Origin of the sequence: Paraglaciecola sp. 20A4 (assembly GCF_011378905.1) — a bacterium.
GTDB lineage: Bacteria > Pseudomonadota > Gammaproteobacteria > Enterobacterales > Alteromonadaceae > Paraglaciecola.
The window spans coordinates 1-45,851 of record NZ_WTPY01000036.1; the positions used below are offsets into that span (position 1 = coordinate 1).

25 protein-coding genes are annotated in these 45,851 nt (G+C 40.9%); 13 read left to right on the forward strand and 12 right to left on the reverse strand.

The genetic code is table 11. The features are described from left to right. Positions 1-308: 308 nt before the first annotated feature. From GQS54_RS20570 to GQS54_RS20610, 8 genes are all read right to left on the reverse strand, one after another. Complete coding sequence (locus GQS54_RS20570) at positions 309-1,583, reverse strand: sugar phosphate isomerase/epimerase (protein WP_166425798.1); 1,275 nt, start codon at positions 1,581-1,583, stop codon at positions 309-311. A gap of 938 nt (positions 1,584-2,521) precedes the next feature. After that, positions 2,522-2,767: a hypothetical protein gene (locus GQS54_RS20575; protein ID WP_166425799.1), complete on the reverse strand. Its 246-nt coding sequence runs from the start codon at positions 2,765-2,767 to the stop codon at positions 2,522-2,524. Between the two features lie 288 nt (positions 2,768-3,055). Further along, positions 3,056-3,232 (reverse strand): hypothetical protein, encoded by a 177-nt coding sequence (locus tag GQS54_RS20585; protein WP_166425800.1) that lies wholly within the window; start codon positions 3,230-3,232, stop codon positions 3,056-3,058. A 385-nt stretch (positions 3,233-3,617) separates the two neighbouring features. Further along, positions 3,618-3,848: a hypothetical protein gene (locus GQS54_RS20590; protein ID WP_166425801.1), complete on the reverse strand. Its 231-nt coding sequence runs from the start codon at positions 3,846-3,848 to the stop codon at positions 3,618-3,620. A gap of 754 nt (positions 3,849-4,602) precedes the next feature. Further along, positions 4,603-5,127, reverse strand: coding sequence for a YetF domain-containing protein (locus GQS54_RS20595; RefSeq protein WP_166425802.1), 525 nt, complete (start codon positions 5,125-5,127; stop codon positions 4,603-4,605). 69 nt (positions 5,128-5,196) lie between these two features. After that, the gene (locus GQS54_RS20600) at positions 5,197-6,237 is read right to left on the reverse strand and encodes an AI-2E family transporter (RefSeq protein ID WP_166425803.1); all 1,041 of its coding nucleotides are present in this window, start codon (positions 6,235-6,237) and stop codon (positions 5,197-5,199) included. Between the two features lie 1,484 nt (positions 6,238-7,721). Further along, positions 7,722-9,263: a sulfatase-like hydrolase/transferase gene (locus GQS54_RS20605; RefSeq protein ID WP_166425804.1), complete on the reverse strand. Its 1,542-nt coding sequence runs from the start codon at positions 9,261-9,263 to the stop codon at positions 7,722-7,724. Positions 9,264-9,293: 30 nt separating this feature from the next. Further along, complete coding sequence (locus GQS54_RS20610; protein ID WP_166425805.1) at positions 9,294-11,087, reverse strand: arylsulfatase; 1,794 nt, start codon at positions 11,085-11,087, stop codon at positions 9,294-9,296. A gap of 188 nt (positions 11,088-11,275) precedes the next feature. Here GQS54_RS20610 and GQS54_RS20615 point away from each other — a divergent pair, with 188 nt between their 5' ends. The 3 genes from GQS54_RS20615 to GQS54_RS20625 are packed head-to-tail and all read left to right on the forward strand — an operon-like array spanning position 11,276 to position 14,478. Further along, positions 11,276-12,430 (forward strand): mandelate racemase/muconate lactonizing enzyme family protein, encoded by a 1,155-nt coding sequence (locus tag GQS54_RS20615; RefSeq protein WP_166425806.1) that lies wholly within the window; start codon positions 11,276-11,278, stop codon positions 12,428-12,430. A gap of 28 nt (positions 12,431-12,458) precedes the next feature. Further along, the gene (locus tag GQS54_RS20620; RefSeq protein WP_166425807.1) at positions 12,459-13,781 is read left to right on the forward strand and encodes an MFS transporter; all 1,323 of its coding nucleotides are present in this window, start codon (positions 12,459-12,461) and stop codon (positions 13,779-13,781) included. A 25-nt stretch (positions 13,782-13,806) separates the two neighbouring features. Beyond that, positions 13,807-14,478: a GntR family transcriptional regulator gene (locus tag GQS54_RS20625; protein ID WP_166425808.1), complete on the forward strand. Its 672-nt coding sequence runs from the start codon at positions 13,807-13,809 to the stop codon at positions 14,476-14,478. A 59-nt stretch (positions 14,479-14,537) separates the two neighbouring features. Here the strand turns inward: GQS54_RS20625 and GQS54_RS20630 are convergent, their stop codons facing one another. Then, positions 14,538-15,608, reverse strand: coding sequence for a FecR domain-containing protein (locus tag GQS54_RS20630; protein WP_166425809.1), 1,071 nt, complete (start codon positions 15,606-15,608; stop codon positions 14,538-14,540). Position 15,609: 1 nt separating this feature from the next. Next, a complete protein-coding gene (locus GQS54_RS20635) occupies positions 15,610-16,113 on the reverse strand; it encodes an RNA polymerase sigma factor (protein WP_346766595.1) in 504 nt (167 codons plus the stop codon). A 288-nt stretch (positions 16,114-16,401) separates the two neighbouring features. Here GQS54_RS20635 and GQS54_RS20640 point away from each other — a divergent pair, with 288 nt between their 5' ends. The 6 genes from GQS54_RS20640 to GQS54_RS20665 all read left to right on the forward strand — a co-directional run bounded on the left by GQS54_RS20640 (position 16,402) and on the right by GQS54_RS20665 (position 29,457). Continuing rightward, complete coding sequence (locus tag GQS54_RS20640; RefSeq protein ID WP_166425810.1) at positions 16,402-19,764, forward strand: TonB-dependent receptor; 3,363 nt, start codon at positions 16,402-16,404, stop codon at positions 19,762-19,764. Between the two features lie 811 nt (positions 19,765-20,575). Further along, the gene (locus GQS54_RS20645) at positions 20,576-21,979 is read left to right on the forward strand and encodes a sulfatase (RefSeq protein WP_166425811.1); all 1,404 of its coding nucleotides are present in this window, start codon (positions 20,576-20,578) and stop codon (positions 21,977-21,979) included. A 533-nt stretch (positions 21,980-22,512) separates the two neighbouring features. Continuing rightward, positions 22,513-24,312, forward strand: a complete 1,800-nt coding sequence (locus GQS54_RS20650) for a right-handed parallel beta-helix repeat-containing protein (RefSeq protein ID WP_166425812.1) — start codon at positions 22,513-22,515, stop codon at positions 24,310-24,312. 196 nt (positions 24,313-24,508) lie between these two features. Further along, positions 24,509-26,464, forward strand: a complete 1,956-nt coding sequence (locus GQS54_RS20655; protein WP_166425813.1) for a sulfatase-like hydrolase/transferase — start codon at positions 24,509-24,511, stop codon at positions 26,462-26,464. A gap of 469 nt (positions 26,465-26,933) precedes the next feature. Then, positions 26,934-28,280, forward strand: coding sequence for an MFS transporter (locus tag GQS54_RS20660; RefSeq protein ID WP_166425814.1), 1,347 nt, complete (start codon positions 26,934-26,936; stop codon positions 28,278-28,280). A gap of 169 nt (positions 28,281-28,449) precedes the next feature. Further along, a complete protein-coding gene (locus GQS54_RS20665; RefSeq protein WP_166425815.1) occupies positions 28,450-29,457 on the forward strand; it encodes a LacI family DNA-binding transcriptional regulator in 1,008 nt (335 codons plus the stop codon). Positions 29,458-29,560: 103 nt separating this feature from the next. Here GQS54_RS20665 and GQS54_RS20670 read toward each other — a convergent pair whose 3' ends face one another. After that, the gene (locus GQS54_RS20670; protein ID WP_166425816.1) at positions 29,561-32,332 is read right to left on the reverse strand and encodes a hypothetical protein; all 2,772 of its coding nucleotides are present in this window, start codon (positions 32,330-32,332) and stop codon (positions 29,561-29,563) included. A gap of 629 nt (positions 32,333-32,961) precedes the next feature. On the opposite strand from GQS54_RS20670, the gene GQS54_RS20675 reads away from it, so the two are divergent. Then, complete coding sequence (locus tag GQS54_RS20675) at positions 32,962-34,809, forward strand: right-handed parallel beta-helix repeat-containing protein (protein WP_166425817.1); 1,848 nt, start codon at positions 32,962-32,964, stop codon at positions 34,807-34,809. An 834-nt stretch (positions 34,810-35,643) separates the two neighbouring features. Here GQS54_RS20675 and GQS54_RS20680 read toward each other — a convergent pair. Then, a complete protein-coding gene (locus GQS54_RS20680) occupies positions 35,644-39,252 on the reverse strand; it encodes a TonB-dependent receptor (protein WP_166425818.1) in 3,609 nt (1,202 codons plus the stop codon). A 422-nt stretch (positions 39,253-39,674) separates the two neighbouring features. Here GQS54_RS20680 and GQS54_RS20685 point away from each other — a divergent pair, with 422 nt between their 5' ends. The 3 genes from GQS54_RS20685 to GQS54_RS20695 all read left to right on the forward strand — a co-directional run bounded on the left by GQS54_RS20685 (position 39,675) and on the right by GQS54_RS20695 (position 45,530). After that, positions 39,675-42,188 carry a glycoside hydrolase family 2 TIM barrel-domain containing protein gene (locus tag GQS54_RS20685; protein WP_240920027.1) on the forward strand — a complete coding sequence of 838 codons (2,514 nt, stop codon included), beginning with the start codon at positions 39,675-39,677 and terminating at the stop codon, positions 42,186-42,188. Between the two features lie 135 nt (positions 42,189-42,323). Further along, complete coding sequence (locus GQS54_RS20690; protein WP_166425819.1) at positions 42,324-43,895, forward strand: sodium/sugar symporter; 1,572 nt, start codon at positions 42,324-42,326, stop codon at positions 43,893-43,895. Positions 43,896-43,898: 3 nt separating this feature from the next. After that, the gene (locus GQS54_RS20695) at positions 43,899-45,530 is read left to right on the forward strand and encodes a sulfatase (RefSeq protein ID WP_166425820.1); all 1,632 of its coding nucleotides are present in this window, start codon (positions 43,899-43,901) and stop codon (positions 45,528-45,530) included. Positions 45,531-45,851: the final 321 nt, after the last annotated feature.

Sequence of the window (45,851 nt, forward strand, 5' to 3'; positions counted from 1 at the left end):
GCCTGAACCTGATATTGAATCGGTGCTGCCATGGAATGTTAAGTTAGGCTAGACGTCTTTTACAAGACAGTTACTGTCATGCTAACGGTAATGAGCATCTATTGAACGGACACTTTTCGAGAGAGGCTAGTGTATTAACTCATAGAAGATTGGAAAATCGATTTTGCCAGAAATCAGTAAAACGAAAATAAGCCGCTTACGATGTGAGAAATGCTCGTACATTTCGATAGTACGAACCGTATACTGGATGTGCTAAGAATGCTTCGATTTAGGTTTATAACTTTCTGGCAAGCTCAGTATAGATAAGTCTAATCTAAAACCCTATTATATAAATATTCCCATGCCAACTGTACGCTGTACATCGGCGGGTAGGAGTAATCTTCCACCTCTACGACCGTATATTTAGGAACTTTAAATTTGGCGTGATGAAATAACGCCATCCAGTCAATCTTTCCGCTCGCTCCTAATTCCTTGTGATCCTTGATGTGCCAACTTAAAAATCGGTTTGGATGCTTTTTTAAATACTCTGCGGGTTTTACGCCTCCAACTTCCATCCAATAAATATCTGCTTGAAAGTAAACGTATCTAGGTTGAGTATTTTCTAAAAAATAATCATAAATACGTGTGCCTTCTACCAGCCTAAATTCATCGGCGTGATTATGAAACGCGAATGTAATACCCTTCTCGCGGCATAGTTTACCTATCGCGTTGTAATAGTCACTATAGCGTTTTAGTTCTGCTTTGGTTTTTACGGATTTGAGTTGATTATTGGATATTGTTAAATATTTTACGCCTGCTTCCTGATGATCATCGACCGTCTTTGACCACCATTTTAGGTTTTTTTCCCAATCATCAGTGTCAGGAAGATCATGAAATGTCATGGATCCTAAAAATTGCATTCCGCTGGCTTCAACTACGGTACGAAATTCCGTTGGTGACATCCCATAAAAAGTACCATCGTTATAAACAAACGTTTCCACATAGCTATAACCCATTCGGCCTAATTCACGTAGGGTGCCTACTGGGTCTTTCAGCATTTTTTGATGAACGGAAATTAATTGGATACCTATATTTTTATCCTTCGGATTAGATTTTATATAACGGGTTTTCCAGAGGCTCTCCCCCGATTTGTCAAACCCTTCAAGTAAAACGTTTGTAGGACTTTGAAAGTTAAATTCGACGCTCAAATAAAAATTACCTAGCATATCCGTATCTTGCATTTTCCATATTTTCTCTGATGAAAAACGTCCGGTTCCTTTGAAAATAACCCCTTCTTGGTTTTGGCCTAACGCGATAATCTTGTCACTTCTAGAATCATAACCAATAAGCTCCGTTAGCAAAGTTTGATATCTTCCATTTTGGTATTGAAGCACTTCAACTTGCATAGATTGATTATCTATTGTTGAAATATTAGTCATTTTAATCGCTGGAAATTTACCAAAGTTTTCGGTGTCCGCATGGTCGCTACTAACCCAATGCCCTGCATATTGATGCAAGCGGTCAGCTTGGGATTCAATTGAATCTTGCGCCAAGAGGTTTTGGTTAAAAAGAAAAGTTAATACTATTGAAGTGATAAATTTCATGTTTCTGACCTATTGTCGATTTTGTATCGTCTTGCTAAAAGGTTAAATTCATTGACTAATGTAAACGACACAGGAGCACGTTTTAACTGCTTTTGTCTTGCTCTTATTGACTTGTTGAATGAGCCCGCCGAGTGGCTAATGGAAGAGTGTCTGTACTTTTAGCCCCAGCAATGTGGCAGATGAATTAAACGGTGTTGTAATAAACATTTATTATAAGGCCCATTTCAATCAGTTGTATCAAGCATATCTAAATGAACTCACCTTGCAAGGAAAATGCACCAATTCCTGAACATATATAGCTGTTTCCCGGGGGAGGTTGTGACCCTAAAGGTTGTGCGTTGTTTCACCTTTAGCTTCAATTTTTTAATCAGTTTGATGGTGCGAAATCGACTGGGTTATAATCCGTTTTGTTCAGATTTTTAGTTAACCCTCGGCTTCCTAAACTATCTCGACTCGTTTTGAGCAGAGTTTTGGCCTGACGAAAAAGAGATACCTTGTCTGCGGTTATGAACTGACCAGGCCGAGCACCTCAAGTGTAAAAAGCTGACGTACTACCCTCATCACACGACACAATATGCGCACCGGATGATGCGCATATTGTGTCTTTATAAATGAAATTTCACTTCATTTTTTTGCGAAGAGGCATTGGCCTTTTTTAAAATCTCTTTCTCCACGCGCAATTGTTTATTTTCTTTGCCCTGAACTTGCAGCTCATGGAGCTCTTTCCAGCGGTAGAGCATGTTAGCCGGACATATCTAATGACTTCCCTGCTTCAAGGACTTAATAGCCTTGCTCTGATACCAGCGCGACTGCCTCTTCTTTGAGTCCCTTTGGTACTGCTTATAACTACGTTTCTGCGTCATGTTAACACCTCAATATTTTACGATTAATTGTTTCTTATTAAGGTGTCTGATTTCATTTAACCTGAACACAACATACTATGACTGTCTTATATGCCCAAAGATAGTAATGATAAGTCTGCGGTTAGATAGTTTTCGCACTAACACCATCGTGATCAACCCCAAAGTAAATAGTGTAATTGTGCTTGGCGCATTAACGTGTGTGTATACCCAGTGACCTGTTATGGCTACACCACCATTAGCGCCTTCGTCAGCAAATGTTTTATCTAAACTATCGCCTCTGCTCAACATCAAATGATAAAAACTAGAATTGATAAAGCTCAACGAATTTGATCCGAGTGGGACAGTGTGCTTTTACTCACTTGAGACCCACTGGGCATGTCTCTTCTTGAGCAATCAAGAAAAGTGAAAGCAGAGACTATAAATAATTACAGAAGCCGGTTTAAGTTACTATTTCGTCTAAGCTGAAGTCAGGTTGCTGGCTGTCTTTTTCGGTATCGCTAATTTGATACTGGCTTCTGGGATTTTGCATCGTAATTTGGTTGTTTTTCATTATTAAACACTCCTTCAAACACAAATTTTTGTAGGTGAATAGAATTAATTAAAAAGTGATTAATGGAGCGATTTTCGCTCTGAGTTACGATCTTGCCATTTTTCTCTACGATGGGTGAGTATCGGTTTATGCAATGAGCGGGTAGTACGATTGAGTTTACGAAATGTGCCATCCACATAATTTTCGATGGAATCAATATCAACGTGAAGATTATATCTATCTTGGAATGTTTTCACTTTGCATCTCCTTTTATATTCTTAGGTCTAAAACTGTTCGTATGTGTTGTATATCGATTTAAAATCAGCAATAGATGTGCCAAATGAGTTGTTTTGTAGTGAATACACCATGGGATAAATATTTTAGCCGCTTATCACCACCGCAGATAAATATTGAGTAAATAGGTTTGGAAAATGTTTTGTCAATAATACTTAATAATGAGGAAAAAATTACACGTTTGTACCTACAGCGAACTTTTTAGGGATAGTTTTACTTAGTAGGAGCTCTGCGTCTTACGATATGAATTAAATGAGCAAAGTGACGCAGATAAAGACGCGTTTGCGAGAGTGCAGCGATACGGGCTATGAGTGCCATAGGCGCACCACTGCACTGGTTGAACGAATATTAGTGGTGTGATTTACTTCTTAAAATAGAGGTAATTAATAATCCCCCTAATACTGCTAGCCCAGTGGCTTTGATAGGATTGGCTTTAACGTAGGTTCTTACCCCAGTTAGCGTACTCACAGCTTTCTGGCGCTGGTCAGAAACCGCTTTGTATAACTTGCGTTTTTCCGTTTCGCTTATGGTGCCTGAAAGTGTTTCTGAAATACTATTTTTATCGAATTGATTGCTCATAAAGTTCTCCTAGGTTTTATTGAATTTGCTGTATTTACAACGCAAGCTGTATGCCACTTAGGCATCAGGGGGCAATTATGTAACTCAGCGTAATGTGCTTTGTATCTTATTTATTGTGATGACAAGAGCAAATCAGTGAACAAGCTGAAAGCCTATTGTTGATTGGGCTTATTTCGTTAAAGTAAGAGATATAGGTGTGCACATCAGAAAACTTAAAGTGAATGAAATGGCAATTATTGTTAAGGGCTCAATACATGAACCTAAAGGCAATCCGTACGATAAATTAATGCACTATTTTATCAATTCCAACAATTCCAACAATTCCATCAAGTTGAGAAAGCAAAGGCTGTTACAAGCATTAACGATGGTGGGGTCATGCTAATTTGGCCTATTGATAGCAGACTTATCGTTAAAAAAGTCAGTAGGGTCAAAAAGTAAATGATAAACGCTATCAAATCCTTCAAGCGATGAGGCATGCGACTTTAGCGGCATACGATCAACTAAGGAATTCAGTAGATAAAACCACACCTTATCACGTGCGCTATTGCGAAGCGGGCGAGGCATTGGATGATGCTTTGAACTTGGTAGCAACAGCAACAGCAACTGCAATAGTCGATAGGGAATTAGCTTAAGCAACTATAGATTACTTGGAAGCGCTTAATAGAGATGTGTTAAGTGCCGCAGCGGAAAAGGCCATTGAAGAGTATTGGGTTAATAACCATTTACGTTAGCAAACAAATAGCGTTTGGATTGGCTACTTTTCATTCACCATTCTAACACCTTGCAATAATTCATCAGAGCAGCTGTCACCATGGATGACAGAAATGTCGCCAGTGGTTTCAAGTACGACAGCACGGACTTGTGCAAAGTCCAAAACGTTTGCTTCGCGAAGCTTGGCAATGAGGTCACTCTCGGCCACACGAGTGGCTTTCAATGCATCATGTAAGATTACCCCATCTTGCATAAGTAAAGCAGGCTTATTTTGCATTATAGACTCAAACGTTGTGGATTTTTTGCGGATAGTTGCAGTGGTATATTGGACGATGAAGAGCATCGCCATAGATAATATTGTCTGCATAAAACTGCTCCAGTCGGTTGACTGGCTTGCTCCTGCCAGTAAAGACCCAATAGCGATTGTCATAATAAAATCAAAATTAGTCATTTTAGATAACGATCTCAAACCATTTACTCGCACAAGTAATACGACCCAGAACATGGCAATCGCCGTTAACGACATTGCTCGCACGAATAGGTCCACTAATGGGTCGTTAACAAACATGGCTACCTCCTTAATTACGTGCGGTTTATGTTATGCAAATTTGGCTTTCAAGAATTTAATTGTAATATGCTAACTATTACCTTGCTCTGTATAACCTTGAAGGCGTTTTACGTAAAGTTGGTTTGTAACAACAATGACTAAAACGGTAAGCGGAGCAGCTAATAATACGCCTGCCATACCCACCATACTCGCTAACAACACTTGAACCAACAGAACCAAAGCGGGGGGTAAGCTTGCAATCTCAGCTTGAAGTATTGGTGTCAGAATGTAACTTTCTACAATCTGTATTCCTGCATACAGAATTGATACATATAGCAATGTATCGACACCGGTAAGAATGCTCACCAAGGCTGCGGGAATAAATGCTAATAGCGGCCCTAGGTTGGGAATGAAAGACAAAAGAGCCGCGATAATCCCAAGTATTAACGCTAAATCTATCCCCAAAGCCCATAAGCCAATAGTTGTAAACAGACCAACCATTATCATTGATGCTAATTTAGCAAGTAGCCAATTGGCTAGAGCTGTCTCACAGCACATTAGTAGATCACGCGCTTTATTTTGATACTGTGGAGGGACTAAATTAAGGCTTCCATCGACATACCATTTAGGATTTATAGATAAAAATATCGCCAGAATGATAGCAAAGACAAAGTTGCCTAAGCCGTTTATCGTTGATGATAATAAGCCAGAGACAGCGTTCATAACGGTACTCATCTTTGGATCATAATCAGTAATTTTATCTAAATTATCGCTAAACTTTCCGATTGAACTGAATTCTGTGAATTGTCCTCTAACGTACTCTAATGCTTCAGGCATTCTGTCGACCAATTCATTCGCCTGAGTTGATATTTTGGGAGCGGCGTAGGTCATTAAAAGTCCTAACAGCAATACAGGAGCAAGCATGGAAATAGGAAGCCATATTTTAGTTGTGATATTTGTCTTTTTCGCTAGCCACCGAGCTGAGCCGGAAAACATGATAGCAATCAATATTCCCCCAAAAGCAATAAGGAAAACTTTGCTGTTTTCTATTATCAACCACGTAAATAGAACTACTGCAACAATCGTAACAACCTGTACAAGTGTACGCTTTGCGACTAACTTAGAATTCATTTAGGCTCCCAATGACTAAAAATATGTTATCTCAATCAAAAATCACATGACTGCTAAGTGACGCATGAGCGTGATTTTTTACCGAAATAAAGTTGCCGATATAAAGCCTAATTAGCAAAGACTAAGCCAAATTGAAAATAAATTGAATTATATTGAAGTACGCTAACTGATCCGGTCACTCTAATTTATAGATAATTCTCAAAACCGTAATTCGCTATAAATGCAGGAAAAAACGCTCGAAAGAATTTAAGTTAGATGCGATCAGTTTAGTACTGGAGTAGCAACATACACGGGCTAAAACCATCGGCAGTTTGGAAGTAAATCCCAATCCAATTACTCGCTCAACCAAAGAGCATGAAACAGGAGCGAGTAAGATGGCAAAATTACTAAACTCGATATTAAGCGCAACAGATCATCTCAATATTTTATAACAGCCAGAGATTGTACTCATATCTTGAGTAACAAAGCCTCAATCACTATGAGCATCTGATGGCTACATTACAAAAAGTAGATTAACCGGGTTGTCCAATCAATACTGACCATGTCATAACATATGAATGTACTGTTATTGGTGAAGTGCCTAATATTCCGTTAAGCACACTTCATTAAAAATATGCAGCATCATAACAACCAATGGTTGTGAGCACTTTTTTACACGCTTTAGCATATGGTACAGGTAATTTATTCCCACAAGCGAAAGCGGCAGTTCTGATAAAAGTTCGTTTCGGCCTTAGATATCGTCCACTCGGACCAGATATGATAGTACCTAAATTTTTAGCTCAAAGGTTGTTGTCTCCAGATGTGAGTCAAGAGCAATAACGCCATAACCAAAGGAGTTAACGATGAGTAATGTGATTACAATATTATTCAAAAAACCGCCCAAGCGAGCGCAGCCATAACGATGCTTGAACAAAAAAGGATTCAGTAACGCAAATATTGCGTTACTGGATAACGAGTCAATTTCGACAGATAGTTTTACCTTGGCAGAGCATTCTCAATTACCAGAAGGAGTTGCTAGCTTCATCGGGCGGTGTCTGGCAGACATTGTTGCAGGCCTTGATGCTGTTTGAGTCGTTGCAACAGGAGATATTTGGGGTAGTGGCTAGAAGTCCATTAGTTACAGCTTTAGCTGCACGCGGCATTATTAGTGTTCACTATAAAAGTAGCGACCCAAAAGACGTAATCAAAGAAACCTTTAAGCACTTTGACTACGTAAAAGTGGCTAGCACGAAACAATACAGAATGTGACGTGGTGAGCGTAGTTCACCACGTCACTTTATTGTAAATTTTTAAGTAATAAATGCTCTATGCAGGCTCGTAAACTCGTGTAGAGCTTAACCTTTTGTTCCACAGCTCTGAAAAATTCCATCTTATCCCGTGAAAACCTGCAGGGTATTTCAAAATTCTCAATCCTATGCTTACAGATACCAGCGTCCCTGCTGTCGTACTCAATCCTTTTGACTTGTTTAGGGTCAAGATTAAGTCTAATTCAACTCCATGTACGTTTGTTTTTGAAAATTAAGTTTTTCAGAAGAGGGATCCTTGATTCGGATGAGCTCTTCCTCTAGTCGGTTGGCCATCCGCAGTGCTACTTTACGATAGTTAGGATCCTTCGCTAAATTAGTCATTTCTAACGGGTCATCTTTTAGATTATATAGCTCATCAGTATCGTCACTTGGATACCAAACGAATTTAAAGTCTTTGTCTCTGATTGCTCTTATGCCAAACCAAGCACCGTTGTACCATTCATATGCATATAGTGAAAAATCTTGTTCGTCTGTGATCGCTGAATCCCCTTGTTCCATCAAAGGTACTAATGAATGCCCGTCAACATCACCATCATCCGGAAGTGACATCCATTGCGCTAATGTAGGCGCTACATCAATCATTGAAACATGGCGGTTGATAATCCGGGGGCTCACACTGGGATCTCGAATAAGTAATGGAATACGCATCAATTCATCATATGCATAGGGACCTTTGTCATAAAGGCCATGCTCACCAATCATACTGCCTTGATCACCAACGAAAACGATGTGTAGATCGTCGTACATACCCACTTCTTTTGCTGTATTAATTATCTCCCCCACAGCGTGGTCTACCATTGCCATAGCGCCATAGTAGTATGCTCGTGATTTACGCCAGTCAGCTTCGGACATATGATCGACGTTATGCCATGGCCACCAAATACCATCTTGGGCCATCGGTTTGTTTACGCGTTTTGAATTGAAATTACCGGGTAACTTGATTTTGTCAGGATCAAACATACTGGCATATGGCTCAGGGACACGATAGGCGGGGTGAGGTTGGTTAAAGCTAATTACGCCAAAAAATGGCCGCGCATCTTTAGCTGCTGCACGCAGAAGTTGTTGGCCATCGCGGACTTTTTCCGCCGCATGGGTGTCTTCATACGTCCCGTCGAGTGTTTGATAGTATTGATGTTTTTCGTTGTTCTCGTCTAATCCTCCCGCATGGTAGTGATCGATACCTTGTTGACGGTCACGGGGCACTCGGGGTTTCAATTGACGCGGCACGGTTTCAGATTTTCCGGTGACGAATTCAGCGCCCCTCAAGCGTGGCCCCTTTGCGCCAATATGCCATTTCCCAACGTAACCTACCATGTAGCCCGAATCTGCAGCACGTTTTATCAATCCACCTTCATTTAAGGATAAGCTTTCAACTCTTGAGTGATATAGCTCGACGTTATCATCCAAGCCGGTTTTATGCCCCCAACGACCAGTAAAGAAAGCCGCTCGTGAAGGTGAGCATAAACCGGTTGTAGACATCGCATAATCAAATCTCGTCGACTGACTGGCTAACTCATCGATATTCGGTGTACTTACTGGACCGCCGCGATAGGAGAATGTGTCGAAGCGCATATCATCAAACATCAGAATAAGCACATTGGGTTTTTTGGTTACGCCTTTGGTTGGCTCTTTAGCAACAGACACGCTTGTTGTACAAGCCAGCAGTGACACTGCTCCTATTATGATGAAGGAATGTTCAATTAATCTTAATATTTTCATCTTATGCTCCACTCAGTTTCTGACTCTAAACTAAAAATCCAATCTTTTTATTTCAACAAAGTATGGGCCTACGGGCAGTCTTTTATCTCTGATATAAGCATGAAAATTACCATCGCCAGCGGGCAAGTTAACATCATTAAATGTCACCGTCTTTTGGCCTTTAGTCAGATTTTTCGATAGATAAACGGTGCCATATTTTAGGTAAGCTATGGCATTGTCTGATACATCAGGCAGATCGTAAGTTACTTGATAATGACCCTTGAATGAGTGCACGCGCCAGTAGCCTAATTGATTATCTTCAATCACTCTTGGGCCACCATAGTCAAATCGCGAGATAACTCTTGGCCCACCCCAGTCAAACCTAGACAAGTGCACCGATGGTTCGGCTGGATTGCCCAGTGAAATGCGTTCTATTCCTGCCGCAGCGCGTTCTTCGGTAACTTCATCAAACCAATTCTCGTAACGTAAAAGCATGGCGTCTACTATTTCTGGGTGCTGCTTGGCAATATTAATACGTTCACTTGGATCTTTTTGTACGTCATATAACTCTAAGTTCTTGAGTACGTTTTCAAGTACGAAGTCGGTTGGTTGATGAACTATACCGTGTGGAAAAGGATGAGGGCTAACCAGTTTGTACTTTGGCGTTCTTAAGGTGAAGTGCATATATTTAAAGGGCGTTGGGCCATAATGTAACTGGACAAAAAAGTCTCGATCCTCAAGACCTTGGTTGTCATTTTCTGTCCACAGCGGTAACAGGCTTTGGCCATCGATGTGGATATTTTTTAAGGGTTGTATTTTCGCTGCATCAAGCAGAGTTGGAAATAAATCCATAACCGTGCCCATTTCTGAGGTAAGGGTATGAGGTGCAATCTTACCTGGCCATTTCACATAAAAAGGAACGCGTATACCGGCATCATAAACACTGGTTTTGGTGCCTCTTAGCTTTGCCATCCAACGATCTGGAATTGAGTCATTTTTAGTGCGGCGCTGACGTGGACCGTTATCTGACATAAATATAACGATGGTATTTTTCTCAATACCAAGTTCTTTTAGTTTGTCTAGAACACGGCCGACGTTGTAGTCAATACTGGTGATCATTCCATACACAAGTGCGTTGTCTTCATGCAGACCCATTTTGCGAAATGGTTCAGCTAGTTTGTCCGGTACTTGTAACGGTAGGTGGGGAAGGTTGGTGGCTAAGTATGTTAAGAATGGTTTATCGCTTTTCTGTTCGATAAAATCGATTGCCGCATCAGTGAAGATATCGTCGCTATAACCTTTATATTTCTCAGAAACATTATTATGTTCAAGAACGGGATCAAAGTAAGTATTACCTGCGGGCCCAGCCGCTTGGCCGATACCACCGCCTTTATTTACTACGGCTTCTTGAAACCCTTGGTCAGTTGCGCGCATTGGATGATTATCACCCAAATGCCATTTGCCAAAGATACCCGTTCTATAACCCGCTTTACTTAGCACTTCGGCGATTGTCGTTTCTTCGCCACGCATAAAGTGATCAACCTGAGTCACTGCGGTTACACCTGTTCGATATGGGTAGCGGCCTGTCATTAAACCCGCTCGCGTGGCCGAGCAATTTGGATAGGTGATCAAATGCGTCATCTCTAACCCTTCGGCTGCGATCCTTTCGATGTTAGGTGTTTTGAGATAGGGATTGTTATGGCTACCAATATCACCATAACCTTGGTCATCCGTCATCATAATGACGATATTGGGACGCTCGTCAGCATAAACCTTAGGAACAATAAGTATTAATGCGACAACGAGCAGTTGCAGCGCACATGAACTTGTCCAAATTACTTTCATCTTACCCACCTTCTTATATTAGCTAAATGTTACATGAGCATTTTTAACTAACGACTTATCGATAAACATCATATGAAGTTAAAAATAATGTGTTTTTAAAGATTACACATTATTTTAATGCAATTCCACATTAATATGTTTATCCTATGTAAAATCTGTTAATAAAATTGTTGTTTTGGGTACGTATAATGAAAATTATTAATGTTAAAGCGTACGGCTTTTGGGCTGGCTTTCGAAATATCTGCTTAGTTAAAGTCGAAACTGACAGCGGCTTCTATGGTTGGGGCGAGTCAGGATTGTCGGGCCGCGAAAAAGCCGTAATCGGAGCTGTCGAACATTTCAAACAATTTCTTATAGGAAAAGACCCTTGTCAGATTGGTGCTTTATGGCAAGAGATGTATCGAAGCCAGTATTTTGAAGGTGGCAGAGTGCTTGCTGCTGCAATCGCCGCAATTGATATTGCATTGCATGATCTGGTGGCTAAATCTTTGGATATACCGGTTTATCAATTGCTTGGGGGGAAACAAAGAAACGCAATTCCTTTGTTTGCTACCAGTGTGAAACCAATGGGACAGGCGTTGGTTGATGATTTAGTTAATTTGAAGTCACAAGGTTGGCAAGTGCTTAGAGCCACAACGGGGGAGCATGGTAACCCTGAGTCAGCATCTACTTTTGAGCCCAGAGAGTCCATCTCATCAGTAGCAAAGTGGATGACAATAGCTCGTCAGGAATTAGGACCAGAAGTGACATTAGGGATAGATTATCACCATCGATTATCCGTGCCAGAAACGGTTTCTTTTATCAATAGAATGCCCAGAGGCACTTTGGATTTTATAGAAGAGCCTATTAGGGATGAGTCACCGGCGGCATATCAATCGCTTAGGCAAATGATAGATACGCCCTTTGCTATAGGAGAGGAGTTTACCAGCAAGTGGGATTTCGCTCCTTTTACTCAGAATGCATTAACCAATTTTGGTCGGGTGGATATTTGTAACGCTGGAGGATTAACAGAGTCAATGAAAATTGCCGCTCTGTGTGAGTTAAATTATATCGATATGATGCCGCACAATCCTTTAAGCCCACTTTGCACGGCAGCTTCAGTTCATTTTTGCGCCGCGATTAATAATCTTGCGTGGCTAGAACATCCCCCTTATGACGGTTCAATGGAAGACTATGACAAGTATTTTCTTAATCGTCCGACGGTGCTCGAAAATACGTTAAAGGTGAATAGCGCACCGGGCTTAGGTGTGGATGTAAATGAAGACTTAATACGCAATTTACCTTTCAAATATTGGGAAGCACCGCGTCTACATAAAAAAGACGGTTCTTACACTAACTGGTAATGATCAAAAAAGGCTTAGGATAAAGATTATGGCAAATCAAGTAAGCATTGCGGTTACAGGTAATGAAAAAACAGCACAGGGTAAAACGCGCAAACGTTTTAACATGCTGCTGTTAATATTTATAACCGTTGTAATTAATTACATGGATCGCACTAATATATCAGTTGCGGCATCGGCTTTGTCCGAGGAGCTATCACTGACCTCGGTACAAATGGGGCTGGTCTTTTCCGCATTCGGTTGGACGTATTCTATCTTGCAGATCCCGGGTGGAATTGCGGTGGATATCGTTAAGACACGGATACTATATCCGTTTATTTTAATCGCATGGTCCCTAGCGACATTGGTTCAAGGTGTTATTTCGTCTTTTACGGCTCTAATTGGCTGCAGAATGGCGATTGGTGTATTTGAAGCGCCTTCTTATCCGTGTAACAACAAAATTATTACTTCATGGTTTCCTGAAAGCGAGAGGGCATCAGCAATCGCGGTGTACACATCAGGGCAATTCATCGGTTTGGCTTTTTTAATGCCTTTATTGGCTGTGATACAAAACTATTTTGGCTGGCGTGGACTGTTTATTATTTCAGGCATAATTGGCATTTTATGGGCCGTAATTTGGTACATTTTCTACCGTGACCCTAAGGATCATCCAACGATCAGCCAGCAGGAATTGGCGCTGTTAACCGTTGAGCCAGGGGTAAATGAACCCCATGCAAAAGATAACAAGATTAAGTTTGATGCCGCGAACTTGAAATTAGCCTTTGGCCATAAAAAATTATGGGGGATATACATCGGACAATTCTGTCTTGGCGGAACCTTAATGTTTTTCTTAACGTGGTTTCCAACTTATCTTGTCGAGTATCGAGGGCTAGATTTTATTAAGTCGGGGTTTCTTGCATCTGTCCCATTTTTAGCTGCTTTTTTTGGTGTACTCGTGTCGGGGTTCGCCTCTGATTTTCTGGTACGAAAAGGCGTGTCCAAAGAGGTCGCGCGCAAAGCGCCTATCATTATCGGACTGATGCTTACTATGAGCATTGTCGGTGCTAATTACACAGATGATACATTTTGGATTATCACCTTCCTGTCGATTGCTTTTTTCGGGAATGGTTTATCTTCTATTGCATGGGTGTTTGTCTCGCTTATTTCTCCAAAGCAGTTGGTCGGTCTTGTCGGTGGATGTTTTAACTTCATTGGCGGATTGTCAGCGGTCATTGTACCGATAGTTATTGGTTGGTTAGTTAAGGACGGGGACTTTAAGCCTGCCTTGATATTTATTGCTTCATTGGCCTTGATTGGCTGCTGTTCATATCTGTTTCTGGTTGGTAAAGTGGAACAAATTCAAACTGAAAAATAACGTAATTGGAAGCGGTTTACATAAGATGCTTGAATCAAAAGAATCACCATTGGTATCTCCACTTATTAGTGAGAAAAGTACGATTTATGCATATATTTTAAATGATATTGCGAATGCTGTTTTTCATAGTGGTGATCGATTAATTTCAACTAAGCTCGCCGAAAAGTATCAGACGAGTATCAACCCTGTAAGAGAAGCGCTAAAGCAACTCCAAGGTGAGGGCTTTGTTACCGTAGAACCGAACAGTGGTGCTAGGGTTGCATTGTTTGAATACAATACCCTGAGGGATGTTTTCGAAATATTGCAATTGCTTGAACCCTATCTAATGACCTGGTTTGTTGAAGAGCATACGGATGAAGATAGACTTGAGATGGGAAGATTGCTCAATGAAATGGAAACGGCTACCGATAAAGAGTATCGATCATTAGATACCCAGTTTCATTGGTTAACGGTAAAAAATCACTACAATCAAAAAGCCGTTGATCTTTGGCGCCGAAATCGACTTATCTTATTGGCGATGCAATCAAATGTAAGGCTAAATACGTCACGAATAAAACAGAGTATTGAAGAACATAAACGTATTATTTGTGGCTTAGAGAATAGAGATGTAAAGGTAGTTTTAGATATAATGAATGAACATATTGGTAATAGCGGAAAATATTGGACCAAATATCTTTTGAGTAATAAGATGCGTTAGTTTTATAGAGCGCATATTTAGTATTGGAGGATAAAGAGAATTAAATTAATCAATTTAATTTAACTGGCTAAATATAGCGTTATTTCATTTTTATTCTTTTTAGTGTTTTTGATTTTTAAATTTTTCTCAAACTGAACAAGTAAATCTGTTAGTTCGCCGGTTTTGAATACACCAATAACGTTTATGTTTTTTAATTTTTCATTGTTTTCTAATGAAAGTTTAGTGTGGGTATAACGATTAATTTCAGCGATTACGTGGGATAGTTTTTCACCGCGAAATATTAACTTTTTCTCTTTCCAAGATAGAGATGAAGTAATATCTTCTGATGATAATTTAATAACATTTTTGATTGATTCTTTGTTTTTATTTTGCACTAAATCAATTTTTTCACCCTTGGAAATAGCTAAAGATGTCACGGGTAAGCTTATTATTTTATTCAAGATATCAGATTTAAATTGATTAGTAGACTTTTCCTCAACTAGCACTTTACCATCCGTTACAATCAACTCGGTATAATTTTTTCTGACTTCAACATTAAAAACTGTACCCACAGCCTGAATGACTTTTCCATTCACTAAAACACTAAGAGGCCTCGATGTATCGTGAGCGACATTGATATTAATCTCACCTTTTATAAGTTCCAGCATCCTAAAATTGTCAGAGTATTTCATGCCTACAATCGTGTCGGTATTTAGGGCTAGCACACTACCGTCTGGTAGTGTAATGGTATCGATTTCTCCGACGTTAGTTTGGTAGATAGACTCCATAGGACGAGCTTGAACCAGATCATTTTGATGAAGAACATTTCCACTGAAATAGTATAATGAAAGGGTCAGCATTAGCAGTAGAGACGCGGCAAGTGAACCCCATAAAATAGGTGTTTTTCTTTTGTTAACTTGGTTTTTTGGAAATATGTCAGCTAAGCGTTCCAAGTCATCCATTTTGTCCCACATTTTAGCGGCTTTGAGCACGTAATGTAAGTTATTAGGTTGCGCATGTAGCCATTCTTGGAAGTCTGCATTTTCTGACTCAGACAACCCTCGGTCAATTTTAGCAATCAAATCACAGGCTTTATCAAGGGCCTGTTCACTGCTTAGGTGTTGCGTTTTAAGGATATGTATATTGCTCATGCTAATCTAAAATTCCTCTCTTCTTCGACCTAATCACGTTGCTATTTTTGGGGGTTAGATTATCGCGCTCTGCGAGTTGAATACATCTCTTCAAACCGGCGGAAATATGCTTCTCAACCGTGCTTTCACTGAGCCCCATGTCCTTAGCGATTTCTTTTTGAGTATAGCCATACACTTTTTTAAGCACGAAGACTTTTCGACATTGTGTGGGAAGTTGTCTTACCGCTTCGCAAAAAGTTGAAAATTCATCATTCGCTATTACGTCGTTTAGAACGCGGTCATAGTTCTCATCATCAATAAACGACTCTCGCTCACTCCACTCAACTTTATCATCGAGTAATTTTGTAGCCGCTTTTTTTTGATAATCTAATGCCAGATTCTTTGCCGTTGTATACATGAACGACTTTTTCGAGAGTATCTTCTCGGTATTTTTTGCTTGGCAAATGCGCACATACGTTTCCTGAACGACATCTTCGATTTCGTGAGGAGGTACAATAGTGGCCACCAATCGGCTTAAGCCATCCCTAGAGGCTAGGTACAACTTTGTAAACGTATTATTTTTATTAATAACAGTTCTCACTTTACATTGTTATGCCTTTACGCTTTCACCACGTATAAGACGATTGATCATAAAATTTCCGCTAATTCATGGTGTTTTTCCATGCATGTGAGTAATAGGGAAATCTTTAAATTATCATTATCATTCATTCATATTACATTCTAATTCATATATTAATATACTTGATAGCGTATGTTAATATAAATAATATTTAATGTTGTGGTATGTATTTTAATGAAATATATTCTTTTGAATCAATTAATTAATATGTATTGGAAGCGTGTTCAACTATTTTTTAAAGCGATACCTTCAATTTCCTTGTGGCGGAAAATCAAACTTGGTTCGTCTTGTATACCAGCGCAGACAAAAAATGCGCGGGTTGAATGGAAAATATTCGGAGTCGTGACCTCGTTATTATTTTTAGTAATGGCGTTTTTTAATGAAGCGTTATCAACTGAAAGTTCTAAGAGATTAGATTTCAATATTCCAAAGAAAACGGCTTTCTCATCGTTAATTCAATTTGCAGAACAAGCGGATATCACTTTTATGTTTCCAGTGAATAACATTGAAAATGTAGAAACTAATTCGGTAGTCGGAAAGTACACATCTAGCAAGGCGTTGGAGTTATTACTTAAAGATACAAAGCTTGAGGTCATTTCGGATGAGAAGGGAAAGATATCTATTCTTTTAGATTCAAGTCTTGAGAGAAACAACATGTTTAATAATAAAAAGAGTAAAATTGCTGCATCTGTATTCGCTGTTTTGAGTTCAGTTGCTAATGCACAAGTCGCAACAAATGAAAGTAATCAGAAGACCACAAACAGCACGGAGGAGGTAGAAGTTATCTCTGTTAGCGGGATCAGGCAGAGTTTAACGGCCGTTGCTGATTTCAAAAAGAACAGCAATTTTATTCAGGACAGTATTGTAGCTGAAGACATAGGCAAATTTCCTGACTCAAATGTTGCGGAATCATTGCAACGTATTTCCGGCGTGTCGATAGATCGAAGTGGTGGTGAAGGGCAACAAATTACCGTGCGAGGATTTGGACCTCAATTCAATACGGTATTAGTCAACGGGCGACGCATGGCATCTGATGCTGAAGGACGAGCATTCAACTTTGATTTGCTCTCTGCTGAGCTAATTGGCAGTGTTGATGTCTTTAAAACCTCAAGTGTTGCCTTACAAGAGGGAGGAATTGGTTCCACTATCAATCTAAAAACACAGCGTCCATTAGATATCGGTAAATTCAAAGCGGTTGTCAGCGCAAAAGGTTCATACGAGGACAAGTCGGATGAAGTCACGCCAAATCTGTTTGGATTTATCAGCAATACGTTCGCGGATGACAAAATGGGTGTTTTACTGTCTATTTCACACCAAGAACGCAAAGCCACATTAGATTCTTCGATTACATCGTGGTCACCAGACTCACAACGCTTTGACCCGTGGGCTATTGGCGAGGATGACCTATGGCGCTTCGCTGACGGGCAGGGCAATGGGGTAGGTGATTATGTATACCAAAGACAACATAACTTCATGCGCACCGAAGAAGACAGAACGCGGACGGGCTACACAGGTACATTCCAATTTGTAATGACTGATGACTTGAAGTTAACGGTCGACGGGATGTACACCGATTTTGATATTAAAACGCAAGCCATTTCAAGAATTTCCCACAGAAATAAAAATGATTTACATAACATGATTGCGGACGAGAACAATGTTGTGACCCGCTACGACATGATCGAAGGCCCGATGAATATATTCCAGGCCCGAAATCGTCCGGCGTCAGCCACCCAGATTGGCGCAAACTTGGAGTGGTTTATAACAGATGAACTCACTGCCAATTTTGATTTATCTACGTCAAAATCGGAAAACCCAGCTGCCGGCAAAGACTACTATGTGGTGGTTCGCTCCAGTGACAAATTACAGCGGATTGATAATAGCCAAGGTACTGATGCTCCGCTTGAAACCAACTTTAATTTTACGCCATCAACGGTTGATCTAAACGGTGATGGTGACGTTAATCAGTTCGATTATGTGCTTGGCGATCCATTAACCGTGGCGGATGTGAATGATCAGGCTTCCTGGTTTACTCAGCGTGAAGGCTTCACGTTTGAGGATGATATATCAGAGGCAAAAGCTGATTTCAAATGGCAACCTGACTTTGACGCTTTTACTCAGCTGAATTTTGGCGCAATCGCCTCATCTCAAGAGAAAACGCGTATAAACATGCGCTCACCTGACCCTCAGTTTTATCAATTTGGCCGTGTGCCATTGCCAGCGGATTTATTTACCTCGGTAAATCGTAAGGACTTCTTGAGTGCTGCGAATGGCGATTTTGCCAATGACTCTGTTTTATTCGACCCAGAAGAAATCATAGCCTATTACTCGGATCCAAAAACATTAGCGCTACGGGACGAGTTAAACGGTTTAGCGCCTGGCACCTCGGCTGCAACATTTCCAACTTATGATGCGGTTATCGATCCTTCGCGTTCTTATAATGTAAAAGAAGATATTTTTTCCGCCTACGTTAACGCTATGTTTGAACTTGAATTGGCATCAATGCCGTTAACGATTAATGCTGGTTTGCGTTACACCAACACAAAAGTTGACTCTACTGGGGCCAACCGAGTGTTTGATGATTTAGCGCCTGCAGACAGCGTTGATGACGTATTGATCAGTACATTAGGTGAGCCTGAAGAAGTGACCGCAAGTGCTGATTACAGTAAATTGCTACCCAGTATTAACGCAAAGTTGGACGTAACTGATGAACTCGTTATGCGTATGGCTTATTCTAAAACGCTTACTCGTCCTGATATGACCTTGCTTAACCCCGCGCCGGCCTTTCCTCAACAAGTCCGTTTATCGAGTTTAGAAGCCACGGCGGGAAATCCTGATTTAAGTCCTTTTCTAGCAAATAACTATGATGCATCGGTTGAATGGTATTACAGCGAGAGCAGCTATTTAACCGTCGGCTATTTTAGAAAGAATATAGACGGTTTTATCGTCAGTGGTAAAGCGCGCGAGCCTATCACGCTAAAAGAACCCAATAGTTTAGATCTCATCACTGAAGATAGAACTAACATTGACGGAAACACTATCTACTTTGATATTACGCGCCCTCGAAATCTTGAAAAAACCAGTGTCGACGGGTTTGAAATTGGTTTTCAACATACATTCGATTCGCTGCCTGCACCCTTTAACTACTTTGGGGTGTCTGCCAACTTAACGTTTGTCAGTGCTGACGATGAATTTGACGTAAACGTCATTGATAACAACATAGCGCTGCCAGGATTGGGCAACTCTCAGAACATCGTTCTTTTTTATGATGACACAAAAATTGAAGCGCGAATTGCATATAACAATCGAGAAGAATTTTTCACCCGCTTACAGGGAGTTGAACCTTGGTTTACTGAGCAATATGACCAGATAGACGCGAGAGTCGCTTACAATATTACCAAAGACGTACAGGTGTTTATTGAGGGGACAAATCTAACGGACTCATTTACAAGACAACACGGTCGATATGATTCGCAGTTTTTATCTTTAGAATCGAGTGGCCCTAGATATGCGGCGGGGGTACGAGCAAGTTTTTAGATGTTGGTTCTGCAGCTCCCTCTGCTGAGGGGGCTGTTTTCTCTATGGAGCTGCTTTTTCTATAATGTCTCGCTAAATTTAGCCTATTTCTTAATGAATATTCGTTACATACCAACCTAAACATCAACCTTCATGATCTTCCTAAAGCCATATATACCATAATAAGGGAATTGAAGACTTTACTGGGACCCTAACGGCGGGGACTTTAGAGATGGGAGAATCTATCCTCACTGATTTGGTCTTTCTGACACGCTAAGTTTACGGGGCTCTGAAATACTACGAGCCGCTATCTCAGCATTGCCTTCTAATGCAGGATCGACTTGTCGGATTTGCCGTTAATAACAGCTTTTGTGAGTAGTCCGCAGTACTTATTAAGTGACGTAATAAATCGAAGTCTAATAAACCCCTGAACGAATTTATTGTGAAATGCTGTTTTCATTGTACGCCAACAATCGGTAGGGCAGTTTCTGCAAATCAGCTGATAAAAGCATTTATTTACAAAGTTTAGGGACATCGTTATCCTAACGGTGAGTTGTTAGCAGCTTTGTGAGTGGAAGCTAATTAAAAATACAGCTCTATATCCTGTCTTGGCACCTTTCAACTAACCTGACGAGCCAAGACGTGTAATTTTAGCCTATCAACTCACAGAGCTACTTATCGAGTTTGGCCAATATTTGTTTAAACAAAAGCGGACAGCCTACCACACTATTTTAGCTCACCAAGCGAGTAACTGCTGGTTGAAAGCGAGTGAAAAACATTTTCTGAACCGTCGGTAGTTGAGGATCCAAAGAGTGTAAATTAAGGATAAAGTATGATTTCAAACAATAGAAAGCTTCCATGCATTGCCGCTTTATATATCGCCAGTTCATTTTTATCAGTTTGTTATGCCGATCAATTTGTTGAAGCGCGAGATGTAAAAAAACCAAACATTGTTATGTTGTTTGTTGATGATATGGGGTGGATGGCAACAGAAAGTAGAACGCCAAAGTACGAAACACCTAACATCACTCAACTAGCGTCGCAAGGTATGGAATTCGATAGCATGCATATTGCAACGCCGACTTGCAGCCCTAGTCGTGCGACGCTTCTCACTGGATTGCATCCAGCTAGACTAAAGATGGTGAGGCATATTCCGCAAAAGCCTCAATATGGTTTTGATAAATATGGACGTACCAAGCAAAAAACACATTTGTGGGAAAAAGATCCGGCTCAAATGCCAAGTACTAATTGGCTAGACACAAAATATATCACCTATGCGGAGGCATTAAAGCAGGTTGGTTATTATAGCGCATTTGTGGGTAAGTGGCATTTAGGCCATGAAGGATATCACCCTATTGATCAAGGTTTTGATCAGCAAATTGGTACCTCTAACTTTGGTCATCCATCAAGTTATTACCCTCCTTATTTTAAATTTTCTGATACGTTAGCAGATGGTAAGGATGAGTATTTGACTGATAGGCTTACTCGCGAAGCAGTCGAATTCATTGACAATTATGATAAAGAACAACCGTTCATGTTATCGCTTTGGTACTACGGAATACATTCTCCTGTTGTTGGTCGTAAAGATTTGGTTGCGCATTTTAAGGCAAAAGGTATGTCTGAAGAGGATGCTCAATATGCTTCAATGATCACTGCTATTGATGAATCTGTTGGCAAGGTACGTCAAGCGCTTAGTGCTAAGGGGCTAGAAAAAGATACCATTATTATGTTCCTTTCAGACCAAGGTGGTTTATTCGATAACTCGCCACTTCGCGGAAGCAAACGCATTGACACGCTTTATGAAGGAGGCGCTAGAGTACCGTTTATCGTTAGTTGGCCTGGGGTCATTAAAGAAGGTGTGGTGAATCACAGTATCGTTCAATCGACGGATCTTTTCCCCACCATCGTTGAATTTGCAGGGGTAAAGCCTGAAAAGTTTGAAGATTTGGATGGTGTATCACTGGTGAGTACCATTAAAAATAACACTGAATTCGCCCGAGGGGATGCGATTTACGGTTATCGTGCTTATCAGGATTTATATGCGTCGGTGCGTGAAGATGAGTGGAAATTACTTGCTTATCGCAGTGGGCTGCTCAAACTTTATAATATTCCCAATGATGTTAGCGAGACCACGGATTTAGCTGACAAGCACCCTGAAATCGTTGCCCGTTTAAAACAGAAACTTCAATTATGGGAAAAAGAGATGGGAGTCGAGCAGTATTCTGGCGTCAAGTAACCTGTGTTATCTGCTTGATTGCAAATGACAAAAGGATCCCCGTCACAGATTTATAATTATTTGGCAGCAAAGCATTAATTTGTTTTGCTGCTTTTGTACTGAAGCACAATTGGTGTTGTAAGCTGCACCCTCACAACCTCACAACCTCACAACCTCACAACCTCACTTTTAATTCAAGCGATGAAATAAAACAAACCTAGCCCATTGCAGAATACATTCTCTATATTTCTCACTTTATTCCTCACTTCCTTTGGGCGGTTGAGCGAGTATCCACTAAGCTCTGTTCTTTACAATGTTATTTACTGCAGTTGCTATAGGAGGGGACAGCTCTTTCGTTCTCATTAATCGGTAAAGAAATGTAAAGTAGGTGTGAAAATAAAGCTTTTCTTTTGTTGTTTTAGTGCTTATTTAGAATATTTTAGTTAGTATTAGGGATAACGTAGTCCCTGTTTTGAAATTAATGGCTCCATGTGTGCTATCAATTTACTAAACAACGAATGTAAATTTAATCACTTTTACGGTAGGCAGGTAATATGAAGAAGACGATGGCATTGATTGTAGGTTGTCTGGTAATTGCGTTCACGGCGAATGCTCAAGCAACCACCGAGATACGATTCTCCCCCTCTGCGAGCGATATGACCCCTGTTCTATTAAAAGCGCTTAACGCCACAGACGATAAAGATATTAAGATTGTGTTCGAGAAAGGTGAATATCGATTTATGCCTGATTTTGCCACTGAACGCTACAGTACGATAACCAATCATGGTAATGGCTTAAAAAAAGTCATATTTCCCTTAGATGACTTCAAATCTGTAGAAATTGACGGCAATGGTTCCAACTTCATATTTCATGGTCGGGTAGCGCCTTTTCAGATTTATCATAGCCAGAATGTCACGATTAAAAACGTGTCTATTGACTGGGATATTCCTTTTACATTTTTAGCCGAAATTGTAGCTGTAAATGAAAAAGAGGCCTGGCGTGATGTGAAGCCAATCAACGGCAGTCATCAGTGGGCGATTAAAAATGGACAAATAACGTTTCCTAACGTAGATGGTTTCTCGTTTTCTGAATTGGGTAGTTCATTGGCTTGGGAGCCAGATACTAAGCGCGTTTATCCTGGTATCAAGGATGCAAAGAGTCGACCTACTAAGGTAGAGAAATTAGATAATGGCTTGCTACGTATACATGAGAAATTAAAGGCCTTTCCGCCCGTTGGTAGCCTAGTAAGTTCTAAAGGGGACCGTGACCTACACAGGTATGCGCCTGCGTTTCATGTGAAAAACTCTAAAAATGTTGAAATAAACAATGTAGTGGTTCATCACGCATTAGGAATGGGATTTCTGTTTGAGCGTACTGAAAATATAACCTTACATAAAGCGGGTGTGTATTTGAGCGATGGCAGTGACCGGGTGATATCGACTATTGCCGATGCTACGCATTTTGCCAATTGTAAAGGCCATGTGTTGATAGAAGATAGCCGTTTTGAAAATATGCTTGATGATGGCACCAATCTTCGTGGTACTTACGTCATTGTTGACAAAGTTATTAGCGATAAAGCAGTTAGATTTAAGTTTGGACACAGAGAGCAATTAGGTTACGAATTTGCAGAAAAGGGGGATGAGGTGTGGTTTATTCAACAACCAAATACCGACCGTCAGCAGGTCAATACAGTCACTAACGTAAATGTTGTTAACCAAACCTATTCTGAGCTCACTTTCTCGAATGCGTTACCCAAGGATTTGAAGCCGGGGGATATGATAGAAAACAAAACATGGTATCCGACTTTCACCATGCGAGGCACCAGTATTAAAAATCATCGTGCGAGAAATGTCGTTATAAAAACGCCATTGAAAACGGTGATCGAAGATAACTACTTTTCCTCAATGATGGCCTCGATCCTATTCCGTGGTGAAACCTTTGTGTGGTTTGAAGCTGGCGCCGTCGGTGATGTGTTAATTCGTAATAACCATTTTGAATACAATTCTTACTTTGGTGGTGAACAAGCAGTGCTGTATGTCACCCCTAAGTTGGGTAAAACGTTTAATCAAGACCAACTCTATGATCGAAATATACGTTTTATCGATAACAAAATAGATACCCATGGAGGGCGGATCGTTTGGGCCGACAGAGTTGATGGAATAGTGATCGAAAATAACACCATTGATAGGAACATTGATAAAGAACAGTTATACCCAAGTGCCCCTGTTTTTGAATTCGAAAATAGTCGCAATATAACGCTTAAAAACAACCATTATACAGGGCACTACAATACAGCCGTAGTGGTAGATGAAAAATCAGCAAAAACGCTTAGTGATGACGGCTCAATTAAATAACGCAAGCAATTCTAACCTATCACCCCACAGGCGAGTTCGAGGGAACAATAGCCGTGAGTTGCTTACTTTTGTGGGGTATTTAGATAACTGCGATTTTGAATTAATCAATGTCAGCAAATAAGGCTTTCCTGACTCTATCGTGCAAAGGGCTACACGCTCAACAACGATGAACCCAACCTAAGGTGTCATTAAGAATATGAAAAAACGTACTGTATATGGCAGCGTGACGATCCGCTCATTAATTCTACTCACTGGGCTTTTACCGTTAAGTTTTTCTTGGGGGCAAAGTGATAGCGAGACTGCAGTAGTAAAGCGCCCGAATTTTGTGTGGATTGTCTCTGAGGATAACTCTGCTGAATTCCTAAAAATTTATAACCCAGATAATCCTGAAGGCTTTGGCGTCAGTATGCCCAATGTTGAAAAACTAGCGGCCAAGGGACTTATCTTCAATAGCGCTTTTTCAAATGCTCCTGTGTGTTCTACGGCCAGAACGACTCTGGCGACCGGGGCTTATGGGCCGCGTATCGGCACAGAATTTCATCGACCCTATAAACTTGCTACGCTGCCCGATGACGTAAAATCTATTGGCCAGCTGATGCAAGAGGCGGGTTATTACACCTCTAATAATGCTAAAAACGATTTTAATTTTACCGAAAAAACTAAAACAACCGTGTGGAACGATACCAGTAAAACGGCTTCTTGGAACGGTCGTAAAGCCGACCAGCCGTTTTTTCATATGCAGACCTGGAAAGATACCCATGAGCATACGCTGCATTTTCCTATTGAGGACTTAACAACTCACACGAATGACCACAGCATCAAAAATATGGATAGATTTCCGATTTATCCTGACACGGCTTTATTCAGGTACACCTTAGAACGATATTTAGATAACCACGTTATCATCGATAATAAACTCGGCCAGCTGGTTAAAAAGTTAGCAGACGAGGGCTTATTAGAAGATACGTTTATCTTTTATTTTGGTGATCATGGAGGTGTAATGCCTGCGAGCAAAGGCTATCTATTTGAAAGGGGCTTACATGTGCCTTTAGTGGTTCGTATTCCTGAACATTTTAAATATTTACTCGCTGACGACATGCAAGATGCACAAAACGCAAGACTTGACGGCTTTGTAAACTTTATCGACTTTGCGCCTACATTATTAAAGTTGGCCGGTATTAAACCTTCACCGCAACATGACGGCCGTGCTTTTCTAGGAAATGACGTCAGTAAAAAATCATTGGCAACCCGAGATTATAGCTTTTCATATGCTGATCGTTTTGATGAAAAATACGATCTGCTTCGCGCTATTCGAAAAGGAAACTTCAAATACATTCGTAGTTATCAGCCTTATTATCCTGACGGCATGTTCGCCGAGTATCGATATAAACAAGCCGCTTATCGTCAATGGAAAGAATTGTATGGCAACGGTAAGTTACCAATGACTCAATCGGCATTCTTCAGGCCTAAGTCCCCCGAGCGTCTATATGATATTGCATTAGATCCTGATGAGTTGCATGACCTAGCCGATGATCCTCAGTATCACGACGAGCTTGTTAAACTGCGGACAATGCTAAATAAGCAACTTAAATCCATGCCGGACTTAAGCTTTTATCCTGAAGCTTATTTACTCGAAAATGCGACGAATAACCCGGTTGCTTTTGGACAACAACACAAGGGTGAAATTACAGAATTGATTGATATTGCTAATCTACAGTTGCAGCCGTTTGACGTGGTCGAAAAGCAGCTTGCAGCATTGTTGAAATCGACAAACCCGTGGCAACGCTATTGGGCCTTAATCGTGCTGAGTTCGTTTGGTCACGAAGCGGATGTATTTATTCAATCTGCCAGTACCTTGCTAGAAAATGACGATAATGTCTTGGTCAGAGGCAGAGCGGCAGAGTTTCTAGGAATTGTGGGCAAAATTGATCCAGTTGTCACGCTGGGTAAAATGTTTGCAGAAGCGCCAAGTGATATTGCGTTACTCGAGTTGCTAAATATAGCGACTTATTTTCATGAGTCAGGAGGATGGATATTCCCTGAAACACTCATGCCAGAAAGACGTAAAGCATTATCTGTTAGAGCGCTTGGCTACCGCATGATGGACACTTGGTTAACCGCTAGATGGAAGTACATTAGTACCGAAAATTAGCATTTTTAAGCATTCGATGCGGTTACATTTTTGATTGATGTTAACCGCCTTTTGCTGAGGAAAGTTTCGCATCACGTTACTTCTAAAATACGTTCACAAAAACAATCAAAGTCGTTTCGCCCTGAAATGACAAAGTGACAGTTAGGTCAATCTGTTTTGATGCTGTCGACCTTGTTCGTATGATTCAGGTATGACCATCGGCATCTGTCAATTTAGATTATAAACAGGGAGCGTATTATTCACCCAGATTCTAGCTTTATCTCTTGGTTTATATTCACTTTCCCTGCCTCTTTGTACGGTGTGTTTGTCGGTCTATCTCTGGTGCTAGTCCTAGTAAACTCAACCTGTTTAATGATTGAAATAGCCATGGATAAAGCGTTAATAATTGCATTACACTGGTTGCTCATCTTGCAGACAATTAATTAATTCCGTGAGCAATCAATCTATTACTAACGCTAGAGCAACAAAAATGCCGACTGCCGAATCAGTAGAGCCTGACACTGTAAAAAATAAAACATTGCTCGCATTGGGTTTTGGGCATGTCTCGATGTTCTATAGCAATCAAGGCTTTTTGCTTTTTGCTATTCCGTTTTATCAGATGACATTGGGCCTTGACCCGTTTTTGCTGAGTTTATGTTCGGTGATCCCGATGGTTATTGCGACGACATTGAAACCATGGATAGGTCACTTATCCGATGGATTTCATTCAAGATTTGGCCGACGAAAGCCCTTCTTATTTTGTGCCGCAATCGCTAGTGGCTCTTTATATGGAGTGCTCTGGAGTGTGCCGTTGGAGTGGAGTGATAGCCATAAGTTCTTGTATCTCGGTGGCTTCTCGTTGCTCTTTCACATTGCGGGTTCTTTTTATAGTATTCCTCTGAAATGCATGACCTTTGAAGCCAGTGACAGTAGCTATCAAAGAACACGTATTTTTGCGGTTACTAATGTATTCAGCCGTGTTTGTGGTATGACTTACCAGTGGGCTTTCCCGCTAACGCAACTGGCAATATTTGGTTCAATCTTTGCTGGTGTTAAGATCGTTGGCTGGGCGATTGGATTGTTGCTGATTGTGACGATGGGCGTTATACCCGTTTTTTTTCTCAAGGAAAAACCGGTTACCCAAGTCGTAACAGAGGTGAGCCTTGCCACTAAGATTAAAACGGTCTCGCGTAATCCTGATTTTCTCTATTTGATGCTGCTTGTTACGCTTGTTGTTTTGGGGATAGGCTGCTCAGTGTCAATGGATTACTACTTATTAGTGTATTTCGTTAGCGAAGGCGACATAGCGCAAGGAGCAGTCTTAAAGGGGGCGTTATCGAGTGCGTATGCATTTCTCGGTATCTTATATATACCTTTAGTCTTATATATGACGCGTAAAATGGGCAAGCTAAAAACGCTGAAGCTTATTTTTTTGATCGCAGCGATGAGTGGCTTGATAAAGTGGTTTTTATTTGTTCCATCGATTGGCTGGTGGATTGTTTTAGACGCAGTATTTTCGAACTTCGTTTGGACTGGTAATGCGCTGATAATCCCTTCATTAATTGCAGATCTTTGCGCAAAACATGAAAAACAATGTCACTACGATATCAAAGGAATTTTTATCTCTATGCACTCTTGGGTGAATTACATCAGCAAAGCGATGGCGTTGCTCGCTTTGGGTGTCATTTTGAATGCTATCGATTTTGACGCTAACCTAGGCGCTATGCAAAGCGACGATACGCTTTACATGATGAGAATAACATTAAGTTTTGGTACCGCTTTTATTGCGTTATTGATTCTTTTCTTGTTATTTAACAGCAGGCTACGCAAACTTTAGTATTCGGGAAGTTTGTAACAAATATGATTATAAGAAAAGGGCTAACATGCAGTATTTTAACAGTTTATTTTCGTTCAGATGATATACTGCACTCATAGATTGATGTGGCGCAAAATGCTGGCGAAGTCGTCGTAAAAATATGAATTATGAACTTTGGGTACATAGATAAATGGTGACGATTAAAGATGTAGCTAGGGTCGCTGGAGTATCACCTTCAACGGTTTCTAGAGTTGTACGTGGCGCGGGAAAAGTAGGAAAAAAGTGCCGAGCTCATGTGCAAAGTGTCATTGTGGAAATGGGGTATTACCCTAACATTAACGCCCGGGCTCTTGTTAGCCAGAAAGCGGAAATGGTCGGCATTGTGACACCTAATTTCGCGAGTCCATTTTTTGGTAGCATCGCATCAGGTGTAGCTGCTGCTGCAAAAGCCGCTAACTATAAAGTGATGATGAGTAACTCATCAGGTGAAGTGGACACAGAAATTGAGGCGATTAATTCACTTAGAGAACATGGCTGCTCAAATATCATTTTGCACAGTAAATTGTCTTCTGAAAAAACCTTAGAAAAGTTAGCTTCAAATATAGATGGTTTAGTGATTATCAACCGCCAAGTTGACTCCCTCGCAGAGCGATGTGTGTGGTTGGACAATGTTGCGGGCGGTCGAATGTCAGCAGAGTACTTGCTTAAAAAAGGTCATACAAAGTTTGCTGTTATCGCGTGTGATAGAGATAACCAAGATGCAGAGGACAGATTGTTTGGCATTCAAAAAGCAATTTCTCGAGCAGGTTTAAGTATACACCCTGAAAACATTGTTATTGTGCGTCCTAGTTTAGCTAACGGATATAAGGCTGCTGAAGCGTTAGTAAAATCAGGTGTTGAGTTTACAGCGCTTATTGCTTACAACGACGTTATGGCAATCGGAGCAAGTAATGCGTTGCAAGATTTGGGCTACAGAATACCCCAAGATGTATCCATCATCGGATTCGATGACTCACTCCTCGCCCAAATATGTCGGCCTAATTTAACGACCATGCTCTATCCTGTTCATGATATGGCATTTCATGCCACCGAATTGTCGATTCAGCTAACGACTCAAAAAGAAGCTGTAGGCAATAGAACGCATCTTTTTATGCCGACATTAGTAGAGCGCGATTCGGTTATGAGTATCCCTAAATAGTCACGATAATTACCTAAACCGATGGGCCATATTGGCTCACCAGTTAGTTTTAGGCTAAACGTAATGGTTTAGCCTAAAACGGAGTGACACCCGCACAAAAGTGCTATTTATACGTATTATTTCCACTGTTCATTTTCAGATTAATATCGATGAATCTAAATAAGCCGGCAGGAACGACGAGCGTCGCTTTTTTGTGCTCTACCTTTATTTTCTCGCCAGTGAGTACATCCACCACCGATTCTATATTCAACTTATCATTGAATTGCAGCGTTACGGGCCTGTCTGAGGGATTAATATAGCCGCTATCGATAAGGGTTAATCTCAGTTTTTCCGAGCTCATTTGTGCCGTTACGCTAGCTACCGCCCCTGTTACTTTTATCGGTAATGCGTTGGCGGCCTGCTTAATTGCTTGTTCTATGACGGTGTAATACTGGTCGGCGGCAAAAACGTGTTTGCCGTCTTTTGAGTAGTAATTTCGTCCATCGGTATAAAACTCTTGCAGAATATCCGCATACAAAGGGTTAAGACTCTCTTTCAATGGAGGACGATTTGCGTTTTTGTCAGCGTAAGGCCCTTCTTGTGGTGGCGTCATCAAAACGAGACCATTATTATATGGCGCTAAAAAATTCAACCTTCTGTCTTTAACGCCTGCAGCATAACGAGAAAAATCGTAATCTGTGACAGGCGCGCCTGGCCATGTGCCATTGAGTCGACTGAACACCGATTTGTTATCTTCCTCCACTTTGGCATCAAACATATTGAGCCACTTAACGTTATTTCCTTCATCAGTGTAATGGCCATCAGGAGCTAAAATACTGAGGTGCACCGGTGAGAAACTGACAATGTCGCGGATATTGGGTACGTAAATTATGCCCTTAGCAATCATTTCCCACAGTACTTCCATATACTGTGAGTCGTAGGCAAAATTATTGATGTAGGTAGAGCCATTTGCAATATGGTAAACAAATTGACGAAGGGCATGATTAGGAACCATTTGGTGAGACCGCTGACGTAACCGGTCAAAACTGGTGTTATCTCGTGAAAAACGTGTTCCCCACGCATCTACAGAACCAGCCGCCCACAAGCCCATGCGCGCTGATAAACTTAGCTCCATCGATTTATCTGTTGTTTCTTCCATGCCAGGAACAAATACGTCGGCAAACTCTCCTGATAATAAACGTGACCAGCCAGCGCGATAGACTTGTGATTGCCAAAATGTGTGCTTGTTTCTAAGAAATATAATGCCATTCTTTTGCTGGCTATATTCTGCTAGTGGATAAAAAAAGTCGTCCAGCATTTCAACGAAATCGCGATTGTAGTGTGCTATTTCGGGAAAAATCATCACCGTTTTAGATCCTTTAGCCAGATCCAGTGTTTTCTTGTGTGTGTCTAAACTTCGAAAGTGAGGATCATTGCCATGCCCCCCCCAAAAAGAGGCTCCATGATTACCCTTGTATAGTTTCTTAGCTTTTGCGAGAACGTCTTCTTGCGACAAATTGTATTTTTGCCTTCTGTCCTTTTTATTTCTATACGCTTTATTTTTAATAATACTGCGATCGTAATTTTCGGAGCCTAAGTTTCCATAATTTAGAAACACGGGGCTTTGATAGTTTTCACGAAGGTGTTCAATCACATCTGGGTCGGCATTGCGATTGTCAGACATAAAATAAACTGGCTTATTTTGATATTGAGGCTGGTATGCGTTTACCTGCTTTTTTAGGGTTTGTACGTTTTGGTTAACCCTTTGCATTTTACCGGTTGGCTCAAGTGCTTCAAATTCGTCACTCCAGCGCTCATTGTCTAAATCAATAATGTGGATATCGCTGCCGCCAGATTGCACGCTGGCCAGAATGATTTTATTGGTATTTTCTATTCGCCACATGTCATTAAACGAGTAGTGGCTGGTAAATATTGTCACGTCATGGATTGTGCTATCCACCGGAAATATCGCAAGCCTGTTGCCATACAAAAGAAAGAAACTTTTTTTGCCTTGATAGTTAACAACTTCAGGTTGTGCCACACGATAACCAAACTCTTTAAGTTTTTTGCTGATTTTTTCGAGGGTAAAAATATACTGTTTTTGGTTGCTAGGTTGAAAAATGGTTAAACCATTTTGCTTTATTTTTGTACTGCCCATCAATAGGTCGTCATTACCATCATTATCGATGTCGACTACCCTTAAATCACCTATCGGGGTGTTCGTGGCACTAATGTCTTGTCCGTAGTTTGGCTTTTGGGCGAGATAATCGAATATATATAGACTGCCAGAGGTTTGCATCGAATTGATGGCGGTTTGAACAGCAAGCGATTGAGTTCCATCGTCCCTGTTAACAGGCCTTAGGAAGTTGATTGCGTGTCTTTTGGGCTTCGGCTCCCTGGCGCCTTCTTCCTCAAATGAGCTGGTGTGTTTATATTTTGGTTCGCTGATTGAATAATCTGCCGATTTAACTTCAGAAATCAGATGTCCTTTCACATCGATATAATAAAAGCTGTTGTCGTAGCCCCCAGCAACCACCACGGGGGTCTTGCCATTGGTTATAACGGTAACCGCATTCATCGGTGCTTCAGTAGGGGCGAAACGCCACATTATATGCCCTTGATGATCTAGCGCATAAACACTTCCATCGGCATTAGCGGCGAAGTATTCACTTGCGCCATCGTTGTCAATATCTTGGGCCCAAATATCATGATTCATAAAGCCTGAAAGTGTATTTTTCCATTTTATCTCACCACTTTGCGTTACGACGAGCAGAGTACCTTCGTAGGTAGAAGCGAATACTAGTGGTTCTTTTTCATTTATCACCGAGCGTACGTTAGTGATTGTATAGCCAGTATCAAAACTCACTATCGCTGTGTCGATTGCTAAGCTCGACATTGAGTACAACATAAAGAAGGGGATAAAAAATCGCATAAAATTTAATCTACATATATTGCGGTTAATAGTCATTATGAACAGCCGTCAAAGGTTTGGTCAAACGTTATCCCCAAGCTCGTATTTATTCAAGTTTTACGGCGTCAGAATATTCGACTTTGCATATCTTTACATTTATTTTGGGATAAAGTCGCTGCTTGGCTTATTATCACAATAATTCAGCTGAAAGCTTTTTATTATAGTAATAATCCTTTTTTATTATCATCTTCATCTTGGTGTTTTCACTCAAATTAAATACAGCGTTTTCATTACGGGATTTCAGGGGTATCGTTACCATTTAATTTGATTTTACATGTTGGTAATGTTAAAAAAAGACACGCTAATTACATAGTCAGTTAACGTAGCTTTATGGACATAACACTAGCAGCTTTGTCGAAATTTGGCTGCCGAGATCGTTATTTTTAGGTTTGCTCGCCAATATTTTCAGCGAAAATATGCATAGACGATGCTCAAAGCAGTACGTTCACTTATAGGGTTCATGGCAAACTTGTTAGCTCTGCTATAAAGGTTCCAGTATCCACTCAATTATTATCACTAACCACTTTGTTGCCATAAAAGAGAAAGAGAACGTCATGAAAGAGAGTTTGAATCGTATTGTCAGGTATGGCGTTGTTCGCGCGTTTTTTTACTGTCTATTTTTGTACATCGTGACCGTTTCAAATGCATTCGCTGAAGATCCATTGAATACTCTTGAGGTAGATGCGGCTAGTTTCGGCGTTAAACCCGGGAGTCATGACAGTACTGCCAAAGTTGCAGCGCTTTTAACGTATATAAAAGAGCACAATATTACAAAAGTTACTTTCGCTACAGGTGAATATCACTTTTATCCTGGACTCGCGACTGAAGACTATGCGTTTATTAGTAACAATGATCAGGGGCTTAAACGTATTGCATTCTATTTAAAGAATATCAGCAATCTGACCATTGATGGCCAAGGCTCTGCATTTACGATGCACGGTGGTATTAATCCATTCATTCTTCAAGACGCCACTAACGTATCAATTAAAAATCTCAGTATTGACTTTACCCGAGCATTTCACAGTGAAGGAATAATACTCGCGGTGGGAAATGGCTTTATGGATTTACATATCCCTGATGCCTTTCCATACAGTATTAATAGTGCTGGTATCTTAGAATTTAAGGGGCTAAGGGAATATCCGTCGGGTTATCCCATAAATGAGAAGTTGGAGCGTCGTAAAGATGCTCTTCATGCTTATGATTATCGTTTTAAGCGATTACTAGAATACGATGTAAATACACGAGCAACCGCCTATATGGCGTCTGATATACAAACCGGGTCTTGGTTACGGGCACAGCAACTAGAGGGCAAGAATAACATACGTATTTACCACTCCGAACTGCAAGGAACTGTGGGTAACATTATGACCTTTTCGGCAAAATACCGAAAATATCCTGCCATTGTTATCTCTGATAGCGATGATGTTTTATTGGATAATGTGACGATATTTCATGCAGGCGGAATGGGTGTTTTAGGCCAGCGGTGTCGCAACGTTACTATTCAAAACAGTAAGGTAACTCCGTCGAAAGGACGAATAATCAGTGCAACAGCGGATGCAACGCATTTTAATAATTGCCAAGGGGACATTAAACTCATTAATAACTTGTTTGAAAATCAGCAAGATGATGCAACTAATATCCACGGCATTTATGCCATGTTTCTTGAACTCAAATCTCCTAATACCGCGCTTATCAAAATACAGCACCCGCAACAATGGGGATTCGATTTTATTGATGCCGGAGATACCATGGAGTTGGTGCAAAGCAAGAGTTTGATCACCTATGGAACCAATACCGTCACTAAGGTCAAAAAACTCAATACAGAAATTTATGAAGTGACCTTTGCTTCTGCAATTGATCCTAAAATAATAGTGGGCGACTCAATCGCAGAAGTAAGAGACTACGCCAATGTGTTAATCAAAGGCAATACCATAAGACGCAACCGAGCTAGGGGGATGTTGTTAAATAGTCGCGGCAAGACCGTGGTTGAGGACAATTATTTTCATGTACCCGGGGCAGCAATATTGTTTGAGGGCGATGCAATAAATTGGTTCGAACAGGGGGGGGTAAGGGATGTCACTATTCGAGGTAACACATTTGATAATAGCCATTTTAGTATTTGGGGAAAGGCAATTATCGCCGTTGCCGCAGGTATTGATAAAGAATTTCAGGACGTGTCACGTTACAACAAAAATATCGTGATAGAGGGCAATATATTTAATGTTTACGACAAGGGATTACTGTTAGATTTGTTTTCTGTCAGTCATGTTACGTTTAAGAATAATAAGATAAATAAATCAGACTTTTTCCCTGCTAGGACATTAACAACGCCTGAGTTTTTTAGAACGCGATTCAGCGACGATGTCATTATCGAAGATAATCAGTTCTTTGGCTTTGATTAGAGGTTGTTGACCCTTGGTATACGAATTTTAAATTGTATGGAAGCCCGTTAATCGGATGATTTTACCTCATATCAACACGTGTTAAGTGTCTTCTAATCAGCTCATTTCGAGTCAGTGTGTTTGCACTGGTTGCTAACCAGTGCAATTAAGCGCGACCAGAGCACTATTTGTGCACTGGGCTTCTCTGCTATAAAAAGCGAATATTAATGCCTGCGTACAGACGCCCTGCATATAATGTAGTGCGACAGAATAAGCTCAACAGGCAAGGTGACTACTTACTTACAATGATGCGATACAGGTTGCCCTTTAGCACTAAAGACTCGTTCTTTTGAGTTGGATATCAGCCTTATTTCTGTTGGTAGCCTTAGTAGAGAACCGTCTACTTATACCAACTCCATTAAATAATTAGCCACTCAGCGAAAAATAAAAAGGACTTAATCAAGGCGCTTGAGCGACTCAATTTTCTTTATGACCAAAAGTGCCTGCCGTACTCAGGGATAATTCAATTTCTAGGGGGCATTAAGCTAAGTGAAAACATAATGCAGAGCCGCCATATTCGATTAGCAATGTTGTTGTTAGAGAAGAAGTATGATGTACCTAAAGTGAAAAGTTGCTGACATAAAAAAGCGAAGTGAAAGAAGATTATCCTCTTTCACTTCGCTCAATACCGAACCACACAAAAAGTAGAGTGGTACATTTCAATAGCACGGTATTACAGGACCTGTTTTATTCAGATTCAGTGGTTATGCAAAATCATCAAACAAAATATCAATGGTTGATACTCGTACCCAGGCAAATTACAAATTGCCTAGGTACGTCTTACTGATTGGTGATTTAGAACGTACCGCGAATACCCACTCTAAATTGTCGACCTGTCTTGTACTCAGACAAAAGTCGACTTGTGGTTACGGTATCAACCATGGCGTTGCCTTCGTCTAAGCGCTCACCGTTAATCTCGAAAGCGGTACTGGTTAAGAAACTACGATTCGTAACATCAGTAAGGTTTAGGGCTTGGAAGGTAAATTGGATATTTTTGTTGAATGAATAACTAGAACTAAAATCTAATCGGGTCGTTGCTTCTAACCAAGATGCGCCAAAACCTGATGCGGTATTTCTATTGATTAGTTGTACCGAGGTATAACGCGCGGCGAGGCGCATCATGATGTCATCCTTTTCCCAAAAAATGGTAGCGTTCGCAGAATGTCTTGGGGTGAAAGGTTGAGGAAGTGGACTAACCACAATACCTGTTGTCGAGGATATTTCTTCGTCTGACTTTGAATCAGCGAAAGTATAATTGATGCTAGTACCTAACCCAGACCACAAATCAGGCAAAAAGTCGTAACTTTGTGTGTAGTTAAACTCAAGGCCTTGTGTCACTGCGCCCTTACCATTACGTTTCACATCTAGTATTAGCGTGTGACAATTAAATGTTAGTGGGCTGCCTAATCCTACATGCACCACTCTATCAGGCATACATTGTGTACCGCCCTCTGGTGTATTACCCACAGTTTGGGTCCAAACCGGCAGGCCTGTAAATTCATCTTTAGCTTGCTCACCGGTAGATTGGTCGATAACAGGTTCAGGGACGATAAGCACATCATTTAAGCTTTCAACCCCGTCTAAGTCATAGTTAGTTCTTAAGTCTGCCCATAGATAGGTCTCCGCAATGCTTTCTGTGAAGTTAGTCATATCTTTACGGAACAGGGCGACAGAAAGTAAACCCGTAGGATTAAAGTACCATTCCAGAGAAAGATCTAAGTTCTTTGACTCAAGTGGCTTTAACCCAACATTATTGATATTTCCTGAACCAAAAGCATTAAATTGACTTTCTATTATGCGCCCACTGGGGCGGGTGTCGTCGAAATTAGGACGAGCCATCGTTTTAGAAATAGCCAATCTACCTATAAGGTCATCGTCGAACTTGAAGTTTAAATTTAAGCTCGGTAACCATAAACTGTTACTAGCAGAGTCATGATTTAAAACACTTCGTTGTGCTGCGACAGAGCCCAACTCTGCTCCGCTATCCATGTTGTTGATCACGGTTGAGCGATCAGCCCAGGCCTTTATTGCGCTACTCCCGAAGGGGAAGCGACCGTTTCGACCGTTCGGGTTGGAACCGTTGGCCAAAATTGCTACAACTTGACCTTGCTCATCATATTGAACTTGTAAAATTTGATTTTCTGGCGTTTGCAGTTCTGGTGGTACTTGGCCATCAACTAAGTCGGATCGGTGGTAGTTATAAATCAACAACGGATCATGGCACGTGCCTGAAGCGGGCAAGTTGGTGGGGGTTTGATTCTGGTCACCGTTGGGGTAATTAGGACTATTATCAGAATTATTAAACCCACACGCTGGCAAGTCGGTATTGGCCAACTGTCTGTTATAAACTAAATCGTAGACATCGTAAAAGTTGCTGTTACCAAGGTATCTAAATTCGCTGTAAGCTTCGGCATCTGTCTTTGTTTTAACATAGCGCATGCCTAGGTTACCCGTGACAAAACCGTCGAAATATTCAAAATTTACCTTTGTGTAAAACGCATTCACTTCTTGTTCAATTTTTCTAGAGCCTGATGGGTCTTGGCGAGAACGGATATCTCGCCCTTCACTACCGTCGCTCGGACTGACAATTTCTAGTGCTTTGAACGGGTCAATGTCCCCCCATCCTGATAGGAATGGTGCCCTGTCACTGATAATACTTTCCATAAAGTCATCAACAGGAAATCCTCTGGGAGTTAAAACATCGGCTAATGTAACGCTTGATAATCCATTAACGCTAAATGAATCCCCGTTCTCATCGAGTATTTCTTGACCATCAGTAATAATGTTACGAAGTGAGGATACATCTTTTACACGATTGGTATATTTTCCACCAAACTCTACGCGAGTGAGGCCCAAGTAGTCTACTTCCCAGTCAAAATCTAAGAACACAGATTTGTTGGTATCCGAATTGGATTCTACGTCTTGGTTAATATTTTGAACGGTGAATAGATTTGTGTCTAATGGGTTAGAAAGACTCGGTGCTAGTATATCATTCGGATCCGTTGCGCCAGGAGGGCCGATTGCGAAGCCAGTTCCGACGACCAATTGGCAAGAGCCAGAAGAACAATCAAGACCTGCTGGTTCTAAACTTGGTACGTTTGGAGAGTTCGATACCAATGGTACACTGTTAGTATTGGCCGCTGGTGTCAGTAATATCGTCGCATTGGGTTTGGCATCGCTGGTTGTTCTTGAGTAACCCAAGGTAAAATCAGCACTAAGATTGTCGGTAATGACCTGTTTGATATTCAATGAAGCAATTTTGTTTTCGACTTCTTGACCATCAATTTGTCTAAAAAGACGTGCCCGTGAACGTCGCATTAGGCGCTTTTCTAGGGTATTTGTTTGCTGGTTTATGACCCACCAGTCCTCTTGAGGATCAGTATCTAAATTAGGATCGGTCAAGCCTAACTGCAAATTATAGCGCTGGTTATCAATATCGATATCTTGTTTTGAGTAATTCAAATCCAGCTGCATTTCTGTACCATCAAATGGAATATATTGGATACCCGCTGTTGCGGTTAGTCTGTCTCTTTGATTAGTTGACAGGCTATATTCCCCGCTGCCTGGCGTAATAAATTGTACGTCCTCTGTTATTATCTCACCAGTGACTGAGTCTCGCGCACGCCCTGCAGGGGCAGTATAGACTTGATCATCCCAATCAACCGAAAGCTGATCGACTCGTGTATTTTGAGTTTCATCAGAGATAGTGAAAATAACACCTAAGGTGTCATCAACATATTTGTCAGCAAAGCTAGCAGACAGCTTTCTATTGAAGTCGCCGGAATAGTCGTTGTAACGACCTTGTACCTCAATCGATTTTCTAGGCTTCTTTAGGTTTAGTGGTCGCACAGTTCGCAGTACGATGTTTGCCCCTAAAGAACCTTCATCTTGGTCTGCAGCAGATGTTTTTTGCACATCAATGGACGACAAAATATCTGACGAAAATGAGCTCAGATCAACACTTTGGTCGGATGTGGCATTCGCGCCATCACCGCTTAAACCACTGGTCACTGCAATACCATTTATGGAAATTTGGTTCAGTGCCGAGCCTGCACCCCGAACCGAGATTTTAGTGCCTTCACCATCCGTTTCTTGCACAGTTACGCCGGTAACTCGAGATAGCGCATCAGCAATATTTTGATCGGTAGATTTACCAACATCTTCAGCATGAATTGAGTCAACCACCCCATTTGAGAAGCGTTTTGAATTAATTGATTTAGTTAAGCTCGAGCGAAATCCACCAACTTCTATGACTTCAATATCTTCTTCGCTATTAACATCACTTGCGTCACTTGAGGACGTACTGTTCTGTTGTTGATTATCTTGGGCTATAGCTGCTCCTGAATATGCGACCGCTAGTGATAGCGAGGCGATAACGGCTGCAGATATGACATTTAATTTCATGTTGTGTGTCATTTGGCTTCTCCGGCTCTAATGCATAACTATGTGTTTAGCACACATAGAAAATATCTTTTATGCATGTTAACTAAAATCTCATTTGATTTTGGGGTTGCGTTGTCCCAAATAATATTAGTTTGTTTCGTCAGATAAAGCCAACACTTTTTATTTACAATCAATTTACAAAGGTCTCTATAAGGCTAATGAAACTTATTATATTTTTAAGTGCTTGTATTTTATGTATTTTATAACAATTTTTTTGAGATGAATTAATTTAAATCAATCCATATCTTATTTGTTTATCATTTTTTAATAGTGGCATCGTTTGCCTAAAATTATTTCTGGGTGTAATCTTACCGGCAAGATTTACTTGTTAGTAACAAAAAAACGGCTTGTGTTTACGGCTATTCTTCCTTAGGTGATATGTAATGAATCCAGTTATAAACGTAATAAGTAGTAAGATGAAGACAAGCTTAGTGGTTGGCTTATGCTTAATTTTTTACTCATTAAATGGACTTGCTGAAAGTGGCATTGGGACAAAAAAATCATTCAATGAAAACTGGTATTTCGAGAAAGGTGACCCTCAAGGTGCCGAGCATTCTACCTATAACAACGAAGAATGGGAGCCTGTAACACTGCCTCATGATTGGGCGATAAGCGGTCCGTTTGACAAAAAATATAATGCGCGAAACGGTGGGTTACCCATTTTTGGGACTGCCTGGTACCGAAAGTATTTTGTACTGAACGATGATGCAAAGAATAAGCGTGTTTCAGTCACTTTTGATGGAGCAATGGATAACTCCACTGTGTATGTAAATGGGCATGAAGTGGGTAAAAGACCGTTTGGATATATCGCGTTTAACTATGACATTACTGAGTTTCTTAATCCGGCAGGTGACGAAAATACTATCGCGGTTAAATTGTCCCCAGAAAATTTTTCAGCAAGATGGTATTCAGGGGCTGGCCTTTATCGAAATACGTGGATAGAAATCAATGACCCTATGCATATCAAGCCATGGGGCACTTTTGTCACCACACCTGTTGTTACCCAAGAGTTGGCTAAAGTTGAACTAAAAACAACCTTGGTTAACGTTAGTGATAATGCTAATACTGCTAAAGTGATCCATTACATTAAGGATGCCAAGGGAAATCTAGTTGCTCAAGCTTCTGGCGAATATCGTATGGATGCACAATCAACTATTACGCCGAGTAGCCAGTTTGACATCGTTAATCCCATTTTATGGGACATCGACAATCCTCATCTATATTCCATTGAAAGTGAAGTTTGGAAAAATAACCGGCTTGTCGACGAATATTCTACGCCGTTGGGGGTTCGTTCAATTGAATTTAAAGTGGATGATGGTTTTTGGTTAAATGGCAGGCGTGTGCAGATTAAAGGGGTATGTTTACACCATGATAATGGTCCTTTAGGCGCAGTCGCTAATCGCAGAGCAATTCAACGAAAATTGGAGATTATGCAAGAGATGGGCGCCAACGCTGTGCGTACATCACATAACCCACCGTCGCCCGAATTGGTTGAACTGGCAAACGAAATGGGCATTTTATTGCAAGTTGAAGCATTTGATATGTGGAAGATAGAAAAGCCCACAATTATCAATGGTTACAACAAGAACTTCGACCAGTGGCACGAGCGCGACTTACGCGACATGGTGATTCAGAACCGCAATAACCCATCCATCATAATGTGGAGTACCGGTAATGAAATTATGGAGCAAAAAGAGAAAGACGGTTGGAAAGTAACGAAACAGCTTACCGATATCGTAAAAAATGAAGACAAAACGCGGCCAGTAACCGCTGGGTTAAGCATGTACCCCGATGCACTGGATAACGGCCTAGCCGATGAGCTTGATATTGTGGGTTTGAACTACAAAGCCTATAAATATGGTGAAGTCACCAAAAGAAATAGCGATTGGTTAATTTTAGGGACTGAAACATCTTCAGTTGTTAGTACCCGTGGTATTTACCACTTTCCGCTAGAAAAATACCGCAAACATGAATCAAATTATGTAACTAGCTACGACCTAGTAACGCCACCTTGGGCTTACATACCTGATCTTGAATTCGAGAACCTAAAAAATAACCCAAATGTGATGGGGGAGTTTGTTTGGACTGGATTTGATTATTTGGGCGAACCGACACCTTATGGGGGACGGGATCATGGAAACAAAGCCTATTGGAATCAAGATTGGCCTGCGAGAAGTTCGTCGTTTGGTGCTGTGGATTTAGTTGGTTTGCCCAAGGACAGATTCTATCTGTATCAAAGTGAGTGGACTGCAACGCCTATGGTGCATGTACTACCTCATTGGAATTGGGAGAATAAGGTTGGTGACGTTATTCCTATTTTTGTTTATACCAATGCCCAAGAGGTTGAATTGTTCATTAATGGTGAATCTAAAGGCCGTAAAGTGAAAGGTATCGATACCGTTACCTTACCGGTAGATCTTCGGGAAGATAAAGAGACTAAATCGTTCGAATCTAAATACCGCTTGCGCTGGGATGAAACATATCAACCCGGTGAGCTCAAAGTAGTGGCTTATAATGCAGGAAAAGTGGTGGCGACTAAAACCATAAAAACTGCATCCGCACCTTACAGTATCGAATTGACGCCTGATCGCACTGATATTAAGGCAGACGGTGTCGACTTGTCTTATGTCACTGTCATCGTAAAAGATAAAAATGGTAACCCAGTGCCAAATGCAGATAACAAAATACAATTTTTTGTTGATGGGCCGGCAACCATTGCGGGTGTTGGAAATGGTGACTCTTCCACTGTAGAGCCGTTTAAGGCTAGCTATAGACGGCTTTTCAGCGGTAAAGCGATGTTGATTATTCAAAGCAAAACCGGTGAAACAGGAAACATAAAAATTAGAGCGTATTCAGACCAATTGCGTGATGGAACCACAGTCGTGAGTAGCCAATAGTGCTTGTGTGCGTCATCGCTCCGTTATGGATAATACGAAAATTGGTAGATGTTCTACTTTGCGTTGACCGCCTAATTTGAAGGCGCCGCGCGCTAGTTACTAAATAGATTAATCAAAGACAAATGGAAAATAATAATGAACCTCTCGACTATTGATATCAGTATTTTTGTTATCTATGCCATTGCGTTACTTGGGCTTGCTCTCTACATTTCGCGTAACGAAAATAAGCACGAACGTAATACAGAAGATTATTTTCTTGCAGGTAAATCATTGCCCTGGTGGGCAATTGGCGCATCATTAATTGCCTCAAACATATCGGCAGAACAAATCATTGGTATGTCTGGTTCGGGTTATGTATTGGGTTTGGCTATTGCGTCCTACGAGTGGATGGCGGCGATTACGCTTATTATTGTCGGCAAATACTTTCTACCCATTTTTTTGAAAAACAATATTTACACCATGCCCCAGTACTTAGAGCAACGATTTGATAGTCGCGTCAAAACGATTATGGCGGTCTTCTGGTTAGCCGTTTATGTATTTGTAAATTTGACAGCAGTGTTGTGGTTAGGTGGATTAGCCATCAATACTATTTCAGGTGTTGATCTGGCAACAGGCATGATTTTTCTGGGTTTATTCTCTCTTGCCTACTCGTCATATGGTGGCCTAAAAGCCGTCGCCTACACGGATATTATACAGGTTGTGTTGTTGATATTTGGTGGCCTAATGTTGACTTATATAAGCCTAGATTTGGTTTCAGAAGGCAATGGCATGTTCGCCGGTTTTGGCATACTCACTGAAAATTTGCCTGGCAGGTTTGACATGATTTTCAGCTCTGATAACCCCCACTATGCTGACTTACCCGGTATCTCTGTGCTTGTTGGAGGAATGTGGGTTATGAATATAAGTTACTGGGGATTCAATCAATATATTATTCAGCGAGCCCTTGCCGCTAAGGACTTAAAAGAAGCCCAAAAAGGTATTGCATTTGCTGCTTATCTTAAGATTTTAGTGCCGTTTTTTGTCGTGTTGCCAGGCATTGCCGCCGTTGTTCTTTTCCCTGACTTAAACCGTGCGGATGAAGCTTATCCTAGCTTGATGACATTGATGCCTGTAGGGCTAAAAGGGCTAGTATTCGCCGCACTCATAGCCGCTATCGTTTCGTCTTTGGCTTCTATGTGTAATAGCGTATCGACGATTTTTACAATGGATATTTATTCACATATCAAAAAGAATAGAAGCCAAACTCATTATGTAAAAGTGGGCCGGATCGTAAGTGTATTAGCGCTTATTATCGCCATGATCAGTGCCAAACCTTTACTCGGAAATTTTGACCAAGCATTTCAATATATTCAAGAATTCACCGGCTTTTTTACACCGGGCATAGTGGTTATTTTTCTACTGGGTATGTTTTGGAAGCAAATGAATTCTGTCGGGGCGATTTCTGCTGCCCTAAGTTCTGCCGCACTCTCTTTTTTATTTCGTGCGGCCTTCCCCGAATTGCCATTCATGGACAGAGTGGGGGTCGTGTTTTTATGCTGCGTGGCAATCGCAGTGGCGTGTTCACTGGTGACAAAAACACAAAACAGTGAACATGAATCTCAGACCGTCTCGCTAGGTGATGTCAATTTTGAAACGACTGTTTCATATAATATTTTAGCAGCGGGAATCATCGCAATTTTAACTGCATTTTATAGTGCTTGGGGGTAAACAATGAAAGACATTAAATCGTTCATTAATAAACGCGTCATCTCTAAACTGAGTCTAGTTGTCGTAATTTCAGGTAGTTTATTAAGTGGCTGCAGCAGCAGTGAACAAGTGGCCATTGATAATAGCCAGAGTGATATTAAAAACCCTCCAAATATTCTGTGGATCTATATGGAAGATCAGAACCCTTGGAATAACGCTTGGGGGGATGACACTGTCGATACCCCAAATATTCAAAAGTTGGCAGATTCGGGTGTGATGTTCACCCAAGTCTATCAGCCAGCGCCAGTATGCTCAGCAAGTCGCTCAGCTCTAGTCACAGGTCAGTATCAGACGACTTTAAACTTGCAAGATCATCGCTCGTTTCGCTCTGGGTATAATAAGCAGTTTTTACCTGAAAGTTATAAAACGGTGCCTGAACTGTTTGTAGAAGCCGGTTATCAGACCTTCAATATTGGCAAGGATGATTATAACTTTAGTTATGACCGTTCGCGCTTATACAATGCTCATGATGGTATTGCCGGCTTTCAAGGTGCACAAGATGGCAGTGATTTTAATTGGGCGAGTAAGTTAAAAAACAAACCTTTCTTTGGCCAGTTGCAATTGAAAGGCGGCAAACATACGCATTTTGAAGGAAAAAATGTCCCGGAAGTTGATCCCAATGAAATGACCTTGCCGCCTTATTATGTGGACAAGCCAGCGACGCGAAAAGAGTGGGCTAAACATTATAAAACGCAGGTTGTGTCGGATATCGAATTAGCTGAGATTATTGACACGCTCAAAGCCAACAACTTGTTAGAAAATACCGCCATTTTCTGGTTCTCTGACCATGGAATGGGTATGTTGAGACATAAGCAAGATTTGTATGACGGGGGCTTGAATGTTCCGCTTATCGTCAGTTGGCCAGCAGGTGAGCAACGTCTAAACCAACACGGCAAGGTCAGAACAGATCTCGTCAGTGGATTAGACATTCCTGCAACAAGTCTTGCATTGGCAGGTATTGACGTGCCAGATAGTTACGATGGTCAAGATGTGTTTGCAGCCAAGCTTACACCTCGAAAATATGTAATTTCAGCAAAAGATCGTATGGATTTCAGTTTTGATAGAGGCCGCACAGTGCGCTCAGACAACTTTCGTTATATACGTAATTTCCACCCTGAAATTCCTCGTTCGCAGCCTCAATTTAGAGATAAAAAACCTTTCAGTATTGAGTTCAAACAAGCATTTGAAGCAGGCACATTGACGCCGGTGCAAGCTGAGTATTTTGCAGCCACTAAGCCGGCTGAAGAATTGTATGATATTGCTAACGATCCGCATCAAATTAGCAACTTGGTCGATAACCCTGACTATTCTAAAGTGCTCAAGGAGCACCGCCAGGTATTGTTAGATTGGATAGCAAAAACAGACGACAAAGGGGCGTATCCAGAGTCAGACCGAGCGATTAAAGAGACTATCGACCTTTGGGGGAAAAAGTGTGTTAGCTGGCAGTGTGACAGCTTCAGAAAGCGCCATCCTGATGCTGAGGGTGTGAAAGGAGATGATTATTACGATAAAATGCCTTGGCCTGATTATATGCCAAAGCCTAACAAAGCCTATTACGACAAAATTGAACAGCTTTATCGTAAAAGTTTTCAATAGTATGCGCTGAATTTCACCTTACAGATCCTGTAAGGTGAAAATGTATCAATGTACGATCCTGCAAGGAATAAAGGATCGTAAATTCTTTCTTATACTCACTCCGTTTTTCCCTCGCCAAGGCGTAACTTCGCTACTTCGCAAGATTATTTTATATTATCAGAGATTGGGCGCATTCATTAATGTCAGTCTGTATTCACTCACCTAGTATGCAGCGACTGCTATATATCATCATTAAGTCGTTACTTTGTAAGCGTCTGGTGATCCCACCTAGCGTTTAGCAAATTCCCATGGTAACAGGTGGTCGATGCTCTGTTCTGGTTG

Excerpts from the sequence above, each read along its gene's own strand:
- GQS54_RS20570 (WP_166425798.1), bottom strand. The coding sequence starts at position 1,583 with ATGAAATTTATCACTTCAATAGTATTAACTTTTCTTTTTAACCAAAAC.
- GQS54_RS20590 (WP_166425801.1), bottom strand. The coding sequence starts at position 3,848 with ATGAGCAATCAATTCGATAAAAATAGTATTTCAGAAACACTTTCAGGC.
- GQS54_RS20595 (WP_166425802.1), bottom strand. The coding sequence starts at position 5,127 with ATGTTTGTTAACGACCCATTAGTGGACCTATTCGTGCGAGCAATGTCG.
- GQS54_RS20600 (WP_166425803.1), bottom strand. The coding sequence starts at position 6,237 with ATGAATTCTAAGTTAGTCGCAAAGCGTACACTTGTACAGGTTGTTACG.
- GQS54_RS20605 (WP_166425804.1), bottom strand. The coding sequence starts at position 9,263 with ATGAAAATATTAAGATTAATTGAACATTCCTTCATCATAATAGGAGCA.
- GQS54_RS20610 (WP_166425805.1), bottom strand. The coding sequence starts at position 11,087 with ATGAAAGTAATTTGGACAAGTTCATGTGCGCTGCAACTGCTCGTTGTC.
- GQS54_RS20615 (WP_166425806.1), top strand. The coding sequence starts at position 11,276 with ATGAAAATTATTAATGTTAAAGCGTACGGCTTTTGGGCTGGCTTTCGA.
- GQS54_RS20620 (WP_166425807.1), top strand. The coding sequence starts at position 12,459 with ATGGCAAATCAAGTAAGCATTGCGGTTACAGGTAATGAAAAAACAGCA.
- GQS54_RS20625 (WP_166425808.1), top strand. The coding sequence starts at position 13,807 with ATGCTTGAATCAAAAGAATCACCATTGGTATCTCCACTTATTAGTGAG.
- GQS54_RS20630 (WP_166425809.1), bottom strand. The coding sequence starts at position 15,608 with ATGAGCAATATACATATCCTTAAAACGCAACACCTAAGCAGTGAACAG.
- GQS54_RS20640 (WP_166425810.1), top strand. The coding sequence starts at position 16,402 with ATGAAATATATTCTTTTGAATCAATTAATTAATATGTATTGGAAGCGT.
- GQS54_RS20645 (WP_166425811.1), top strand. The coding sequence starts at position 20,576 with ATGATTTCAAACAATAGAAAGCTTCCATGCATTGCCGCTTTATATATC.
- GQS54_RS20650 (WP_166425812.1), top strand. The coding sequence starts at position 22,513 with ATGAAGAAGACGATGGCATTGATTGTAGGTTGTCTGGTAATTGCGTTC.
- GQS54_RS20655 (WP_166425813.1), top strand. The coding sequence starts at position 24,509 with ATGAAAAAACGTACTGTATATGGCAGCGTGACGATCCGCTCATTAATT.
- GQS54_RS20660 (WP_166425814.1), top strand. The coding sequence starts at position 26,934 with ATGCCGACTGCCGAATCAGTAGAGCCTGACACTGTAAAAAATAAAACA.
- GQS54_RS20665 (WP_166425815.1), top strand. The coding sequence starts at position 28,450 with ATGGTGACGATTAAAGATGTAGCTAGGGTCGCTGGAGTATCACCTTCA.
- GQS54_RS20670 (WP_166425816.1), bottom strand. The coding sequence starts at position 32,332 with ATGTCGAGCTTAGCAATCGACACAGCGATAGTGAGTTTTGATACTGGC.
- GQS54_RS20675 (WP_166425817.1), top strand. The coding sequence starts at position 32,962 with ATGAAAGAGAGTTTGAATCGTATTGTCAGGTATGGCGTTGTTCGCGCG.
- GQS54_RS20680 (WP_166425818.1), bottom strand. The coding sequence starts at position 39,252 with ATGAAATTAAATGTCATATCTGCAGCCGTTATCGCCTCGCTATCACTA.
- GQS54_RS20685 (WP_240920027.1), top strand. The coding sequence starts at position 39,675 with ATGAATCCAGTTATAAACGTAATAAGTAGTAAGATGAAGACAAGCTTA.
- GQS54_RS20690 (WP_166425819.1), top strand. The coding sequence starts at position 42,324 with ATGAACCTCTCGACTATTGATATCAGTATTTTTGTTATCTATGCCATT.
- GQS54_RS20695 (WP_166425820.1), top strand. The coding sequence starts at position 43,899 with ATGAAAGACATTAAATCGTTCATTAATAAACGCGTCATCTCTAAACTG.